The organism is Citrobacter freundii complex sp. CFNIH9 (assembly GCF_002903305.1).
GTDB lineage: Bacteria > Pseudomonadota > Gammaproteobacteria > Enterobacterales > Enterobacteriaceae > Citrobacter > Citrobacter portucalensis.
Window position 1 is genome coordinate 4,360,131 of the sequence record NZ_CP026238.1, and the last position, 57,124, is coordinate 4,417,254.

General features: G+C 53.0%; 57 protein-coding genes, 3 tRNA genes and 1 other annotated feature (2 of these 61 only partly in view). Of the genes, 24 read left to right on the forward strand and 36 right to left on the reverse strand.

Annotated features, from left to right (window positions below; genetic code table 11):
• Positions 1–72 carry the beginning of a molybdopterin adenylyltransferase gene (mog, locus tag C2U43_RS22045; RefSeq protein ID WP_003018973.1) on the reverse strand. 516 nt of this gene lie to the left of the window's left edge, so the window shows 72 of its 588 coding nt (coding positions 1–72); it begins with the start codon at positions 70–72; its stop codon lies off the left edge, out of view.
• 110 nt (positions 73–182) lie between these two features.
• Entirely contained in the window at positions 183–1,136 is a 954-nt protein-coding gene (gene tal, locus C2U43_RS22050; protein ID WP_003829752.1) for a transaldolase, read from the reverse strand.
• Positions 1,137–1,409: 273 nt separating this feature from the next.
• Between tal and C2U43_RS22055 the strand changes: the two genes are divergently transcribed.
• Entirely contained in the window at positions 1,410–2,840 is a 1,431-nt protein-coding gene (locus C2U43_RS22055) for an alanine/glycine:cation symporter family protein (protein WP_020996236.1), read from the forward strand.
• Positions 2,841–2,917: 77 nt separating this feature from the next.
• A complete protein-coding gene (gene yaaA / locus C2U43_RS22060; protein WP_032942329.1) occupies positions 2,918–3,691 on the forward strand; it encodes a peroxide stress protein YaaA in 774 nt (257 codons plus the stop codon).
• An 84-nt stretch (positions 3,692–3,775) separates the two neighbouring features.
• On the opposite strand, the gene thrC is transcribed toward yaaA, so the two are convergent.
• From thrC to yjjY, 6 genes are all read right to left on the reverse strand, one after another.
• The gene (gene thrC, locus C2U43_RS22065) at positions 3,776–5,062 is read right to left on the reverse strand and encodes a threonine synthase (RefSeq protein ID WP_103285789.1); all 1,287 of its coding nucleotides are present in this window, start codon (positions 5,060–5,062) and stop codon (positions 3,776–3,778) included.
• Between the two features lie 3 nt (positions 5,063–5,065).
• Entirely contained in the window at positions 5,066–5,995 is a 930-nt protein-coding gene (gene thrB, locus C2U43_RS22070; protein ID WP_103285790.1) for a homoserine kinase, read from the reverse strand.
• 1 nt (position 5,996) lies between these two features.
• Positions 5,997–8,459: a bifunctional aspartate kinase/homoserine dehydrogenase I gene (thrA, locus tag C2U43_RS22075; protein ID WP_003829761.1), complete on the reverse strand. Its 2,463-nt coding sequence runs from the start codon at positions 8,457–8,459 to the stop codon at positions 5,997–5,999.
• A gap of 23 nt (positions 8,460–8,482) precedes the next feature.
• Positions 8,483–8,609: a sequence feature (Thr leader region), on the reverse strand.
• A complete protein-coding gene (gene thrL / locus C2U43_RS22080) occupies positions 8,539–8,604 on the reverse strand; it encodes a thr operon leader peptide (protein ID WP_032337689.1) in 66 nt (21 codons plus the stop codon). Its footprint overlaps the feature before it by 66 nt.
• Positions 8,610–8,815: 206 nt before the next feature.
• Positions 8,816–9,502, reverse strand: coding sequence for a tRNA/rRNA methyltransferase (locus C2U43_RS22085; RefSeq protein ID WP_003829762.1), 687 nt, complete (start codon positions 9,500–9,502; stop codon positions 8,816–8,818).
• Positions 9,503–9,901: 399 nt separating this feature from the next.
• Positions 9,902–10,042: a protein YjjY gene (yjjY, locus tag C2U43_RS22090; RefSeq protein WP_042998021.1), complete on the reverse strand. Its 141-nt coding sequence runs from the start codon at positions 10,040–10,042 to the stop codon at positions 9,902–9,904.
• 95 nt (positions 10,043–10,137) lie between these two features.
• On the opposite strand from yjjY, the gene arcA reads away from it, so the two are divergent.
• On the forward strand, positions 10,138–10,854 hold the full coding sequence (gene arcA, locus C2U43_RS22095; protein WP_001194359.1) for a two-component system response regulator ArcA: 717 nt from the start codon (positions 10,138–10,140) through the stop codon (positions 10,852–10,854).
• 60 nt (positions 10,855–10,914) lie between these two features.
• Here the strand turns inward: arcA and creD are convergent, their stop codons facing one another.
• From creD to creA, 4 genes are read right to left on the reverse strand one after another with little or no spacing between them, the layout of a single operon-like run.
• A complete protein-coding gene (creD, locus tag C2U43_RS22100; protein WP_048214982.1) occupies positions 10,915–12,276 on the reverse strand; it encodes a cell envelope integrity protein CreD in 1,362 nt (453 codons plus the stop codon).
• Positions 12,277–12,333: 57 nt separating this feature from the next.
• Positions 12,334–13,758 (reverse strand): two-component system sensor histidine kinase CreC, encoded by a 1,425-nt coding sequence (gene creC, locus C2U43_RS22105; protein ID WP_103285791.1) that lies wholly within the window; start codon positions 13,756–13,758, stop codon positions 12,334–12,336.
• The gene (creB, locus tag C2U43_RS22110; protein ID WP_048214984.1) at positions 13,758–14,447 is read right to left on the reverse strand and encodes a two-component system response regulator CreB; all 690 of its coding nucleotides are present in this window, start codon (positions 14,445–14,447) and stop codon (positions 13,758–13,760) included. Before creB ends, creC begins: the two co-directional genes overlap by 1 nt.
• Before the next feature lie 12 nt (positions 14,448–14,459).
• Positions 14,460–14,933, reverse strand: a complete 474-nt coding sequence (creA, locus tag C2U43_RS22115; RefSeq protein ID WP_003018998.1) for a protein CreA — start codon at positions 14,931–14,933, stop codon at positions 14,460–14,462.
• A gap of 211 nt (positions 14,934–15,144) precedes the next feature.
• On the opposite strand from creA, the gene robA reads away from it, so the two are divergent.
• Positions 15,145–16,014: an MDR efflux pump AcrAB transcriptional activator RobA gene (gene robA, locus C2U43_RS22120; RefSeq protein WP_048214985.1), complete on the forward strand. Its 870-nt coding sequence runs from the start codon at positions 15,145–15,147 to the stop codon at positions 16,012–16,014.
• On the opposite strand, the gene gpmB is transcribed toward robA, so the two are convergent.
• The gene (gpmB, locus tag C2U43_RS22125; protein ID WP_003019006.1) at positions 16,011–16,658 is read right to left on the reverse strand and encodes a 2,3-diphosphoglycerate-dependent phosphoglycerate mutase GpmB; all 648 of its coding nucleotides are present in this window, start codon (positions 16,656–16,658) and stop codon (positions 16,011–16,013) included. The two genes, robA and gpmB, sit on opposite strands and share 4 nt — an antisense overlap.
• A 71-nt stretch (positions 16,659–16,729) precedes the next feature.
• Between gpmB and yjjX the strand changes: the two genes are divergently transcribed.
• Positions 16,730–17,254 (forward strand): inosine/xanthosine triphosphatase, encoded by a 525-nt coding sequence (gene yjjX, locus C2U43_RS22130; RefSeq protein WP_057067005.1) that lies wholly within the window; start codon positions 16,730–16,732, stop codon positions 17,252–17,254.
• An 89-nt stretch (positions 17,255–17,343) separates the two neighbouring features.
• On the opposite strand, the gene trpR is transcribed toward yjjX, so the two are convergent.
• The gene (gene trpR, locus C2U43_RS22135; protein ID WP_032934222.1) at positions 17,344–17,670 is read right to left on the reverse strand and encodes a trp operon repressor; all 327 of its coding nucleotides are present in this window, start codon (positions 17,668–17,670) and stop codon (positions 17,344–17,346) included.
• 89 nt (positions 17,671–17,759) lie between these two features.
• Complete coding sequence (gene sltY, locus C2U43_RS22140) at positions 17,760–19,697, reverse strand: murein transglycosylase (protein ID WP_057067007.1); 1,938 nt, start codon at positions 19,695–19,697, stop codon at positions 17,760–17,762.
• 207 nt (positions 19,698–19,904) lie between these two features.
• On the opposite strand from sltY, the gene ettA reads away from it, so the two are divergent.
• A complete protein-coding gene (gene ettA / locus C2U43_RS22150; protein ID WP_032942320.1) occupies positions 19,905–21,572 on the forward strand; it encodes an energy-dependent translational throttle protein EttA in 1,668 nt (555 codons plus the stop codon).
• A gap of 249 nt (positions 21,573–21,821) precedes the next feature.
• Here the strand turns inward: ettA and nadR are convergent, their stop codons facing one another.
• The 3 genes from nadR to serB form a co-directional block, all read right to left on the reverse strand.
• Positions 21,822–23,051 (reverse strand): multifunctional transcriptional regulator/nicotinamide-nucleotide adenylyltransferase/ribosylnicotinamide kinase NadR, encoded by a 1,230-nt coding sequence (gene nadR, locus C2U43_RS22155; RefSeq protein ID WP_003829942.1) that lies wholly within the window; start codon positions 23,049–23,051, stop codon positions 21,822–21,824.
• 88 nt (positions 23,052–23,139) lie between these two features.
• Positions 23,140–24,522 (reverse strand): DNA repair protein RadA, encoded by a 1,383-nt coding sequence (radA, locus tag C2U43_RS22160; RefSeq protein ID WP_003829944.1) that lies wholly within the window; start codon positions 24,520–24,522, stop codon positions 23,140–23,142.
• An 83-nt stretch (positions 24,523–24,605) separates the two neighbouring features.
• On the reverse strand, positions 24,606–25,574 hold the full coding sequence (gene serB, locus C2U43_RS22165) for a phosphoserine phosphatase (protein ID WP_003829946.1): 969 nt from the start codon (positions 25,572–25,574) through the stop codon (positions 24,606–24,608).
• 115 nt (positions 25,575–25,689) lie between these two features.
• On the opposite strand from serB, the gene C2U43_RS22175 reads away from it, so the two are divergent.
• Both C2U43_RS22175 and lplA read left to right on the forward strand, forming a co-directional pair.
• Entirely contained in the window at positions 25,690–26,331 is a 642-nt protein-coding gene (locus C2U43_RS22175; RefSeq protein ID WP_003829948.1) for a YtjB family periplasmic protein, read from the forward strand.
• A gap of 37 nt (positions 26,332–26,368) precedes the next feature.
• A complete protein-coding gene (gene lplA, locus C2U43_RS22180; RefSeq protein ID WP_103285792.1) occupies positions 26,369–27,385 on the forward strand; it encodes a lipoate--protein ligase LplA in 1,017 nt (338 codons plus the stop codon).
• Between the two features lie 150 nt (positions 27,386–27,535).
• Here the strand turns inward: lplA and deoD are convergent, their stop codons facing one another.
• The 4 genes from deoD to deoC form a co-directional block, all read right to left on the reverse strand.
• The gene (deoD, locus tag C2U43_RS22185; RefSeq protein WP_000224864.1) at positions 27,536–28,255 is read right to left on the reverse strand and encodes a purine-nucleoside phosphorylase; all 720 of its coding nucleotides are present in this window, start codon (positions 28,253–28,255) and stop codon (positions 27,536–27,538) included.
• Between the two features lie 204 nt (positions 28,256–28,459).
• Positions 28,460–29,683: a phosphopentomutase gene (deoB, locus tag C2U43_RS22190; RefSeq protein ID WP_003019037.1), complete on the reverse strand. Its 1,224-nt coding sequence runs from the start codon at positions 29,681–29,683 to the stop codon at positions 28,460–28,462.
• Between the two features lie 51 nt (positions 29,684–29,734).
• Complete coding sequence (gene deoA, locus C2U43_RS22195; protein WP_016151609.1) at positions 29,735–31,057, reverse strand: thymidine phosphorylase; 1,323 nt, start codon at positions 31,055–31,057, stop codon at positions 29,735–29,737.
• 135 nt (positions 31,058–31,192) lie between these two features.
• Complete coding sequence (gene deoC / locus C2U43_RS22200) at positions 31,193–31,972, reverse strand: deoxyribose-phosphate aldolase (protein ID WP_003019042.1); 780 nt, start codon at positions 31,970–31,972, stop codon at positions 31,193–31,195.
• 261 nt (positions 31,973–32,233) lie between these two features.
• Here deoC and C2U43_RS22205 point away from each other — a divergent pair, with 261 nt between their 5' ends.
• The 3 genes from C2U43_RS22205 (at position 32,234) to C2U43_RS29465 (ending at position 35,264) form a co-directional block, all read left to right on the forward strand.
• The gene (locus C2U43_RS22205) at positions 32,234–33,784 is read left to right on the forward strand and encodes a YjjI family glycine radical enzyme (protein WP_103285793.1); all 1,551 of its coding nucleotides are present in this window, start codon (positions 32,234–32,236) and stop codon (positions 33,782–33,784) included.
• Complete coding sequence (locus C2U43_RS22210) at positions 33,756–34,619, forward strand: YjjW family glycine radical enzyme activase (RefSeq protein WP_103285794.1); 864 nt, start codon at positions 33,756–33,758, stop codon at positions 34,617–34,619. The genes C2U43_RS22205 and C2U43_RS22210 overlap by 29 nt, the downstream gene beginning before the upstream one ends.
• Before the next feature lie 69 nt (positions 34,620–34,688).
• Positions 34,689–35,264 (forward strand): hypothetical protein, encoded by a 576-nt coding sequence (locus tag C2U43_RS29465; RefSeq protein WP_158654563.1) that lies wholly within the window; start codon positions 34,689–34,691, stop codon positions 35,262–35,264.
• Here the strand turns inward: C2U43_RS29465 and C2U43_RS22220 are convergent.
• From C2U43_RS22220 to holD, 8 genes are all read right to left on the reverse strand, one after another.
• Complete coding sequence (locus C2U43_RS22220; protein WP_103285796.1) at positions 35,254–36,030, reverse strand: metal-dependent hydrolase; 777 nt, start codon at positions 36,028–36,030, stop codon at positions 35,254–35,256. The genes C2U43_RS29465 and C2U43_RS22220 overlap by 11 nt on opposite strands.
• Positions 36,027–37,100, reverse strand: a complete 1,074-nt coding sequence (locus C2U43_RS22225) for a patatin-like phospholipase family protein (RefSeq protein ID WP_008786128.1) — start codon at positions 37,098–37,100, stop codon at positions 36,027–36,029. Before C2U43_RS22225 ends, C2U43_RS22220 begins: the two co-directional genes overlap by 4 nt.
• Before the next feature lie 120 nt (positions 37,101–37,220).
• On the reverse strand, positions 37,221–37,382 hold the full coding sequence (locus C2U43_RS22230) for a DUF1328 domain-containing protein (RefSeq protein WP_003019081.1): 162 nt from the start codon (positions 37,380–37,382) through the stop codon (positions 37,221–37,223).
• Positions 37,383–37,509: 127 nt separating this feature from the next.
• Positions 37,510–38,127 carry a molecular chaperone OsmY gene (gene osmY, locus C2U43_RS22235; protein WP_032942312.1) on the reverse strand — a complete coding sequence of 206 codons (618 nt, stop codon included), beginning with the start codon at positions 38,125–38,127 and terminating at the stop codon, positions 37,510–37,512.
• 308 nt (positions 38,128–38,435) lie between these two features.
• Positions 38,436–40,025, reverse strand: a complete 1,590-nt coding sequence (gene prfC, locus C2U43_RS22240) for a peptide chain release factor 3 (RefSeq protein WP_003829982.1) — start codon at positions 40,023–40,025, stop codon at positions 38,436–38,438.
• A 92-nt stretch (positions 40,026–40,117) separates the two neighbouring features.
• Complete coding sequence (yjjG, locus tag C2U43_RS22245) at positions 40,118–40,798, reverse strand: pyrimidine 5'-nucleotidase (protein WP_008786125.1); 681 nt, start codon at positions 40,796–40,798, stop codon at positions 40,118–40,120.
• Positions 40,799–40,812: 14 nt separating this feature from the next.
• On the reverse strand, positions 40,813–41,259 hold the full coding sequence (rimI, locus tag C2U43_RS22250; protein ID WP_003829985.1) for a ribosomal protein S18-alanine N-acetyltransferase: 447 nt from the start codon (positions 41,257–41,259) through the stop codon (positions 40,813–40,815).
• Positions 41,228–41,641, reverse strand: coding sequence for a DNA polymerase III subunit psi (holD, locus tag C2U43_RS22255; protein ID WP_003829988.1), 414 nt, complete (start codon positions 41,639–41,641; stop codon positions 41,228–41,230). The genes rimI and holD overlap by 32 nt, the downstream gene beginning before the upstream one ends.
• Before the next feature lie 103 nt (positions 41,642–41,744).
• Here holD and rsmC point away from each other — a divergent pair, with 103 nt between their 5' ends.
• The 4 genes from rsmC (at position 41,745) to C2U43_RS22275 (ending at position 43,317) form a co-directional block, all read left to right on the forward strand.
• Positions 41,745–42,776: a 16S rRNA (guanine(1207)-N(2))-methyltransferase RsmC gene (gene rsmC, locus C2U43_RS22260; protein ID WP_008786123.1), complete on the forward strand. Its 1,032-nt coding sequence runs from the start codon at positions 41,745–41,747 to the stop codon at positions 42,774–42,776.
• Between the two features lie 222 nt (positions 42,777–42,998).
• Positions 42,999–43,085 (forward strand) — tRNA-Leu (locus C2U43_RS22265).
• A gap of 28 nt (positions 43,086–43,113) precedes the next feature.
• Positions 43,114–43,199 (forward strand) — tRNA-Leu (locus tag C2U43_RS22270).
• A 32-nt stretch (positions 43,200–43,231) separates the two neighbouring features.
• A tRNA-Leu gene (locus tag C2U43_RS22275) sits at positions 43,232–43,317 on the forward strand.
• 39 nt (positions 43,318–43,356) lie between these two features.
• On the opposite strand, the gene C2U43_RS22280 is transcribed toward C2U43_RS22275, so the two are convergent.
• Positions 43,357–43,593 (reverse strand): DUF1435 domain-containing protein, encoded by a 237-nt coding sequence (locus tag C2U43_RS22280; RefSeq protein WP_003019100.1) that lies wholly within the window; start codon positions 43,591–43,593, stop codon positions 43,357–43,359.
• A 255-nt stretch (positions 43,594–43,848) separates the two neighbouring features.
• Between C2U43_RS22280 and C2U43_RS22285 the strand changes: the two genes are divergently transcribed.
• Together C2U43_RS22285 and fhuF are read left to right on the forward strand one after the other, a co-directional pair.
• Positions 43,849–44,925 (forward strand): GGDEF domain-containing protein, encoded by a 1,077-nt coding sequence (locus tag C2U43_RS22285; protein ID WP_103285797.1) that lies wholly within the window; start codon positions 43,849–43,851, stop codon positions 44,923–44,925.
• Between the two features lie 108 nt (positions 44,926–45,033).
• A complete protein-coding gene (gene fhuF, locus C2U43_RS22290; protein ID WP_032942310.1) occupies positions 45,034–45,822 on the forward strand; it encodes a siderophore-iron reductase FhuF in 789 nt (262 codons plus the stop codon).
• A gap of 29 nt (positions 45,823–45,851) precedes the next feature.
• Here the strand turns inward: fhuF and C2U43_RS22295 are convergent, their stop codons facing one another.
• Both C2U43_RS22295 and C2U43_RS29620 read right to left on the reverse strand, forming a co-directional pair.
• Positions 45,852–47,195: a PTS cellobiose transporter subunit IIC gene (locus C2U43_RS22295; protein WP_003829998.1), complete on the reverse strand. Its 1,344-nt coding sequence runs from the start codon at positions 47,193–47,195 to the stop codon at positions 45,852–45,854.
• Complete coding sequence (locus C2U43_RS29620) at positions 47,185–47,328, reverse strand: hypothetical protein (RefSeq protein ID WP_020996240.1); 144 nt, start codon at positions 47,326–47,328, stop codon at positions 47,185–47,187. Before C2U43_RS29620 ends, C2U43_RS22295 begins: the two co-directional genes overlap by 11 nt.
• Before the next feature lie 235 nt (positions 47,329–47,563).
• Between C2U43_RS29620 and C2U43_RS22300 the strand changes: the two genes are divergently transcribed.
• On the forward strand, positions 47,564–48,022 hold the full coding sequence (locus tag C2U43_RS22300; RefSeq protein ID WP_003830001.1) for a YbaK/EbsC family protein: 459 nt from the start codon (positions 47,564–47,566) through the stop codon (positions 48,020–48,022).
• A 57-nt stretch (positions 48,023–48,079) separates the two neighbouring features.
• Here the strand turns inward: C2U43_RS22300 and bglJ are convergent, their stop codons facing one another.
• Together bglJ and C2U43_RS22310 are read right to left on the reverse strand one after the other, a co-directional pair.
• A complete protein-coding gene (gene bglJ, locus C2U43_RS22305; RefSeq protein ID WP_008786120.1) occupies positions 48,080–48,757 on the reverse strand; it encodes a DNA-binding transcriptional activator BglJ in 678 nt (225 codons plus the stop codon).
• Entirely contained in the window at positions 48,718–49,443 is a 726-nt protein-coding gene (locus C2U43_RS22310) for a helix-turn-helix transcriptional regulator (RefSeq protein WP_103285798.1), read from the reverse strand. The genes bglJ and C2U43_RS22310 overlap by 40 nt, the downstream gene beginning before the upstream one ends.
• 458 nt (positions 49,444–49,901) lie before the next feature.
• Between C2U43_RS22310 and C2U43_RS22315 the strand changes: the two genes are divergently transcribed.
• The 6 genes from C2U43_RS22315 to opgB all read left to right on the forward strand — a co-directional run bounded on the left by C2U43_RS22315 (position 49,902) and on the right by opgB (position 55,631).
• A complete protein-coding gene (locus tag C2U43_RS22315) occupies positions 49,902–50,678 on the forward strand; it encodes a threonine/serine ThrE exporter family protein (protein WP_103285799.1) in 777 nt (258 codons plus the stop codon).
• Positions 50,669–51,142 (forward strand): threonine/serine exporter, encoded by a 474-nt coding sequence (locus C2U43_RS22320; RefSeq protein WP_020996241.1) that lies wholly within the window; start codon positions 50,669–50,671, stop codon positions 51,140–51,142. Before C2U43_RS22315 ends, C2U43_RS22320 begins: the two co-directional genes overlap by 10 nt.
• A 125-nt stretch (positions 51,143–51,267) precedes the next feature.
• On the forward strand, positions 51,268–51,807 hold the full coding sequence (gene dnaT / locus C2U43_RS22325; protein WP_008786116.1) for a primosomal protein DnaT: 540 nt from the start codon (positions 51,268–51,270) through the stop codon (positions 51,805–51,807).
• Between the two features lie 2 nt (positions 51,808–51,809).
• The gene (gene dnaC / locus C2U43_RS22330; RefSeq protein WP_003019133.1) at positions 51,810–52,547 is read left to right on the forward strand and encodes a DNA replication protein DnaC; all 738 of its coding nucleotides are present in this window, start codon (positions 51,810–51,812) and stop codon (positions 52,545–52,547) included.
• 70 nt (positions 52,548–52,617) lie between these two features.
• Positions 52,618–53,109, forward strand: coding sequence for a DUF2501 domain-containing protein (locus C2U43_RS22335; protein WP_057067027.1), 492 nt, complete (start codon positions 52,618–52,620; stop codon positions 53,107–53,109).
• 230 nt (positions 53,110–53,339) lie between these two features.
• Positions 53,340–55,631, forward strand: a complete 2,292-nt coding sequence (gene opgB / locus C2U43_RS22340) for a phosphatidylglycerol--membrane-oligosaccharide glycerophosphotransferase (RefSeq protein WP_103285800.1) — start codon at positions 53,340–53,342, stop codon at positions 55,629–55,631.
• A gap of 104 nt (positions 55,632–55,735) precedes the next feature.
• Here opgB and C2U43_RS22345 read toward each other — a convergent pair whose 3' ends face one another.
• Positions 55,736–57,124, reverse strand: the 3' portion of a protein-coding gene (locus C2U43_RS22345; protein ID WP_103285801.1) for a tagaturonate reductase. The gene runs 57 nt beyond the window's last position; the window shows 1,389 of its 1,446 coding nt (coding positions 58–1,446); its start codon lies beyond the right edge, outside the window; the stop codon is at positions 55,736–55,738.

Here is a 57,124-nt window from a genome sequence, read left to right on the forward strand (position 1 = left end):
ACCTTTATCCTGGTAAACGCCGCTGGAAGCACGGTCAGAAATGGAAACCAGGCCAATGCGTAAAGTATTCATGATTATTCCGTTTAAACAGTCTCGTTAAACAGAATGATACACTGCGAAGGGAAGGACAGACAGGTTTCAGAAGAGGTAGCGTGACCCATATCAGGGCCACGCATTAATGATTACAGCAGATCGCCGATCATTTTTTCCAGTTTACCCTGGTCTACAGCAAACTTACGGATACCGTCCGCCAGTTTGTCTACAGCCATCGGATCCTGGTTGTGCTGCCACAGGAACTCAGCTTCGGTGATGCGTGCAGGACGCGCTTTCACTTCACCAGAGAAGGACAGTTTACGTTCGATAGTGCCTTCGCTTTCCGCCAGTTCTTTCAGCAGTGCCGGAGCAATAGTCAGACGATCGCAGCCTGCCAGCTCAATGATTTCGCCGACGTTACGGAAGCTCGCACCCATCACCACGGTTTCGTAACCGTGCTGTTTGTAGTACTCATAGATTTCCGTTACGGAAACCACACCCGGATCTTCTGCCGGTGCATACTCTTTCTTGTCAGTGTTGGCTTTGTACCAATCCAGAATACGACCAACAAACGGAGAAATCAGGTATACGCCAGCTTCTGCACATGCGCGCGCCTGCGCGAAGGAGAACAGCAGAGTCAGGTTACAGTTGATACCTTCTTTTTCCAGCTGCTCAGCGGCACGGATGCCCTGCCAGGTTGAAGCCAGTTTGATCAGAATGCGATCGTTGCTGATGCCAGCATCGTTGTACATTTTGATCAGACGTTTTGCTTTCGCAATGGACGCGTCGGTGTCGTAGGACAGACGAGCGTCAACTTCAGTAGAGATACGGCCCGGGACCAGTTTCAGGATCTCCAGACCGATATTTACTGCCAGTTTGTCGGTCGCGTCGACGATCTGCTGTGCGCGGTCGTTGCTCTGCTGCTTAGCCCAGGCTACAGCGTCATCAATCAGCTTGCGGTATTCTGGGATCTGCGCTGCGTTAAGAATGAGAGAAGGGTTAGTTGTGGCATCCTGAGGCTGATACAGCTTCATTGCCGCGATGTCTCCGGTGTCGGCCACTACTGTGGTGAACTGACGAAGGGAGGTCAATTTGTCCGTCATGATAGCGATTCTCTTTAAACAGCTTGTTAGGGGGATGTAACCGATCTTCCCTGATGATAGCACGACGCACTCTCAGCGCAACCGCCTGGATTGTCCGACCCGCCGCTCAGCCCTGATTACGCATCTCACAGCTCGTGATGCGCAATTAAGGATATACCCATTGTTATGGTAAACTCCCGCAATCAATCACCTTATAAGGTATATACTGGTCGATAATTGGTAGCGCTTACACGGGATTATTCGCGCTTACCGGCATCAACAAGAGGGATGTTAATGCCTGATTTTTTCTCATTTATTAATGAAATACTCTGGGGATCGGTGATGATCTACCTCCTGCTTGGCGCAGGATGTTGGTTCACCTGGCGTACAGGGTTCGTGCAGTTCCGCTATATTCGCCAGTTTGGCAAAAGTCTTAAAAACAGCATCAGCCCGCAGCCGGGCGGTTTAACTTCTTTTCAGGCTCTGTGCACCAGTCTTGCCGCGCGCGTCGGTAGCGGGAATCTGGCGGGTGTGGCGTTGGCGATCGCCGCCGGCGGCGCAGGAGCCATTTTCTGGATGTGGGTCTCGGCGGTCATTGGTATGGCAACCTCATTCGCCGAATGTTCCCTTGCCCAGCTGTATAAAGAGCGCGACAGCAAGGGACAGTTTCGCGGCGGTCCTGCATGGTATATGGCCCGTGGATTGGGCATGCGCTGGATGGGCGTACTGTTTGCCATCTTTTTACTCATTGCCTATGGCCTGATTTTTAACAGCGTGCAGGCAAACTCAGTCTCTCGTGCGTTGACCTTTGCTTTTGACATCCCTCCCCTCTTCTCCGGTATCGCACTGGCAATAGTGTCATTACTGGTCATTGTCGGCGGCATTAAAGGCGTTGCCCGCCTGATGCAATGGTTTGTTCCGATGATGGCGCTGCTGTGGATCGGTTGTAGCCTCGTCATCTGCCTTTGGCATTTCGGACAGCTCCCCGGCATTATCATGACCATCATAAAAAGCGCCTTTGGTTGGCAGGAAGCCGCGGCCGGTGCAGCCGGGTATACGCTAAGCCAGGCCATTGCCAGCGGTTTTCAGCGCGGTATGTTCTCTAATGAAGCCGGAATGGGCTCTACCCCGAACGCAGCCGCCTCGGCAGCATCCTGGCCGCCACACCCTGCAGCACAAGGCATTGTGCAAATGATTGGTGTATTGGGCGATACGCTAATTCTTTGTACGGCCAGCGCAATGATCATTTTACTGGCGGGTAATGGCACCACTTATGTGCCAATGGAAGGCATCCAGTTGCTGCAACGAGCCATGGTCTCGCTGACGGGTGAATGGGGGGCCGGATTCGTTGCCTTAATAGTGATTCTGTTTGCCTTTAGCTCTATCGTCGCCAACTACATTTATGCGGAAAACAACCTCATATTCCTGAAACTGGACAACATCCGGGTTATCTGGCTATTACGAATCGCCACCGTTTGCACCGTCATTGGTGGTACGTTAATCAGTTTTCCGCTGGTCTGGCAACTTGCCGACATCATCATGGCTTGTATGGCCATTACTAACCTGACGGCGATTCTGCTGCTTTCTCCGGTTGTACATACCATCGCCAGCGACTATCTGCGCCAGCGAAAACTCGGGGTGCGCCCGGAATTCGATCCGCGCCGTTATCCTGATATCAGACAACAGCTTGCGCCCGATAGCTGGGATGAAACGCCGCGCGAATAGCGCGGCAATCGCAACCATCGATCAATTCAGTCGTTTTTTTTGCTAAAGTCGCAGTAAATTTCCTGCAAGGACTGGATATGCTGATTCTGATTTCACCTGCAAAAACGCTCGACTACCAAAGCCCGCTGGCAACGACACGTCATACGCTGCCCGAGTTGCTGGATCACTCTCAGCAGCTTATTCACGTGGCACGCCAACTCTCTGCACCGCAGATTGGCAAGCTGATGGGGATTAGCGACAAGCTGGCGGATCTGAACGCCACCCGTTTCCATGACTGGCAGCCTGACTTCACACCGGACAATGCACGTCAGGCCATTCTGGCGTTTAAAGGCGACGTCTATACAGGGTTGCAGGCTGAAACCTTCAGCGAGGCGGATTTCGACTTCGCTCAACAGCATTTACGGATGCTGTCCGGGTTGTACGGCGTTTTGCGTCCGCTGGATTTGATGCAGCCTTACCGCCTGGAGATGGGCATTCGTCTGGCCAATGCGAAGGGTAAAGATCTCTACCAGTTCTGGGGAGATACCATCACCGATAAACTTAACGAAGCGCTGGAAGCGCAAGGCGACAGCGTGGTGATCAACCTCGCCTCGGATGAGTATTTTAAATCCGTGAAGCCGAAAAAACTCAACGCTGAGCTTATCAAACCGGTCTTCCTCGACGAGAAGAACGGCAAGTTTAAAGTCATCAGCTTCTATGCCAAAAAAGCGCGCGGCCTGATGAGTCGCTACATTATTGAGAACCGCTTAACGCAACCGGAACAGCTGACCGCATTTAACAGCGAAGGCTACTTCTTTGATGAAGAAGCATCAGGAAATGGCGAACTGGTGTTTAAACGCCACGAGCAATAGTAAAAAGGCCGGATGACGGCTAACGCCTTATCCGGCCTACAGGTTTTGTCGGCCCGCTATGCAAAGCGCCAGCGGGCACAACCGTTAACCGCGGGTCATCATCAACTTGCGCAGTTCAGCAAAATCAGCTGGCAGGTGATGAGAAAGCAGCGGTAAGCCCGCGCGTTCCGCCAGTTCTTTTGGCAACGCCAGCGTCAGGTCAAGAATCTCTTCAACGCTTTCTTTAAACTTCGCCGGATGCGCAGTACCAAGGAACAGGCCGTACTCGCCAGGATTCAGTTGGTCACGCAGCGCTCGGTAAGCCACCGCCGCATGCGGTTCTGAGGTGTAGCCTATCTCATGTAACTCACGCATCGTGTCCTGAGTTGTCGCATCGTCAACAGCGGCATAACCCAGCTCATTCAGACGCCAGATTTTACGGCGGAACAGTTCTTCCACGCGCGGCCAGTTGTTCGGCTGGCTGACATCCATCGCATTCGACAACGTTGCCTGAGTCGCTTTTGGTGCCCACTCACCTTCTGCAAGGAAGCGCGGAACCGTATCATTAACGTTAGTCGCCGCGATAAAACGCTTCACCGGCAAGCCCAGTGATTTCGCCAGCAGCCCGGCGGTCAGATCGCCAAAGTTACCGCTGGGAACGGAAATCACCAGTTGATTACGCGCCTCTTGCGGCAGTTGGGCCACAGCCTCAAAGTAGTAACAGATTTGCGCCAACAGACGGCTGATGTTAATTGAGTTAGCCGAGTTCAGTCCCAGAGCCACCTTCAGCTCTTCGTCATCAAACGCCTGTTTCACCAGCGCCTGGCAGGCATCAAAATCGCCATCAATCGCCACAGTTTCAATGTTACCGCCCAGCGTACAGAACAGTTTTTCCTGTAATGGGCTGATCTTGCCGTTCGGATAGAGGATCACCACGCGCACATTTTTCAGGCCATAAAAGGCATGCGCAACCGCCGCCCCGGTGTCTCCGGAAGTCGCCGTCAGAATCGTTACCGGTTTGTCGCCACTGATGTGCGTCAGCATCTGCGCCATAAAGCGCCCGCCAAAGTCTTTAAATGCAAGCGTAGGGCCGTGGAACAGTTCCAGACAGCCGACATCCGCGGCAACCTGGGCAACCGGAGCCGGAAAGGCAAATGCCGCACGCACGCGCTCTTCCAGAATTTCCTGAGGGATCTCATCACCAATAAATGCGGACAGGATCTTCGCGCTGCGGCTAACGAAGTCCTGGTTCAGCATCTCATCCACTTCTGTCAGATTGAATTCCGGTAGATCGTGCGGAAAAAACAATCCCTGATTCTTGCCCAGTCCTTGCGTAACAGCCTGTGCAAAGCTGACCTGTTCGTTGTGATCTTTCAGATTATACAGTTTCATTGATTATCCCAGTACCCGTGCGCCCGCCGTGTCCAGCCGGCAAATATGAACAAAGCCTTCCTGATTTTGCAGGTAATTTTTACCCAGCCAATCTGCTACGCGCTGTGCCGTATCCGGCTTATCGCACAAAGCGAACAGCGTCGGCCCTGACCCGGATATACCGCTGGCCAGCGCGCCAATTTCTGCGACCGCCTGACGCGCCTGGCTAAAGCCTGGCAGCAAGCGGGTACGATACGGCTCAGCAATGACATCTTTCATCAGCTTCGCGGCCAGAAGAGGCTGACGGGAATAGCAGGCATGGATGAATCCAGCCAGATGCCGCCCGTGAGCGATACAGTCCTGACGGCGATACAGCGCTGGGAGAATCGCCCGCGCTTCAGCCGTCGACACTTTAATCCCTGGATACACCAGTACCCACAGCCACTCATCAAAGCCTGGCACCTGCTGGCTAATAATGCCGTTTTCTTCAATCATTAACTGCATACCGCCCAAAAAGCACGGAGCGACGTTATCGTAATGAATACTGCCGGAGATACGCCCTTCAAGTTCGCCCATTATCGCTAACAGGCGCGTATCGTTGAGCGGCTTACCGCAATGTTCGTTCATAGCGACTAACGCCGCCACGACGGAACAGGCGCTGGAGCCTAACCCGGAGCCAATCGGCATATTTTTTTCCAGCGTCATCGCCACCGGAACGGTTTTACCCAGCTCCTGGCAGAATCGCTCCCAACACTGGTAGACAATATTTTCACGTGGCTCGGACGGCAGTTTGTTGGCAAAGCGCCCAAGGTTGTTCAGGCTGAACTGGTCAGCCGCCTCAACGGACACCACATCACCCAACAGCGAACCGTCCACCGGAGTTACCGCCGCACCGAGTACATCAAACCCGACGCTCATATTGGCACTGGAAGCCGGGGCATAAACTCTCACCATGTCAGACTCCTAACTTCCATGAAAGGGTGCGTAGCAGGTCGGCAAAGACGCCCGCCGCCGTCACATCGTTACCCGCGCCATATCCGCGCAGAACTAACGGTAACGGCTGATAGTAGTGGCTATAGAACGCCAGCGCGTTTTCACCGTTTTTCACTTTAAACAGCGGATCGTTGCCGTCTACTGCATCAATTTTCACGCGACAAACGCCGTCCTCTTCAATATTGCCAACATAGCGCAATACTTTTCCCTCATCACGGGCTTTCGCCACGCGCGCGGCAAAGACGTCATCCAGCTGCGACAATTTCGCCATAAACGCGGAAACATCACCGGAGTCATCAAACTCTTTTGGCAGGACCGGCTCAATGACAATGTCAGAAAGCTCCAGCTCACGACCGGTTTCACGGGCCAGGATCAGCAGCTTACGCGCCACGTCCGTACCGGAAAGATCGTCACGCGGATCGGGTTCGGTATAGCCCATCTCACGCGCCAGGGTGGTGGCCTGCGAGAAGCTCATGCCTTCATCCAGCTTGCCGAAAATAAACGACAGTGAGCCAGAAAGGATGCCTGAAAAACGTTGCAGTTCATCACCTGCGCTGAGCAGATTTTGCAGGTTTTCAATAACCGGCAAGCCCGCGCCCACGTTGGTGTCGTACAGGAATTTACGACGAGACTTCGCGGCGGCAAAACGCAGCTGATGATAGTAATCCATCGACGACGTGTTGGCCTTTTTGTTCGGCGTAACCACGTGGAAGCCTTCACGCAAGAAGTCGGCATATTGATCCGCTACCGCCTGGCTTGACGTACAGTCGACAATCACCGGATTGAGCAGATGGTATTCTTTCACCAGACGAATTAAGCGCCCAAGGTTGAAAGGCTCTTTCGCGCTCTCCAGCTCCGACTGCCAGTTTTCCAGATTCAGACCGTGGACGTTGGTCAGCAGGGCCTTCGAGTTCGCCACACCGCACACGCGCAGATCGATATGTTTCTTTTTGAGCCAGGTTTGCTGACGTTTAAGCTGCTCCAGCAGCGCACCGCCCACGCCGCCTACGCCAATCACAAACACTTCAATCACCTGGTCGGTGTTGAACAGCATCTGATGGGTCACGCGTACGCCGGTGGTCGCGTCATCGTTATTCACCACCACCGAAATAGAACGCTCAGACGAGCCCTGGGCGATCGCTACAATATTGATGTTCGCCCGAGCCAGCGCGGCAAAGAACTTCGCCGAGATGCCGCGCAGGGTGCGCATACCATCACCAACAACAGAGATGATGGCCAGACGCTCAGTCACCGCCAACGGCTCCAGCAGGCCTTCTTTCAGCTCGAGGTAGAATTCATCCTGCATGGCGCGTTGCGCACGCGCGCAGTCGCCCTGCGGGACGCAGAAGCTGATGCTGTATTCAGAAGAGGATTGGGTGATCAGCACCACCGAGATGCCCGCACGCGACATGGCGGCAAAAACGCGCGCCGCCATGCCCACCATGCCTTTCATTCCAGGGCCGGAAACGCTAAACATCGCCATGTTATTGAGGTTAGAAATACCTTTTACCGGCAAATCATCGTCATCACTGCTGGCACCGATCAGCGTACCGGGCGCTTGCGGATTGCCGGTATTTTTAATCAGGCACGGGATCTGGAACTGGGCAATAGGGGTAATGGTGCGCGGATGCAGCACTTTGGCGCCGAAGTAAGAAAGCTCCATCGCTTCCTGATAAGACATCGACTTAAGCAGTCGGGCATCGGGTACCTGACGCGGATCGCAAGTATATACGCCGTCGACATCGGTCCAGATTTCACAACAATCGGCACGCAAACAGGCGGCCAGTACGGCGGCAGAGTAGTCAGAGCCATTACGTCCCAACACCACTAACTCACCTTTTTCATTTCCGGCGGTAAACCCTGCCATCAGAATCATGTGGTCCGCAGGAATACGGCTGGCGGCGATGCGGCGCGTAGATTCGGCGATATCAACGGTAGATTCGAGGTAATGGCCGACAGCCAGCAATTTCTCCACCGGGTCGATGACCGTTACGTTATGCCCGCGTGCTTCCAGCAGGCCGGCCATGATAGCAATCGACATTTTTTCACCACGGCAGATAAGCGCGGCATTGATGCTGTCCGGGCACTGTCCCAGCAGGCTGATGCCGTGCAGGACGTGCTTAATCTGAGCAAATTCTTGTTCAACAAAGGCTTTGAGCTGCGCCAGCGGAAAACCTGGTTGCTCGGCGGCAAGACCCACCAGCAGCTCGGAGAAAATGCGTTCGGCGTCGCTGATATTAGCTAAAGCATCCTGACCACCGATGGTCTTCTCAATCATTGCCACCAGATGGTTGGTAATTTTTGCGGGGGCAGAGAGAACGGTCGCGACCTGCCCCTGTCTGGCATTGCTTTCCAGAATATCGGCAACCCGCAGAAAGCGCTCTGCATTTGCCACTGATGTACCGCCGAACTTCAACACTCGCATGGTTTACCTCATTGCCTTTGGTCGAAAAAAAAGCCCGCACTGTTTAGGTGCGGGCTTTTTCTTGTGTTTCCTGTACGCGTCAGCCCGCACCGTTACCTGTGGTAATGGTGATGGTTGTGGTAATAGTGATGCTGATGCGTTTCATGATGTTGTGTGCTCTGTAATTATTATCTGTCTGTGCTGTATTCTTTTAGGGTTAAAGTATCTGCTGACCTAAGTCAATAAATTTTTAAATTGATCACATTCCGAAACTTGTTCATGAGCGACTGCTTGCCCTTTTACTTTCAACCAATACAGCATGTTGAGCCCACTTGAACCAAGAACAAAACACTACACAACAAAAATTGTTCGACATTTTATTTTGTGATGTTTTTTTCAATATCATGTAAAAAACGGTGCAACATTGCCGTGTCTCGCTGCCCCAACAGACCCATTCGCTGTTGCAACCAGTCCGTCAGCTTGATGTCGTCAGAAACGTTCAGCGTGGCTAATAAACGCAAAACGCGTGCGCGCAATGCCTGCAGCTGAAGTTCATCCGTCACCTCAACGTTTTTGGCCGGTTGTTGTATTAAACCTGCTAATTGATAGCAATACACCATCACCGCCTGCCCCAAATTGAGTGAAGGATAGTCAGCGACCATCGGTACACCAGTGAGAACATCTGCCAGCGCTAATTCTTCATTGGTCAGCCCCGAATCTTCACGACCAAACACCAGCGCTGCATGTTCCATCCACGTGGATTTCTCCTGTAACAGGGGAACCAGTTCGACCGGGGTGGCGTAATAATGGAACTTCGCCCGGCTACGCGCGGTGGTCGCAACGGTAAAATCAACGTCGTGAAGCGCATCGGCTAACGTTGGAAAAACGTTAATATTATCAATAATGTCGCCAGATCCATGCGCGACCCATCGCGTGGCGGGTTCCAGGTGCGCCTCGCTGTCAACGATACGTAATTGAGTGAATCCCATGGTCTTCATCGCACGGGCAGCCGCACCAATATTTTCCGCTCTGGCAGGGGCAACCAGAATAATTGTTAAACGCATTTCGATACTCTTTTTGGTCAGTCTGCAAGTAATAATGTGACGCACGTCAACATATTACGCAGCGCAAATTTACATTTTTTTAACAGAAATCACTGAAAAAGGATTTCGCATCCGGTAAAAAATGCTAAACTATTTCCAAACTGTACTATTGCTTTTTATGTTAACAAAAGTTGTATATCCCTCTGTTTATCCATGATAATTTATTTTAAAATGGATCGCATTGGTTGGATTCATTACATTTATTAATTAGCTCGTGCAACTAGTTGTAATATTGCAATTTTGTGATGAAAGCAAACATTTGGATACGTTGATTTCATCAAACTGTTAACGTGCTACAATTGAACTTGATATATGTCAACGAAGCGTAGTTTTATTGGGTGTCCGGCATGTCTTAGCCTGTTATGTTGCTGTTAAAATGGTTAGGATGACAGCCGTTTTTGACACTGTCGGGTCCAGAGGGAAACTACCCACGACCAAGCTAATGATGTTGTTGACGTTGATGGAAAGTGCATCAAGAACGCAATTACGTACTTTAGTCATGTTACGCCGATCATGTTAATTTACGGCATGCATCAGGCAGGTCAGGGACTTTTGTACTTCCTGTTTCGATTTAGTTGGCAATTTAGGTAGCAAACATGCAGACCCCGCACATTCTTATCGTTGAAGACGAGTTAGTAACACGCAACACGTTGAAAAGCATTTTCGAAGCAGAAGGCTATGATGTATTCGAAGCGACAGATGGCGCGGAAATGCATCAGATTCTCTCTGAATATGACATCAACCTTGTGATTATGGATATCAATCTGCCTGGGAAAAATGGCCTCCTGTTAGCGCGCGAACTTCGCGAACAAGCTAACGTTGCGCTGATGTTCCTGACGGGCCGTGATAACGAAGTCGATAAAATTCTCGGCCTCGAAATCGGCGCAGACGATTACATCACCAAGCCGTTTAACCCGCGCGAACTGACTATCCGTGCTCGTAACCTGCTGTCCCGTACCATGAACCTGGGTACTGTCAGCGAAGAACGCCGTAGCGTCGAAAGCTACAAGTTCAACGGCTGGGAGCTGGACATTAACAGCCGCTCTCTGATTGGTCCTGACGGCGAGCAGTATAAACTGCCACGCAGCGAATTCCGTGCAATGCTTCACTTCTGTGAGAATCCGGGCAAAATCCAGTCTCGCGCAGAACTGCTGAAAAAAATGACCGGTCGCGAACTGAAGCCGCATGACCGTACCGTTGACGTGACTATCCGCCGCATTCGTAAACATTTCGAATCTACGCCGGATACGCCAGAAATCATCGCCACCATTCACGGTGAAGGCTACCGTTTCTGCGGCGACCTGCAGGATTAATTCAATCCTTACAGGTAAAAAAACGGCGCATTATGCGCCGTTTTTCATTCCCCCACCGCCCTATTTCCATAAGCGAAACTCGTCACTCTGCGCAGGCAGAGGCTCCGGAATTTCTGTCGGCTTTGGTTTTGGCTGTGCCAGCGAGTGCCAGTCAAGATGACGCGTCAGGAACATCACGCCACACAACGCGACCAACAGCACGCCGGTTCCCAGCAGTAAAGAGCTGTCCTGTGAACGTAGCAGCACCCACATCACCCCATCCAACCCCAGCAGCGCCACGGTGAATAAAATACTGTTCCGCCAACTCTGTAATATCGCCTGCAGATACACCCCGTTCATTAACGCGCCTACCAGGCTTGCCGTAATCCACGCCGCCGTAAACCCAATGTGCTCAGACAATGCCAGCAGCAGCAGATAAAACATCACCAGCGATAGCCCCACCAGCAGATACTGCATCGGGTGCAGACGCAGGCTGGTCATACTTTCAAGCACGAAGAAAGACATAAAGGTCAGTACAATCAGCAGGATGGCATACTTGGTAGCCCTGTCCGTTAACTGATACTGATCCGCTGGCGTGGCGACGGCAACGCTAAATGCAGGCATTCCCTTCCAGCCAATCTTTTCGCCATCAAAGCGTTCGCCGAGGTTATTCGCGAACCAGCTGCTTTGCCACTGGGCCTTAAATCCTGATTCGCTGATTTCGCGCTTCGCCGGGAGGAAATCCCCCAGAAAGTTGGGATGCGGCCAGTTGCTGGTTAAAGTCATTTCACTGTTACGGCCAACCGGAACAACGGAGAAATCTCCGGTTCCGCTCAAATTCAACGACAGCGCCATGCTCAGGTTTTGCTCCGCCCAGCTCGCGTCAGGTAGCGGAATGTGGATCCCTTGAGCTCCTCCATCCAGCCCCGTCCCTGGTTCAACGGCCAGCGATTCCCCATTGACCTGCAGCGCTTGCACCACGCCGATCCCGCGCGCATCCCCCACGCCAACCACGATAAACGGTTTGCCGACGCTGACGTTGGGATGGTTTAAATCGCGCAAGCGTTCAGCGTTAAACTCGGCCTTCACCGAGAGGTCATTGTGCCAGACCTGGCCTTCGTAAATACCGATTTTACGCGCTTCAACGTTCTGATTCCCCTCAACCACCAACGACTCCGGCAGCCAGAAATGGATATAGCTGCGCTTACGCTGGATCTGTTTGTCGCCTTCCAGCTCGATATACAGTTCCGTCACCGGGACGGCAATCAGCGGCCCGACCATCTTTTGCGGCCCGCTGGTGCTCTGACGAATAGCATCTTCGACTTCATCACGATAATCCGATCGCTCAACGATTATCTGCCTGACCATCGTCAGTGGAATTAACAGCAATAATATGGCGCCGCCTAAGGTGACGATTTTCCAAAACAGGGGTGATTTAAACATAGCGTTCTCCTTTGCAATATCAGTAAGGTAGAACAGCTATGTGCGGAGAATTTGAAGTTATGTGAAGTGACGGTGAAGCGTAAACGAGGCCTGGGCGCCGCCCTCTGGTCGGTTAGATAATGTCACCGTACCTTCATGCAGTCGTGCAACTTCACTGACAAACGCCAGCCCCAAACCGCTGCTCTTGTGTCCATTCTCGCGGGGCAGCGAGTAGAAGCGCTCAAAAATACGCGGCAACGCAAAATCAGGGATCCCGCTACCGCTGTCGGTAACCTGCAATGTGACCAGCTCCTCCTGCTGATGCGCGCTCAACGTAATCGTCCCGCCCTGTGGCGTGAAGTCGATAGCGTTGTCGAGCAAGTTCCCCAATGCCTGCTCCAGTAACGCGGGATCGGCAGCGACGTTAAGCGATGAAGGCAGAATGGTCAGCGTAATGTTTTTTGCCGCCAGCTGCACGCTACGCGCCTCTTTGAGCTGAGCAAAAAGCGTATCTACCTCCACCGCCGTCAACGTAATGTCCTGTCGATTCTCCAGTCGCGCCTGGCGCAGCAAAGTTTCGACCAGCGCCTGCATACGCGCATTTTGCGTCAGAATATTATCGGTAAAACGCGCTACCACGTTTGGCGGCGGGCCTTCGCGCAATATCTCTGCCGCGCCACGAATAGCCGCCAGCGGACTTTTCAGCTCATGCGTTAACGCGTAGACATACTGCTCAATGTAGTTCTTGCCTTCGAGCTTCAGGCGCATACTTTCCAGCGCCTGCGCCAGTTTGCGTAACTCGCTGCTGCCTAAATCAGGCAGTGGGACGGGGCGATTCTCGGTAACGGAGTCGGCATAACGCGCCAGCCGGGCAATAGATCGGTTTATCCACCATACCATCCCGAAGCCAATCACCAGGGCAATACCCAGCAATACTGCGCTGGCCCATAGCATTCGCCGTTCACTGCGTTTAATCACCGGTGCCATCGCCGCATTTGGTTTGCCGACACTGAGCACGCCGATAATACGCCCACCGTCTACGATCGGCGCGGCAACGTACATCACCGAGCTTTCCGGATCGTTCGGGTTTTGCGGCGTGCTGCGGGCGCCATACTGCCCACGCAGCGTTAACCACACATCGTTCCAGCGGGAGTAGTCCTGACCGACGGCCTGGTTAGCTGAATCAAACAACACCTTGCCCTGCGCGTCCGTCATGTAGACATGGTATTCATTACGCACTTTGTTAATGCCGCTGATGTTGGCGTTAAATGGGCGGTTATGCAGCTGCGCAAATGCCTGCGCCAGCTTGCCGTTAGCCGGTGAGTCAGAGAGCACGTCATCACGCGCCAGTGCAGCCAGCAGCGTGGCGGTATCAATTAAAGTACCTTCGGTCGCCCGACGAACGCCTGGCTTAATTTCCTGCACAAAGATCGACAGAACAAACCAGGCGGCGACCGCGACAATCAGAAAATAGCCGAGCAGCAAACGCATGCCAATGCGCATCAGCAATTCCTCAGGCTGTATCCCATACCGCGATGTGTATTGATGGGGGAAAGCTCCGGATTGATAGCCCGCAGCTTGGCGCGCAGCGTTTTGATGTGAGTATCAACCGTTCTGTCAAAGGTATCCTGCGCGTCTGCCCAGACTAAATCCATCAGCTGCTGGCGAGAGTAAATACGTCCCGGCGACATCAGCAATGTTTTCAGCAGCAGGAATTCATAACGCGTCAGGTTCAACGGCATGCTGAACCAGGTAATCTGCGCGGCCAGCTCATTAAGTTCAAAATCCCCACAGCGTGTCGTCGATGAAGGCGTGGAGAATTTTTGCACCCGCCGCAGCAGCGTACGCACACGAGCGCACACCTCACGCGGCGAGAAAGGCTTGGCAACATAGTCATCTGCGCCAATTTCCAGCCCCAACAGGCGATCCACTTCATCGCTGCGCGCGGTCAGAAATAGGATCGGCAACGCCGGGTGGCGTTCCAGTAAACGTCGGCACAGTTCAAAACCGCTGATATCCGGTAGCCCGACATCCAGAATGATGGCATCAGGGCATTGCTGGCGAGATTTCTCCAGCACGGGAAATCCGCGCTCAAACGCCTCTACGCTAAACCCTTCTTGTTGCAGCATGTAGATAAGCGTATCAGCGATTCCCTGCTCATCCTCAACCAACCAGATCAACGGCTGTTGCATTGTGCTTCCTTGTTATTGCCGCCACGGCATGATGGGTACCGCGCTGATGGCATTTTTGGGCGATCCATCGACCACTTTATCTGAATAGGCCAGATAGGCCAGCGCATTACGTTTCGCATCGTAAAAACGCACGACCTGTAAAGATTTAAACACCAGCGAGGTACGTTTCTTAAATACCACTTCGCCCTGAGCTTTACCGTTCTTGATTCTGTCGCTCAGTTCTACCGGCCCAACCTGCTGGCAAGAGATGGCGGCATCGGAGGTATCTTCCGCCAGCCCCAGTCCACCTTTGATGCCGCCGGTCTTCGCACGACTCACGTAACAGGTCACATTGGTAACATCCGGATCGTCAAACGCTTCGACCACAATTTTATGATCCGGCCCAAACATTTTGAACACCGTATCGACAGATCCAATCTGCTCCGCATGGGCGACCTGCGCCAACATCAGCAGAATTGAGGAAATGACTAAGCTCTTATATTTCATATTGTTACCATTCTTAAAAGTTGTTCTGCGTAATTATTAAACATTCTAAGATAAAATGTATACAGATCACAGGATTACAATAATCACGCTTTCGTATGTCCGAAAAAAGCACTTATGAGCAAAAAAAACACTGAATGCTAAAACAGCAAAAAATGCTATTATCCTCATACCTGACGTCAGGTACTCGTTGTTGAAAGGATGAGGATATTTTATGGATCAGGCTGGCATTATTCGCGACCTATTAATCTGGCTGGAAGGTCATCTGGATCAGCCTTTGTCGCTTGACAATGTGGCGGCAAAAGCGGGCTATTCCAAGTGGCACCTGCAGAGAATGTTTAAGGACGTGACGGGCCATGCTATTGGCGCCTATATCCGCGCCCGTCGTTTATCGAAATCCGCAGTGGCGCTGCGCCTGACTGCGCGTCCAATTTTGGATATTGCGCTGCAATATCGCTTCGACTCTCAACAAACTTTTACTCGCGCATTCAAGAAACAATTTTCGCAGACACCAGCGCTGTATCGCCGTTCACCGGAATGGAGTGCATTCGGTATTCGCCCGCCAATGCGACTGGGTGAATTTGCAATGCCTGCGCACGAGTTTGTCACCCTGGAAGATACGCAACTGCTCGGCACCACGCAAAGCTATTCCTGCTCGCTGGAACAGATTTCAGATTTCCGTCATGAAATGCGTATTCAGTTCTGGCGCGACTTCCTTGCTCAGGCTCCGGCGATCCCGCCAGTGCTGTACGGGCTTAACGAAACGCGTCCGAGCATTGAAAAAGACGACGAACAGGAAGTGTTTTACACCACAGCACTGACGCCGGAACAGGCCAATGGCTATGTGCCGTCGGCGCAGCCTATCCTGTTACAGGGTGGCGAGTATGTGATGTTTACCTACGAAGGGCTGGGAACCGGCGTGCAAGAGTTTATCCTGACGGTTTACGGCACATGCATGCCGATGCTGAACCTGACGCGCCGTAAAGGACAGGATATCGAGCGATACTACCCGGCAGAAGATGCCAAAGCGGGGGATCGCCCGATCAACCTGCGCTGCGAATTCCTGATTCCGATTCGCCGCTAGCGCTGTAGTTCATCCAACGCAGGGGCGTCCAGATGTGAGATGTCCCCTGCCGTTTCAACGACCCATCCCGGCGCCAGCCATAAGCTTTCCTGGTAATCAACGCGAGAAATTGAACAGTTGCGCAGACGCAAGCGACGTTCAGCCCATGCCGGTAATCCCAGAATTGTGCTCACCAGGCAACCCAGCGCGATACCGTGGCTGACCAGCAGTGGACGACTTCCCGGCGGCAGCTCCAGACAGGATGCCAGCGCCGCATTGACGCGATCGCTCAGCTCCTGCATCGATTCCCCTTCCGGAATACGACCATCCACCGTGCCGTTCACCAACTGGCGACGCCAGCCCTCTTCCTCTGGCGTCAGCGTATCGATGTGACGTTTTTCCAGCACCCCCATATTCAGCTCACGCAGACGAGAATCATAGGTGATATCACAGCCGCAGGCCTGGGCGATGATTTCTGCGGTGCGTCGTGTACGACCAAGATCGCTACTGATGACATGCGTAATACCAAACGAGCGGGCGCGTTCTCCCACCTGCATGGCTTGTTGTTCACCTTTAGCGGTTAGTGGGCTGTCTGACTGGCCTTGAATACGTCGCTCGGCGTTCCACTGCGTTTCGCCATGGCGAACAAGGTATACCTGTAACATGCTTTTTTTCCGTTATATACTCGTCATACTTTGAGTAGACTCTGCGATGAATTTTCAAACTGAGCTTAATTATGCACAAGGTTATCTCTGCGACCACCAATCCTGCCAAAATTCAGGCAATTCTGCGGGCATTTGAAGAGATTTTCGGGGAAGGATCCTGCCATATTGAACCCGTCGCCGTCGAGAGTGGCGTGCCGGAACAACCTTTCGGAAACCAGGAAACGCGCACTGGCGCACGAAATCGCGTTGATAACGCTCGCCGCCTGCACCCGCAGGCTGATTTCTGGGTCGCCATTGAAGCAGGAATTGACGACGATGCCACCTTTAGTTGGGTGGTGATTGATAACGGCATTCAGCGCGGTGAAGCCCGTTCAGCCACGCTGCCATTGCCGACTGTCATTCTCGACAGAGTCCGCAAAGGTGAAGCACTCGGCCCGGTGATGTCGGACTATACGGGTATTGATGAAATTGGCCGTAAAGAAGGCGCAATCGGCGTTTTTACCGCGGGCAAGCTGACGCGCTCAAGCGTCTATCACCAGGCGGTGATTCTGGCGCTCAGCCCGTTTCATAACGCGATATACGATGAGTCATTGTAATTTGTAGGCCTGATAAGCGTAGCGCCATCAGGCAAGCAGCGCGCACCATTGCCGGATGGCGGCTTCGCCTTATCCGGCCTACGAGAGAATCAGACACTTTTTAGCAGTACCTGCTCCAGCCACTGACGCAAATCCACCGGTGCGGATTTGAGGCTGTTCGACCCCCGCGTAATAGTGGCAATCCCCGCCCCAAGCTCGTTTTTAAGCTCACGCTGGCTCATCTCGCCGCGCAGCAGCTCTTCAATGATACGCACACGCGTGCCCAACGCTTCACGCTCATCCGGCGTTAACATCAAATTGAGCAGCGGCAGGTGTAAATCTTGTTCATAGGCGTGTTTAAGCAGATCGACAAAACGTAACCACTCCTGGTGACGTTGTTCTGCCATCTCTGCTGAATAGGGTGATTGCTGAGTCATAAGATATCGCCATCGTTGCGGGGGAAGCGTGCTTGCTTCCCCCTTTTGTACTCTTTAACGAGTACGATAGCATAACACAATCGACACGATCAGTAACGACGTTGCCATTCTGCGTCGCTCATCAACTCCGGTTTATCGCCGAGGAAATAGCGATAGTACGCATCATAAGCCAGCACATTCTTCACGTAACCACGCGTCTCTGAGAATGGAATACTTTCGACAAACGCCACAGCATCAATGCGGCCAGCGCTATTGCCAAGCCAGGTGCGAACGCGTCCCGGACCGGCGTTATAGGCTGCCGACGCAAAGATGCGGTTATTGCCGAATTGCTGATATACGTACTGCAAATAGCTGGTACCAATGTTGATGTTGGTATCAGGATCCAGTAGCTGGCTCGGACTGCTGTAACCTGGAATCGAGAACATTTTCACCGTATGCGTCGCCGTGCCCGGCATAATCTGCATCAGCCCGCTGGCGCCGACCGGTGATTTCACTTTCGGGTTCCAGGCGCTTTCCTGACGCGCTATCGCCATCGCATAACTTGGTTGAATATCCTTGCCGCTGGTGTAACGGGTAAACAGATCTTTATAGGCCAATGGGAAGCGCTCTTCCAGATGATCCCACAGCTTACCGGCGATCGTCGCCTGAACGCTCAGATCCCACCAGTGATTGTTGAACGCGTAACGCGCCAACTGAGCCTGCTCGGACTTGGTACGGCTGGTAACCAGATTAGCCCATTCACTGCGCGCGGTATTATCCATGTTCCAGTACATTAGCTCGCGTACGCGTGCCATTTCTGGCCCCTGAGTCAGCGCAGAATCAACGTTCGCTGGCGCTTTATCCACTTTCAGCTCGTACTCTTCGCCCAGGCGCTGTGCCGCCACCATCGGATAGAAACCACGCTGCTGCATGAGCTGGTGCAGGATCTCTTTGGCTTCCGCATCACGTCCGCGCTCCAGCAGCAGATCAGCCTGCCAGTAGCGCCACTCGTCTTTTTCTTTTGCTTCCATTGGCAGACGTGCCAACCAGGTATTCAGGCCACGACGATCGCCGGTTCCCAGCGCCATGCGCACGCGACGCTCCACAAGCGAGGTGGAATTAGAGCGCATAATCGCATCATCACGCCATTTGGCCTGCTCGTCGGTGACGTCATTGCCCATCAGGCGCCAGGCAACAATGTCGCGCAGCTCCTGGGTTTGCTCGTCATTAAGCTGTTGCGCCTGCACCAGGGACGGGATCATCAGGCGGGCGTTTTCCACATCCTGACGCGCCACGCTGGCAAAGGCGACCGCCGCCATCTGTCGGGTGAAATCCGTGGCGCCGGTGGTACGTGCAAAAGTCATCACCGAATTCGGATCGTTGGCCAGCGAGATGATCGCAGAGGCAATGGTTTGGTATTGCGCGGGCATCTGCCCGGCCAGCGCCGTCACCAGACCGGTATTCCCGGCTTTCATCGCCAGACGAATACGCTCCAGATACGCCAGCGGATCCTGAGTGCCTGAGGCGCGCCATACGCCAAATAATTTGTCACAGGCATTCGGCTGACTTTTCCCGGTCAACCACAGCTCTTTCGCGCCCTGCCAGGCTTCTTCGGTTTGCCCGGTACTCCATTTCGCGAAGTAATAGTTACATTGCGCTTCCGTGGTACCCGGTTTTTCCGGGCTGAACGCCAGCAGTCCGCGCCAGTCTTCGCGGCGCGCCAGTTCATTCACGAAACGCGATTGCAGCGTACGCGCAGGGGGCAGTGTCGGATTGGCACGCACAAAATTGGTAACGGTAATGGTGGGCTGATTCATCAGATCGTCAGTGATCTGACGATATTCCAGATACGGGTACAGAGGATAGTTCTTCAGGCCGGGCATCATCTGCTCTACGACATCCATCTGTCGGTTGTCCCAGGCTTGCTTGATTTGCGCATAACGATTGCGCTGCTCATCCAGGGAGTCGGCTCGCGCCACCTGACTGACCGTCAGCAGACATACGCTGGCTGCCAGCAGGCGCCAGGTAAATTGATTGGCTTTGTCCACAAGCTCTTCCTCTTCTCATGTTACGTCTGTGCAGCATCATGCCGCTTAATTAATTCATGCTAACCAGACATTGCAGAATGCGCCACGTCACGGACACTTTTTTACTTTTGTTGCGAGTGAGATCTGCTGGCTGGGATTGGGCAATGAAAAAGGCTACACTTCGCCTTTGAAAACTCTATTCATCACTATAAAAGAGGCGAAGTCCACGTGGCTCAATTCGTTTATACCATGCATCGTGTCGGCAAAGTCGTTCCGCCGAAACGTCATATTCTTAAAAACATCTCACTGAGCTTCTTCCCTGGCGCCAAAATCGGTGTTCTCGGTCTGAACGGTGCGGGTAAATCTACCCTGCTGCGCATCATGGCCGGTATTGATACCGATATCGAAGGTGAAGCTCGCCCACAGCCAGGCATTAAAATCGGTTACCTGCCGCAGGAACCAAAACTGAACCCAGAACATACCGTTCGTGAATCCGTTGAAGAAGCGGTTGCCGAAGTGGTTAGTGCACTGAAAGGTCTGGATGAAGTTTACGCCAAGTACGCCGAGCCGGACGCCGACTTCGATAAACTGGCCGCACAACAGGGCAAGTTTGAAGAAATTATCCAGGCGCACGACGGCCATAACCTGAACGTGCAGCTTGAGCGTGCCGCTGACGCCCTGCGTCTGCCGGACTGGGACGCTAAAATTGAGAATCTCTCCGGTGGTGAACGCCGCCGCGTTGCGCTGTGCCGCCTGCTGCTGGAAAAACCAGACATGCTGCTGCTCGACGAACCGACCAACCACCTGGATGCGGAATCCGTCGCGTGGCTGGAACGCTTCCTGCACGACTTCGAAGGCACCGTAGTGGCGATTACCCACGACCGTTACTTCCTCGACAACGTTGCAGGCTGGATCCTGGAGCTGGACCGTGGTGAAGGTATTCCGTGGGAAGGTAACTACTCTTCCTGGCTGGAGCAGAAAGATCAGCGTCTGGCCCAGGAAGCCTCTCAGGAAGCGGCTCGCCGTAAATCCATTGAGAAAGAGCTGGAGTGGGTACGTCAGGGCGCTAAAGGTCGTCAGTCTAAGGGCAAAGCCCGTCTGGCACGCTTTGAAGAGCTGAACAACACCGAATACCAGAAACGTAACGAAACCAACGAACTGTTTATTCCACCTGGAGCACGTCTGGGCGATAAAGTCGTTGAAGTCACCAATCTGCGTAAATCCTACGGCGATCGCGTTCTGATCGACGATCTGACTTTCTCCGTACCGAAAGGCGCAATTGTCGGCATCATCGGTCCGAACGGCGCGGGTAAATCTACCCTGTTCCGTATGATGTCCGGTCAGGAACAGCCTGACAGCGGCACCATCACGCTGGGTGAAACCGTCAAACTGGCCTCCGTTGACCAGTTCCGTGACGCCATGGACAACAGCAAAACCGTGTGGGAAGAAGTTTCCGGCGGGCTGGATATCATGCGAATCGGCAACACCGAGATGCCAAGCCGTGCCTACGTGGGCCGCTTCAACTTCAAAGGTGTGGATCAGGGCAAACGCGTCGGCGAGCTGTCCGGTGGTGAGCGTGGTCGTCTGCACCTGGCGAAGCTGCTGCAGGTTGGCGGCAACATGCTGCTGCTCGATGAACCAACCAACGACCTGGATATCGAAACCCTGCGCGCGCTGGAAAACGCCCTGCTGGAATTCCCGGGCTGCGCGATGGTTATCTCGCACGACCGTTGGTTCCTCGACCGTATCGCCACCCACATTCTGGATTACCAGGATGAAGGTAAGGTTGAGTTCTTCGAAGGTAACTTTACCGAATACGAAGAGTACAAAAAACGTACGCTGGGCGCCGATGCGCTGGAGCCGAAACGTATTAAGTACAAGCGTATTTCTAAGTAATTAGCGTTAAGTGCCGGATGGCGGCGTTACGCCTTATCCGGCCTACGAGGTTAGTGCGACTTGTAGGTCGGATAAGCGCAGCGCCATCCTGTCTACGAGGTTAGTGCGACTTGTAGGCCGGATAAGCGCAGAGCCATCCTGTCTATGAGGTTAGTGCGACTTGTAGGCCGGACAAGCGCAGCGCCATCCTGTCTATGAGGTTAGTGCGACTTGTAGGCCGGATAAGCGCAGCGCATCCGGCATTAAAACCTAACGCTGCTCGCCCATCAACTCTTTCACCAGCTCCACGCAGCGCAGGAAGCGACCGTCGTAGTCAGGCTCCTGTACGTGCACGAAATTGATATTGTTTTCCTGCAGCATCTCGACCAGCAGCGTCTGAAACGCTTTTCTGTCAACTGAGCTTCCAAGGCTGCGTAAGCCATCCGCCACCCACGGGGTGTTGTTTTCCAACAGGATCACCAGGTCAAAGCGATACTCATCAATAAGCGCTTGCACAAACGGGTGTTCACGCCCTTCATACTTTTTACAGAAGGCCTGAGTGGTCACGAAATCGGTGTCGATGAACGCCACTTTATTGGCGTACTTAACAGCAAAATCAATGTATTGCGCTTGTCCTAAGGCGATTTTATCGTAGTCAGAATACTGCAACGCCATCTCATCGCCGCCCAAATGGGAGAAGACATAATCACGCCCGTATTCCCACGCACTGGTGGTATTAAAAATATTGGCGAGCTTGTTCACCAGCGTCGATTTACCGCTCGACTCCCCGCCGAGGATCGCCACGGTGCGCACGAAAAACGGCTTCACTTCGGTCGGAATATACTCCCAGTAGCGAAACGGGTTCTCACGGATTTGCCCACCGCTGATGCTCATAAACGTCCGCTTAGGATCCACCAGCACGGTTTCGATCCCCAGATGTTCGAGATACTGCGGGGCATCTGATTCTTCAGAGGTGTAGATCCAGTTAGGCTGGATCCCTTTCTCCTGCATAAACGTTTTGATCCCGTTGCTCCACACGTCCCAGCCGTGCGGATACGGCTCCATGCCTTCTTCGTTGAAGGCATGAATACGGATATTTTTCTGATACTTAAAGGTTTGCAGCAGCCAGCGTAAACGATCGGGCACCGTAGGCTGTTGCGACATGGCACTGTCTTCAAACAGGCTGCGATCGCGCGTGTCGTCATAACCCATGATGATATGCAGTTCATCGACCTGACTACAGGCGCGCTGGATAAGATAGATATGGCCGGTGTGCAGCGGATAAAACTTGCCGAATACCACACCGATATTTTTCTGCTGACGCGGAAACTCCAGACCGAGAAAGCGGTGCAACGCCTCCAGCTTCTGCGCGCTGGGGCTTTTGATTTTGGCATTCAGCAGTTGGCTTAGGTATCCCTTGGTCATGCCACTGGCATCCGCCACCTGTTGCAGGGTACAGCCCTTTTGCTTTATGGCGGTTTTCAGATATTCAAATGACACAAGAGCCTCCTGCTGGAAAAATCGCGTAACACTGCCTGATGGCGCTTCGCTTATCAGGCCTACAAAATCGGTACGTACAGGTATTTGATTATAGGTCGTCAAACACGCTTAACGCATCCGCAAGCTTCTTAACGCCAAAGACCTGCATGCCTTCCGGTACTTTTTTCGGTACGTTAGCGGCAGGGACAATCGCCCGGCGAAAGCCGTGCTTCGCCGCTTCCGAAATACGCTCCTGCCCGCTGGGTACCGGACGGATTTCGCCCGCCAACCCCACTTCGCCAAAGACAACTAAATCCTGTGGCAGCGGTCTGTCACGCAGGCTGGAGACCATTGCCAGCAGCAACGCCAGGTCGGCGCTGGTTTCGGTGACTTTTACGCCGCCGACTACGTTAACAAACACGTCCTGATCCGCCATCTGCAAGCCACCGTGACGATGCAGCACCGCCAGCAGAATCGCCAGACGGTTCTGTTCCAGACCGACCGCCACGCGACGCGGGTTCGCCATCATTGAGTGATCGACCAGCGCCTGAATCTCTACCAGCAGCGGGCGCGTACCTTCCCAGACCACCATCACCGAACTGCCGGAGGTGACCTCATCGCCACGGCTTAAGAAGATAGCGGAAGGGTTGCTGACTTCACGCAGGCCCTGTTCGGTCATGGCAAAGACGCCCAGCTCATTCACCGCACCAAAACGGTTTTTATGGCTACGCAGAGTACGGAAACGAGAATCGGCGTCACCGTCGAGCAGTACCGAACAGTCAATACAGTGCTCCAGCACCTTCGGCCCGGCCAGCGAGCCGTCTTTGGTGACGTGGCCGACCATGACAATCGCCACGCCGCGCGTTTTGGCAAAGCGCGTCAGGTAAGCCGCCGTTTCACGCACCTGCGCCACGCTGCCCGGCGAAGACTGAATATCCGCCATGTGCATTACCTGAATGGAGTCGATCACCATCAGCTTCGGCTGTTCTTCTTCGGCAATCAGGCAAATTTGTTCGATACTGGTTTCCGACAGCATATTCAGATTCGCTGTCGGCAAACCGAGCCGGTGCGCACGCATCGCCACCTGCTGCAGTGACTCTTCACCGGTGACGTACAGAGTTTTCATCTGCTCAGCGAGCTTGCACAGCGTTTGCAGCAGCAGCGTTGATTTCCCCGCGCCGGGGTTACCGCCAATCAGAATAGCGCTGCCGGGTACCACACCACCGCCCAGCACGCGGTCAAACTCTTTAAATCCAGTGGAAAAACGCGGCAGTTCTTCAAGGCTGATGTCAGACAGCTTCTGCACTTTTGCCACGCCCGCATTCCCGGCATAGCCACTGAGCCGCTCGTTACGCGCCACCGTTGGCGATGCGGCAAGGCGCACCTCGGTAATGGTATTCCAGGCCTGACAGGCGCTGCATTGCCCCTGCCAGCGCGGGTAATCGGCCCCGCATTCATTACAAACAAAGGCGCGTTTTGGAGCTTTGGCCACGTTTTACCTCTTTCGTTAACGCTTTTGCCGGATGGCGCAGGCGCTTATCCGGCATACGGACACCCTGCCATCAGGCAATTTAATCATTTCTGGTTCATGCTGCCGGAGAGAATGCAGAACACGCCCATCAGGTCAGCGTGGCGGATAGTAATCTCCGTCTTTTCATTCACTTTCGGTTTAGCATGATACGCAATACCCAGCCCGGCCGTTTTGATCATCGGCAGATCGTTAGCACCGTCGCCGATCGCCACCGTCTGCGCCATCGGGATCTCATATTCTTGTGCCAGGCGGGTCAGGGTATTGGCTTTGTACTGGGCATCGACGATATCGCCGATCACGTTGCCGGTAAATTTACCGTCCATGATCTCCAGCTCGTTTGCCACAGCCGCCGTCAGACGCAGTTTATTACGCAGGTAATCGGCAAAGAAGGTAAAGCCGCCAGAGGCAATAGCCACTTTCCAGCCGAGCGTCTCCAGTTTTAACACCAGCTGTGTCAGGCCTGGCATCAGCGGTAGCGTTTCGCGCACCTGGTGCAGAATATTGGCATCAGCACCCTTCAGCGTCGCCACGCGACTACGCAGGCTGGCGGTAAAGTCCAGTTCGCCGCGCATTGCGCGTTCCGTGACTTCCGCAACCATCTCACCGGTTCCAGCCAGTTTAGCAATTTCATCAATGCATTCGATCTGGATTGCCGTTGAGTCCATGTCCATCACCAGTAAACCCGGTGTGCGCAGATGCGGAATTTTGCCTAACGGGGCAACATCCAGTTTGGCATCATGCGCCAGTTTTGCCGCGCGCGGCGTTAACGAACCCGCAAGGCGAATCACCTGATAATCCTCGACGCACCAGGCAGCAACAATCACCATCGCTGCACCCAGTTTGCTCTGGTATTGCGTTAAACGTTGTTTATCCAGCCCACGACCGTACAGCAGCCAGCCACTGCGGCCCGCGTGGTAGTCCAGCGGCATGACTTCATCGCCACTTAAAGAGAGAGGCAGACCTGGCCACAGAGAAACATCTTCAGGTAGATCGCACCAGGTTATGTTAGGCATTAAAGCTCCTGTAAAATCGTTCGGGTCGGAATCATCAGGGGAAAATAACGCATGAGGCTACCCTGTAACCAGCGCTTCTGGCAACATTAAGTCTCAAATTTTCAGCAGGTGGAATATGGCTCGCGCAAAACTGAAATTCCGACTTCATCGTGCAGTGATTGTATTGTTCTGTCTTGCGCTGCTCGTCGCCCTGATGCAGGGCGCATCCTGGTTTAGTCAAAGTCACCAGCAGCAGCGTAATCCGCAGCTCGAAGAGCTGGCCCGTACGCTGGCCCGCCAGGTGGCGCTAAATGTTGCTCCGCTAATGCGTACCGAAACGCCGGATGAAAAACGCATCAAAGCGGTACTCACACAGCTGACGGAAAGTAGCCGTATTCTGGACGCTGGCGTATACGATGAACAGGGAGACCTGATTACGCGCACCGGCGAGAGCGTCAACGTTCGTGACCGACTGGCGCTCGACGGCAAAAAAGCCGGGGGTTATTTTAACCAGCAGATTGTCGAACCCATTCAGGGGAAAAATGGTCCGCTGGGCTATTTGCGTCTGACGCTGGATACCCACACCCTCGCCACCGAGGCGAAGCAGGTAGATAACACCACCAATATCTTACGCCTGATGCTGCTGCTGGCGCTGGCGATTGGCGTCGTGCTCACCCGTACCTTATTGCAAGGCAAGCGTACCCGCTGGCAGCAATCCCCTTTCCTGTTGACCGCCAACAAACCGGTGCAGGAAGAAGACAACGAGAAAAAAGAGTAAAAGCAGTAAAAACTGTAAAACAGAAGGGAAATCAACCATGACTACACTACGCCTGCTTATCTCAGACTCTTATGATCCGTGGTTTAACCTCGCGGTCGAAGAGTGCATTTTTCGCCAGATGCCCGCCACGCAGCGCGTCCTGTTCTTGTGGCGTAACGCCGATACGGTGGTGATTGGCCGGGCGCAAAACCCGTGGAAAGAGTGTAATACCCACCGTATGGAGGAAGACAACGTGCGGCTCGCCCGCCGTAGCAGCGGCGGCGGCGCGGTGTTCCATGACTTAGGTAATACCTGCTTTACCTTTATGGCCGGTAAACCGGAGTACGACAAAACCATTTCCACCGCGATTGTCCTCAACGCATTGAATTCTCTGGGAGTGACGGCGGACGCCTCCGGGCGTAACGATCTGGTTGTGAAAACGCCAGACGGCGATCGCAAGGTTTCAGGCTCTGCTTATCGGGAAACGAAAGATCGCGGATTCCACCACGGCACGCTGCTGCTAAATGCCGATCTCAGCCGCCTGGCAAATTATCTCAATCCCGACAAAAAGAAACTCGCGGCAAAGGGGATCACCTCTGTCCGCTCACGGGTGGCGAATTTGACGGAGCTGTTACCGGGCATCACCCATGAACAGGTCTGTCAGGCCATCACGGAAGCCTTTTTTGCTCATTATGGCGAACGCGTTGAAGCGGAAGTGATCTCACCAGATAAAACGCCGGACCTGCCAAATTTTGCCGAAACCTTTGCCCGCCAGAGCAGTTGGGAATGGAATTTTGGTCAGGCACCTGCTTTCTCGCATCTGCTGGACGAGCGTTTCACCTGGGGTGGCGTTGAGCTGCATTTCGACGTCGAAAAAGGTCATATCACGCGCACACAGGTGTTTACCGACAGTCTCAATCCCGCGCCGTTAGAAGCGCTGGCGGAGCGGCTACAGGGCTGCCAGTATCGCGCCGATGTTTTACAGCAGACTTGCGAAGCGCTGGTTACGGAATATCCGGATCAGGAAAACGAGCTGCGTGAACTGGCAGCGTGGGTGGCGAAGGCCGTGCGTTAAGCGATTAGTGGCGAATTGCCGGATGGCGGCTGCGCCTTATCCGGCCTACAAGACCGCTCCTGTAGACCTGATAAGCGAAGCGCCATCAGGCATTAATAGCGGCATTCCCGTAGGCCCGGTAAGCGAAGCGCCACCGGGCCACAACAACCCTTACTCTTTATCGCCCAGCAGAACGGATTCCAGCGCGATTTTGATCATGTCGTTGAAGGTCGTCTGACGTTCAGCGGCAGTGGTCTGCTCGTGAGTACGGATATGGTCGGAAACGGTGCAGATGGTCAGCGCTTTTGCACCAAACTCCGCAGCAACACCGTAGATGCCCGCCGCTTCCATTTCCACGCCCAGCACGCCGTATTTTTCCATCACGTCGAACATTTCACCGTCTGGAGAGTAGAACAGGTCAGCAGAGAACAGGTTGCCCACGCGCGCGTCTACACCCAGTGCTTTTGCCGCATCAACCGCGTTACGCACCATGTCAAAGTCAGCGATAGCAGCGAAGTCATGATCTTTAAAACGGATACGGTTAACTTTGGAGTCGGTGCAAGCACCCATACCGATAACCACGTCACGCAGTTTAACGTCCATACGCACAGCGCCGCAGGAGCCTACGCGAATGATTTTCTTCACGCCGAAATCGGTGATCAGCTCTTTGGTGTAGATGGAGCAGGACGGGATACCCATACCGTGACCCATAACGGAGATCTTACGGCCTTTGTAAGTACCGGTGAAACCTAACATACCGCGAACGTTGTTCACTTCACGAACATCTTCGAGGAAAGTTTCAGCAATATGTTTTGCACGCAGCGGGTCGCCCGGCATCAATACGACGTCAGCGAAATCACCCATTTCTGCATTAATATGTGGAGTTGCCATTTTTTGTCCTTATTTCGTTGTTATTGCCTGATGGCGGCTACGCCTTATCAGGCCTACAAAACGTATGCAAAACAGTGAAATACCCTAAGGATTTCGCGTTGTAGGAAGGCGACGAATTCGTGAATCCCCGGGAGCATAGATTCACTATGTGACCGGGGTGAGCGAATGAAGTCAACGCATCTACAGCGCGAAAGACAACGGGTATTACAGCATGTTTTTACCGTAGTCCATCGGTGACGTACCAAAGTAGCTCGCCAGCGTCTGACCGATATCCGCGAAGGTTTCACGGTGACCTAAAGAACCTGGTTTCACTTTCGGGCCGTAGACCAGTACCGGGATGTGTTCACGGGTGTGGTCAGTGCCGGTCCAGCTTGGGTCGCAGCCGTGGTCAGCGGTTAGGATCAGAATGTCATCTTCACCCACCAGCTCCATCAGCTCAGGCAGACGGCGGTCGAACAGTTCCAGGCCAGCAGCATAACCGGCGATATCGCGACGATGTCCCCAGGAAGAGTCGAAATCAACGAAGTTGGTGAAGACGATGGTTTTATCACCTGCTTCTTTCATCTCTTTGATGGTGGCGTCGAACAGCGCGTCCAGACCGGTGGCTTTCACTTTTTTGGTGATGCCGCAGTTAGCGTAGATATCCGCGATTTTACCGACGGAAACCACGTGACCGTCTTTTTCGTCGACCAGTTTCTGCAGCACGGTCGGTGCTGGCGGCTCAACGGCCAGGTCGTGACGGTTACCGGTACGCTGGAAGTTACCGGCTTTATCACCGATAAACGGACGTGCGATAACACGACCGATGTTGTAACCACCTTCGGTCAGCTCTTCACGTGCGATTTCGCACAGCTCGTAGAGTTTATCCAGGCCAAACGTCTCTTCGTGGCAGGCAATCTGGAACACGGAGTCAGCGGAGGTATAGAAAATCGGCTTGCCGGTTTTCATATGCTCTTCACCCAGCTGATCCAGGATCACGGTACCGGAAGAGTGGCAGTTGCCGAGGTAGCCTGGCAGGTTGGCACGTTTTACCAGTTTATCCAGCAGTTCCTGCGGGAAACTGTTTTCATGATCGGAGAAATAACCCCAATCAAACAGAACCGGGACACCCGCGATTTCCCAGTGGCCAGACGGCGTGTCTTTCCCGGAAGAAAGTTCATGCGCCCATGCGTAGGCACCAATCACTTCCGCGTTACCGTCCATACCAGCAGCAATTTTACCGGTAGAACCTTCGTGAGCTTTCACCAGGCCCAGACGGGTCAGGTTAGGCAGATTCAGTGGACCTTTGCGACCATTGTCAGCCTCACCTTTCGCACAGGCTTCTGCAATGTGTCCCATAGTGTCTGAACCTACGTCGCCAAAGCGATCCGCATCTTCAGTCGCACCAATACCAAAGGAGTCCAGCACCATAATAAATGCACGTTTCATCTTGTTCTCCATACATCTGCGCCGCAAAAAAGCGATCAGATCAGTATACAGTTATTCGGTAATACGACGATAGACTGTCGGTGTAATTTCTGGCGCTTTATCGTCAAGGCTAATTGCCGCTTTGACCGCTTTCGCCGCTTCCTGCCAGCTGGCTTCGTCTTTCGCGTGGATCACCGCCAGCGGGCGTTGTCCGTCTACGCTGTCGCCCAGACGCGCCATATCGCTAAAGCCAACGCTGTAATCAATGGTGTCCGAAGCCTGACGACGACCGCCGCCCATGGAAACGACCGCCATCCCCAGCGCACGGGTATCCATCGCGCTGACAAAACCTTCGGTATCAGCATATACCGCTTTGCTGAGCATTGCCGTCGGCAGATACTTCGCATAATTTTCGACGAAATCGGTCGGGCCTTTTTGCGCCGCAACCATGCGACCAAAAATCTCTGCCGCTTTACCGTTGTCCAGCACCGCCTGCAATTTCGCACGGGCTTCGGCGTCATCTTTCGCCAGATTGCCGGAGATCAGCATTTCCACGCACAGCGCCATGGTGACGTCTAACAGACGTGGATTGCGGTATTCACCGGTCAGGAACTGCACCGCTTCGCGAACTTCGACCGCGTTACCTGCGCTGGAGGCCAGCACCTGATTCATATCGGTTAACAGCGCGGTGGTACGTACACCCGCACCGTTTGCCACACCGACAATCGCTTCAGCAAGAGCTTCAGAAAGCTCGTAGGTCGGCATAAAGGCGCCGCTGCCCACTTTCACATCCATCACTAGCGCATCCAGCCCTTCCGCCAGTTTTTTCGCCAGAATGGAACCGGTAATCAGCGGGATGGAATCCACCGTCGCGGTAATATCGCGGGTGGCATAAAAACGTTTATCCGCCGGTGCGAGCGAGCTGGTTTGCCCAATAATCGCCACACCCACGTCTTTAATAATTTCACGGAAGCGCGCGTCGTCCGGGAAGATGTCAAATCCAGGAATCGCTTCCAGTTTATCGAGCGTACCGCCGGTATGCCCCAGGCCACGCCCGGAGATCATCGGAATATAGCCGCCGCACGCTGCGACCATCGGGCCTAACATCAGTGACGTTACGTCACCTACACCGCCGGTAGAGTGTTTATCCACAATCGGGCCGTTCAGCTGCAGGCTTTTCCAGTCCAGCACGGTTCCTGAATCACGCATTGCCATGGTCAGCGAAACTCGCTCAGGCATTGTCATATCGTGGAAGAAAATGGTCATCGCCAGGGCGGCGATTTGCCCTTCAGAGATGGTGTTGTCGCGAATACCATTGATAAAGAAACGAATTTCTTCATCGCTCAGCGCATGACCATCACGTTTTTTACGAATAATTTCTTGTGCGAGAAACACGGTAACCCCCAGGGGAAAAGAGTAGAAGGCCGTTGTAGGCCGGGTAAGCAACGCGCCACCCGGCAGTCGTCTTAATGCCGGATGGCGGCTACGCCTTATCCGGCCTACGTCGCTACAGCTCCGGCAATATAAGGCTTAATAGCTGCTTGCGCTCTTGCCGTCGCCGTGACCCAGCGCTTTCAGCAGGCTCGCCAGCAGGCTGGATGCGCCAAAACGGTAGTGACGAGAATCAGCCCAGTCAGCGCCAAACAGTTCATCGGCAATCGCCAGGAACTGCTGTGCATCTTCTGCAGTGCGCACGCCACCAGCCGGTTTGAAACCTACAGTTTTAGAAACACCCATGTCGCGGATCACTTCCATCATGATGCGTGCGCTTTCCGGCGTCGCATTGACCGGCACTTTACCGGTAGAGGTTTTGATGAAATCAGCACCAGCTTTGATGGAGATTTCAGACGCTTTGCGAATCAGAGCTTCTTCTTTCAACTCACCGGTTTCGATGATGACTTTCAGCAGCACGTTTGCCGCCGCACACGCGTCTTTGCAGGCTTTAACCAGATCGAAACCAATCTGCTCGTTACCGGCGATCAGCGCACGGTACGGGAACACCACGTCAACTTCATCTGCGCCGTAAGCAATCGCCGCGCGGGTTTCAGCCAGCGCAATCTCGATGTCGTCGTTGCCATGCGGGAAGTTGGTTACGGTTGCAATGCGGATGTCCGGCGTGCCCTGCTCTTTCAGGGTCTTACGCGCAATAGGGATGAAACGCGGATAGATACAGATTGCGGCAGTGTTGCCAACCGGGGTCTTCGCCTGATGACACAACGCGATCACTTTTTCATTGGTGTCGTCGTCATTCAGGGTGGTCAGGTCCATCAGTTTCAGTGCACGCAGGCTGCTTGCTGTTAAATCGGTCATAACATTCTCCAACGGCATCGCCGTATAAAATTTCACCTTGCGAGTTTGTTAGTATTCTAACATCCGCTCGCTATTACACTTCGATATACATCACAGTTAATGAAAACCACATACAGATTTGCATTACTCTAATGAGATCTACTTCAAATAAATCATCTTTTCTAAAGGGATGCGGTGGCATCAGGCGCATCCGGATCAAAGGTTGCGGCGGCGTTGCTTTCTACAATGGCGTTACACCTTCGGGATAAAAAGGAATCAACGATGCCCACTTCAAGCGAACTCGCGCTGCAACAGCGTTGCCAACAAATCGTGACCAGTCCGGTGCTCAGCCCTGAGCAGAAACGCCATTTTCTGGCGCTGGAGGCTGAAAACGCGCTGCCTTACCCGCAACTGCCTGCACAGGCACGTCAGGCGCTGGATGATGGGGTAATCTGCGATATGTACGAAGGTCATGCCCCGTTCAAACCGCGCTATGTTTTACCCGATTACGCGCGTTTTCTGGCCAATGGCTCATCGTGGCTGGAGCTGGAAGGCGCCAGGGATCTTGATGACGCGTTGTCCTTACTCACTATTCTTTACCACCATGTTCCGTCAGTGACGTCGATGCCGGTTTATCTCGGCCAGCTCGATGCCTTGCTGCAACCGTATGTTATAATTCTAACACAAGACGAGATCGATATTCGAATAAAACGTTTCTGGCGTTATCTCGACAGAACCCTGCCAGACGCGTTTATGCATGCCAATATCGGCCCCGCCGATACACCAGTCACCCGTGCAATTTTACGCGCAGATGCAGAGTTAAAGCAGGTTTCGCCTAATCTGACATTCATTTATGACCCGCAAATCACACCTGACGATCTGCTGCTCAACGTGGCGCAAAATATCTGCGAGTGCAGTAAGCCGCATATTTCCAACGGCCCTGAAAATGATAAAATTTTCACAAAAGGTCAGTATGGCGTCGTCAGTTGTTACAACTCTTTGCCGCTCGCCGGGGGTGGAAGCACGCTGGTCAGGCTTAATCTGAAAGCCATCGCAGAGCGCAGCACCTCTGTCGATGACTTCTTTACTCGCACCCTACCGCACTACTGCCAGCAGCAAATCGCCATCATTGATTCACGATGTGAATTCCTCTATGAGAAATCACATTTCTTTGAGAATAGCTTCCTCGTGCAGGAAGGGTTGATTGATCCCGAACGTTTTGTGCCTATGTTCGGGATGTATGGTCTGGCGGAGGCGGTGAACCTGCTGTGCGATAAGGCGGGACAGAATGCGCGCTATGGGAAAGATGAGTTCGCCAATCAGCTCGGCTATCGTATTAGCGCCTACCTGGCGGAGTTTGTCGAAAATACCCCGGTGAAATATGGCTGGAAGCAGCGCGCGATGCTGCATGCACAGTCGGGGATCAGTTCTGACATCGGCACCACGCCAGGTGCACGCCTGCCTTACGGCGATGAGCCGGACCCGATCACCCATCTGCAAACCGTCGCGCCACATCACGCGTTTTATCACGCCGGGATCAGCGACATTCTCACGCTGGATGAAACCATCAAGCGTAATCCTCAGGCGCTGGTGCAGTTGTGCCTCGGGGCGTTTAAAGCCGGAATGCGCGAGTTTACCGCCAACGTGAGCGGCAACGATCTGGTCCGTGTCACCGGGTATATGGTGCGCCTGTCGGATCTGGAAAAGTATCGCGCCGAAGGGTCACGAACCAACACCACCTGGCTTGGCGAAGAAGCCGCGCGCAATACGCGCATTCTGGAACGACAACCTCGCGTGATTAGCCATGAACAGCAGATGCGCTTTAGTCAGTAGGCTGATTCCTTTCTCCTGCGTCGACGGGCCGGGCAGTCGCCTGGCTCTGTTTCTGCAAGGATGTAATCTGCGCTGTAAAAATTGCCACAATCCGTGGACGATGGGACGCTGCAACGACTGCGGGGAGTGTGTGCTGCATTGCCCGCATGAGGCGCTGAGCCTGAGCGCAGGGAAAGTGTGGTGGCAGTCCGATGTGTGTCAGCAGTGTGACACCTGCCTGCATATGTGCCCCCAGCAGGCCACGCCGATGGCGCAGAGTATGAGCGTTGATGAAGTGCTGCAACATATTCGCAAGGCAGTGCTGTTTATCGAAGGGATAACCGTTAGTGGCGGTGAAGCGACTACCCAGCTGCCGTTTATTGTGGCGCTATTTACCGCGATTAAAACCGATCCGCAGTTGCAACACCTGACCTGCATGGTCGACAGCAACGGCATGCTGAGCGAAACCGGCTGGCAGAAGCTGCTGCCGGTGTGCGACGGCGTAATGCTGGATTTAAAAGCTTGGGACAGCACGTGTCATCGGCAGCTTACCGGCCGCGATAACACGCTGATTAAGCAAAGCATTACCTTTTTGTCCGGGCAGAGAAAACTGGCGGAACTCCGCCTGCTGGTTATTCCTGGTCAGGAAGATTATCTACAGCATATCGATGCGCTGGCGGCGTTTATCAAACGCACCGGTGACGTACCGGTACGGCTGAATGCCTTTCATGCGCACGGGGTGTATGGCGAAGCGAAGGACTGGCCGAGCGCCACGCCGAAGGATGTGGAACACCTGGCGCAAAGATTGCGCGAGCGCAGGGTGGATAATTTGATCTTCCCGGCGCTGTACCTGTGATTGCCGGATGCGGCTACATCATTTGCAGGCCGGAGAAAACACAGCTGCCAACCGGCAAAAATATGCCTGATGCGCTTTGCTTATCAGGCCTACGAAGCGCACACTTTTGTAGGCCGGATAAGACGCAGCCGCGATCCGGCGAAGATATGCCTGATGCGCTTCGCTTATCAGGCATACGAAGCGCACACTTTTGTAGGCCGGATTAGGCGCAGCCGCCATCCGGCGAAGTTATGCCTGATGCGCTTTGCTTATCAGGCCTACGAAGCGGACACTTTTGTAGGCCGGATTAGGCGCAGCCGCCATCCGGCGAAGTTATGCCTGATGCGCTTCGCTTATCAGGCCTACGGAGCGCATACTTTTGTAGGCCGGATTAGGCGCAGCCGCCATCCGGCAAAGATATGCCTGATGCGCTTCGCTTATCTGGCCTACGAAGCGCACACTTTTGTAGGCCGGATTAGGCGCAGCTGCCATCCGACGAAGTTATGCCTGATGCGCTTCGCTTATCAGGCCTACGAAGCGCATACTTTTGTAGGCCGGATAAGGCGCAGCCGCCATCCGACGAAGTTATGCCTGATGCGCTTCGCTTATCAGGCCTACGAAGCGGACACTTTTGTCGGCTGGCTACGCCATCCAATCACATGTTAAACAGCGCCGTGGTATTACGATACAGCGCGTCAGCGATCACGTCCGCAGGTTCCGGGCGCAGTTCGCATAAGACGTCAAAGACTCTGACTACCTGCTCCGGGCGGTTAGGCTGCCCCTGAAAACCGTTGAGCGGCATATCCGGCGCGTCGGTTTCCAGCAACAGCGATTCCAGCGGCAGTTGCGCTATTACCTCGCGGGTTTTACTGGCGCGCGGATAGGTAATGGTGCCTCCCACGCCAATTTTGTATCCCAGTTGCACAAAGCGCTCTGCCTGCTGCACGCTCCCGGAAAAACCATGCACCACGCCAGTTCGCGGCAAAGCATGACGTTTCAGGTGCATCGCCAGCTTGTCATGGGTGCGCCGCGAATGCAGGATCACCGGCAATTCATACCGCTTCGCCAGCTTTAGCTGCGCTTCCAGCACCCGCTCTTGCTTATCGAATTGCGGATCGTCCCGATACAGATCCAATCCAATCTCGCCTACCGCCACCAGCTTTTGTGGGCGCTTATCCAGCTCCTGTTGCAACTGGTCCAGGCAGTCATCGCTATGTTTTTCAATAACAATGGGATGCAGACCAAGCGCGGCAAACAATGGAGGATAATTTTCCGCTAACGCCAGTACGCGGGGAAAATTCGCCGCCTGGGTGGCCGGAACGATAATGCTCTGTACACCAACCTCCGCCGCGCGCTGAATGCTGGCAGATTCATCGCCGGTAAACGGCGGGAAATCAAAGTGACAATGCGTATCGATAAAACGATAACTCACGCCAAATCCTCATTATCAAACGTCGTGTCGTTCGCCTGAGGCGCATCGGTCACCACTGGCACATGGGCATCGTTGGCCACCGGCGCGGGAGGAACTACCACCGGCCCCGGCACCACAATCTTCGGCGTCTGACGAGGCAGCGGCGCATTTTTCGCCAGCAGTTTGCCGACTGTCGCCAGAAAGTAACGACCGCACAGGCGTCCGGTTTTGTAATCTTCCCTCAGCGCCGGAATACGGCTGCCCAACGCCATGCTATGGAGTGGTTTTGGCGGATAGATCTCAAAAATACGCAGCTTGCCCGGCGGCTTCTCAATAAAACTCTGGATAGCACGATAGCTGGTCTCATGATGCTGCACCAGATTCAGAAACGGTTGCAGGCTACTTTCACCCAACCAGCGCTCCATACGTTTGAACCACTGCGGGGTGTAATACATTTGCGAAGGCACAGTGCGAATCACTACCAACGTTTTTGCCCCCTGCTTCGCTGCCTCCTGCACAGGTATGGCATCACTAACTCCTCCATCCAGATAGTTCACGCCGTCCAATACAACCCCTGTGCGGTAGAACCCGGGAATCGCGCTGGAGGCTCGAATGAGGTCGAGCCAGTTTTGCCGGTTCGGCGAAAAATAGCCGGGCGTGTAATCATCGCCCCGACAGGCGCACATATAAAACGCTTTCCCTGCGGCAAACAGACGCTCGGCGTTATCCATTGCCAGCGGCATCTGGGACGCAGTCGAATCCACCAGCCAGTCGAGATCGATTAAGTTTCCCCCGCGCACAAAGCGCACCGGGTCAAAAAATTCGCGTCGGGTAGTGTATCGCATAATAACTTTGCGGCCGTAACCGGGCTGGTTACAGAGATAGGCTGAAAGGTTTTGCGCGCCAGCGGACGTCCCGTAGAAGAGCTCAAAAGGATTAAACTGCGCGCGCATGAATTCATCCAGTACGCCAGCGGTAAAGATACCTCTTTGTCCCCCACCCTCGCACACCAGCGCCATATTGCCTGGTTGAAACGGACGTAACGATAACGGCGCAATATTACCGAGCGTGACGGGTATTCTCTGCCCCACCTCTGCCTTCCTGTTGTTTTTGTAATAGAGCAACAAAGTAACGCAAATTGCCTGACGCTAAAACCGTAAAAGCCAGTCCAATGGACTGGCTTAGTAGCAATTTTTCTTTACGGCTATGGGCTAGGGTCGTTTACGCCCGGTAAACAGGCTGACCAGAAACAGAATGATCCCCACCACGAAAACAATTTTCGCTGCGCCGGCTGCAGTACCCGCCAGTCCACCAAAACCGAGTGCGGCGGCAATTAACGCGATAACCAGAAATATGATGCCCCATCGAAACATATGCTTCTCCTTTACCATAGTTAATTTCACCGCTTGATATGAGCGCTCAGGCTGCCCATCGGCGATATTTTCAGTGTGGTGCACAACACGCCTCCCGACAAACGTCAGAAGGACGAATTAAGTCTAATTACTGAGTTTTGAGATCGTTTTTGACGCTTTTCACGCCATCAATCGCTTTGGCGATGCTCTCAGCACGATCGCTTTGAGCCTGTGAATCGACGGTGCCTGAAAGTTGCACTACGCCCTCGGTGGTCTCAACTTTCACCTTGCGGGAAGGGACGATATCATCGGCCAGCAGCTTGGCTTTTACCTCACTGGTGATTGCCGTATCGCCCGCATAGCCTTTAACGGAGGTGTCTTTACTATCACGCACATGCAGTTTGTCGCTAACGGAGGTCACGCCCTCAACGCCTTTCGCCACTTTCACCGCTTCTTCGGCCTGTGCCTGGCTTTCAACAAACCCGCTTAGTGTCACCACCTTTTGGTCTGTTTTGACGGAAATATCGGTGCTCTTAATGCTTTCGTGGTCCACCAGCGCGGCTTTTACTTTCGCGGTGATGGTGCTGTCATCCATGAAATTACCGACTTTGTTCATAGAGCTATCGACTTTCTGCCCCGCACTTTCGACGCCGGATTGCGCTTTATCCATCGTGGCGTTTTCTGCATAAGCAGAACCCGTTGCAACAGCGGAGGTCAGCATCACGGCCAGCAGCGTTTTAGAAATCTTAAGTCCTGTCATTGTCATCGATGTATTCCTGTATGTTTTGCTAAAAGCTATGCTCTGCCGTTACACGGCCTGAACCAGCAACTAATCTTGTAAGTGGAATAAATATCAGCAATAGACGCTGCAACAGGCAGCCTAAAAAGCATTTAACGCCGATATTTATGTCATCACATTGTTAAATATAGTTCACGATTTCGTGATCGCAGTCAGAATTGATTAAAAAACAGGCAAACAAAAGAAAAACGCGAGGTTTTAAGAACATTCCGCAAGGGATTTAAAAGACAGGAAAAGTTGCAGGACACGGCGGATACCGTGCCCTGGAAGGTCGATTAGTGTTCGCGTGTTTTACGGAACTGAACGTCCGGGTAACGTTCCTGAGTGAGATTCAGGTTAACCATGGTTGGTGCGATATAGGTGAGGTTATCGCCGCCATCCAGCGCTAGCTGAATTTCGTTCTTACGCTTAAATTCTTCGAATTTCTTCACGTCAGAACATTCTACCCAGCGCGCAGTCGCCACGTTGACAGATTCATAAATCGCTTCAACGTTGTACTCGCTCTTCAGACGTGAAACCACCACGTCAAACTGCAGCACACCGACAGCGCCCACGATCAAATCGTTATTGGCGATCGGACGGAATACCTGCACTGCGCCCTCTTCTGACAGCTGAACCAGCCCTTTCAGCAGCTGTTTCTGCTTCAATGGATCCTTCAGGCGAATACGACGGAACAGCTCCGGTGCGAAGTTCGGAATACCGGTGAACTTCATCATTTCGCCCTGTGTAAAGGTATCGCCGATCTGGATAGTGCCGTGGTTATGCAGACCGAGAATATCGCCCGGATACGCTTCTTCCACATGAGAACGGTCACCGGCCATAAAGGTGAGTGCGTCGGAGATCACCACGTCTTTACCAATGCGCACCTGGCGCATTTTCATGCCTTTCTCATACTTGCCGGATACCACACGCATGAACGCCACGCGGTCACGGTGTTTCGGGTCCATGTTGGCCTGAATTTTAAACACGAAACCGGTGAACTTCTCTTCTGAGGCTTCAACGACGCGGGTGTCGGTTTTACGCGGCATCGGCGCAGGCGCCCACTCCACTAAGCCGTCCAGCATATGGTCAACGCCGAAGTTACCCAGCGCGGTACCGAAGAAGACCGGGGTGATTTCTCCCGCGAGGAACAGCTCATGGTCGAACTCGTTGGACGCGCCCTGCACCAGCTCCAGCTCGTCGCGCAGCTGCTGCGCCAGGTCTTCACCCACGGCAGCATCAAGTTCCGGGTTGTTCAGACCTTTAACAACACGCACTTCCTGAATGGTGTGTCCTTTACCGGTCTGATACAGGTAAGTTTCATCTTTATAAAGGTGATAGACACCTTTGAACAACTTACCGCAGCCAATCGGCCAGGTGATTGGCGCACAGCCGATTTTCAGTTCGTTCTCGACTTCATCCAGCAGCTCCATCGGATCGCGGATGTCACGGTCGAGTTTGTTCATAAAGGTCAGGATCGGCGTATCGCGCAGACGGGTAACTTCCATCAGCTTACGGGTACGATCCTCGACGCCTTTTGCGGCATCGATAACCATCAGGCAGCAGTCCACCGCCGTCAGAGTACGATAGGTATCTTCGGAGAAGTCTTCGTGCCCCGGGGTGTCCAGCAGGTTCACCAGGCAGTCATGATACGGAAACTGCATCACAGAGGTGGTAATGGAGATACCACGCTGCTTTTCCATTTCCATCCAGTCAGATTTTGCATGCTGGCTGGAGCCACGGCCTTTTACCGTACCGGCGGTCTGAATGGCCTGTCCGAATAACAGTACCTTTTCAGTAATTGTCGTTTTACCGGCATCCGGGTGAGAAATAATGGCAAAAGTGCGGCGTTTGGCCACCTCTTGCAAATAAGGAGACAACGTCATAGTCAAATCTTCTTAGGTAAGCACGGCAACGGGCCGGGCAAGTTGAATACGAAAAATTGCGGCTATTTTACCCATCAACGGGGGGGAGGCAATCAGTGTTTACACAGGAGCTGCTCCAGTTCGCTTAATGACGCTACGGTCCAGGTCGGCTGAATGCCCGCTGGCTGCTCGCGGTGGTGCGTATTTAGCCAGCAGGTGGATAGCCCGGCGTTAATGCCGCCAAGAATATCGGACTCTGCGGTGTCACCCACCATCAGCACGCGAGAACGGTCAGGATTACCCGCCTGCTCCAGCGCATGGTCAAAAATACGGGGGTCGGGTTTTGCCACCCCAACCTGCTCAGAAATCACCAGCAGGTCGAAATAGTCGCGCAGCCCCGTCCGCTCAAGGCGGATTTGCTGCAACGCGGTAAAGCCGTTAGTAATGATGCCGATTTTCGTTTTATCGCGAATCGCATTGAGCAGAGAAACTGCCCCCGGCAACGGTGAGCAGATCTCCGCCATCGCATTGATGAATGCGTCATTAAGCTGGCCCGGTTCAACCTTCAGGCGTTCGGCCCAGCTCTGAAAGCGGGCATGCTGCAGTTGTAATGAGGTAATCGCGCCGTTTTGGTAATCCACCCACAGCGGTTTATTCACGGCCTGGTAGTCCTGAAAATCTTCAGCGGTAAAGGTAATGCTATAGTCGAGAAACATCCGCTGTAAGCCGGTAAACGAGTCAAACGTAAACAGCGTTTCGTCGGCATCAAAGAAAATCCAGTCCCACTTCTTCATCATTACACCTTATCTTACATGCTGATTGGCAACGCCATGATGATGGCGTCTTCGTGACCATCGGCCGTTGGATAGTAGTTGCGACGGATCGTCGCCTCGTTAAAGCCTAAGCTTTCGTACAGCGCGATAGCGGCCGCATTCGAGGCGCGCACTTCAAGCCACAGGGTCAAAATGCCACGCTTTTCCAGCTCATCGATCAGGTGCTCCAGCAGCTCACGCCCCAGGCCCCGGCGCTGAAAGTCAGGATCGACGGCGATATTGAACAACGTCGCTTCATCCAGTACGACCTGCGTAATTGCAAAGGCGGCCATCACGTCGTCAACCCTCAACTGAAAATTGAGGTAGCGATCGCCCTGGTTGCTGGCAAATGTTTTTTCACTCCACGGAAAAGCGTGGGCGCGTTTTTCAATCTGAAATGCTGCGGGTAAATCAGTCGGCTCGAGGGAAGAAATCGTGTTCATATGCGCAGATTTGTTGCCATAACGCGGCGCGTGCCGCTGGGTTTTCCCGTAATTCATTAAACGCAGGACTCTCGACCTGAGCGCCCTCCAGCAGCAGCGGCTCTTCGGTTCCCAGCCGCCAGCTATTACAGCGACTGCCTTGCGGCAGCATGGCGACACGGTCAGGCGTCAGTTGTAAAACCTGATCCGGGCTAACGGTTAATGCGCGTAAAATATCGCTGATCAACGGTTCGGTTAGCGCGGGTAACTGTGCAGCAACCATCACCAAACGGACATGCGCAGGAATGGAAATCGCGATCTCGCCCTGCAGTGCGCCAGGACGACGCAACGACCACTGCGTAATGCCCAGTTGCTGTAACTGCCAGTCTCGTCGGGATGTCATAGCGAAACACTCCTGTCTATCAGGGGCGCAAATATAGCAAATTTGTCGAATCCGTGCCATCAAACAACTATAATCCCCCGCTGTACAATTTAAGGAGCATTCCATGTCTGCTTTTACCCCGGCAAGTGAAGTCTTGCTGCGCCACAGTGATGATTTCGAACAAAGCCGTATTCTGTTTGCCGGTGATTTGCAGGATGACCTGCCTGCCCATTTTGAAAGCGCCGCAAGCCGTGCGCACACCCAGCAACTTCACCACTGGCAGGTGCTTAACCGCCAGATGGGCGACAACGTCCGCTTCAGCCTCGTCGCGCAGGCCGATGACGTTGCCGATAGCGATACGCTGATCTACTACTGGCCGAAGAATAAGCCGGAAGCCCAGTTCCAGTTGATGAACATTCTGTCGCTGTTACCGGTGGGCACCGATATTTTTGTTGTCGGCGAGAATCGCAGCGGCGTACGTAGCGCAGAGCAGATGCTTGCCGAATACGCACCGTTAAACAAAGTCGACAGCGCACGTCGCTGTGGCCTGTACCACGGTCGTCTGGAAAAACAGCCGGTCTTTGATGCAGAAAAATACTGGGATGAATACCAGACAGAAAATCTGACCATCAAAACGCTGCCGGGCGTCTTCAGCCGTGACGGTCTGGATGTTGGCAGCCAACTGCTGCTCTCCACGCTGACGCCGCACACCAAAGGCAAAGTGCTGGATGTCGGCTGTGGCGCAGGCGTTCTCTCCGTCGCCTTAGCCAGCCACTCGCCGAAAGTGCGCTTAACCCTGTGCGATGTTAGCGCCGCCGCCGTTGAAGCCAGCCGCGCAACGCTTGCAGCCAACGGCATTGAAGGTGACGTCATCGCCAGTAACGTCTTTTCTGACGTAACGGGTCGTTTTGATATGATCATCTCCAACCCGCCGTTCCACGACGGTATGCAGACCAGCCTTGATGCTGCACAAACGCTGATTCGTGGCGCAGTGCGTCATCTCAACAGCGGTGGTGAACTGCGTATTGTGGCGAACGCCTTCCTGCCTTATCCGAAGGTACTGGATGAAGTGTTTGGCTTCCATGAAGTTATCGCGCAGACCGGACGTTTCAAGGTCTATCGCACAGTGATGACGCGCCAGGCGAAAAAAGCCTAACGGCTGTAGGTCAGATAAGGCGTTTACGCCGCCATTCGGCGTGACACCGAGCAACGCCGGATGGCGCTATCGCTTATCCGGCCTGCATAAAACGCCAAAAACCGAAGAAACGCCTTTTTTTTCGGCAATCACGTTAAGTTCGAAAATTAACTGTTGACGCCCTGCATAAAATCTCTAGAATTCGCCCCCGTGGTAACGATACTTTTTGAGTGTCGATGGTATGCGAAGGTGGCGGAATTGGTAGACGCGCTAGCTTCAGGTGTTAGTGTCCTTTCGGACGTGGGGGTTCAAGTCCCCCCCCTCGCACCATAATCCACGTTGATATTGCTCGCACTGGGCGAAGGTGGCGGAATTGGTAGACGCGCTAGCTTCAGGTGTTAGTGTCCTTAGGATGTGGGGGTTCGAGTCCCCCCCCTCGCACCAACGAGGCGATATCAAAAAAATAAGATGACTGTGCGAAGGTGGCGGAATTGGTAGACGCGCTAGCTTCAGGTGTTAGTGTCCTTAGGATGTGGGGGTTCGAGTCCCCCCCCTCGCACCAATTATCTTATTTCCCTCTCGATTTCCTTCTCTGTTTTGTTCATCCCTGATTCCAGTTCATCATTACCAAAACAATGCCGCCAATCAGTGCCGCGCATGAAGGTAACAAAACAAAGTGCCGTAAACGTTTGTGGTACAGCATGAGCGAAGTCAGCAGTAATCCTAATACAATCATCACCTTCCATACGTAGACCGACAGGTCGCTATATGCCATCCCGGCAATCAGCATTCCCGGCAGCAGAACCCCCCATCCACTGCCCAGCGTACGTTGCAACATGATTTCACCTATGACATTGATAATGATAACCAATATCATATGATAAAATTTCTCATTTGTCAGCCGTGAAGCACTATCAATTATATGAGTTTTACTTAACGATTGATGACATGAATAATCCAAGGTGATAAATTGCTCAGCGGTTTGCTCTTCAACTAAAAACAATAAAAACCTCTGCGAATGATACCCCGTTCGTTATTTGTTTTATTTACCAACACACCTTCGTACATTGCAGATAACTAACAATATTTACCTATGACAGTACAATCCTGGCGAACTCTGCGCACAAAAAAATACCAACTCTCTTTACGACTGTTTCTGCTGCTCAACGCAGTCTCCGCGCTGTTTACGCTTTTTTTCCCACTGTTTGCGGTCAAAGCCTTATCAGTACCGGCGTTGCTGATACTGGTGATGAGTACACTGCTGCTGGTATGGCATGGGAAATACGCGGATAAAAGAATTAATCTCCCTTTTATTTCAATCGTTTTTGGCTTGTTATGGGCGTTACATATATTCTTGAAATATAACGCTCTAGGTCAGAATGATTATTATTTCCTGTTAATAGCGCTGCTCAGCGTACTGTTTATTGGCTCTATCGCTTTTGCCAATAATATCATCGCGTTTACGCTCCACTCACTCCCCTCCGTCGCCGTTTGTTTATGGCTTAACGGCAGCGAACATGGTTTGCGGATTTTCTATTTTATGGCGCTGCCTATGGCCGGTATCGCCATCCAGCATGTGATACAAAAGCGCTACGATGGATTCGCTCAGCAACTGATGTACAAACTGCTGGAGGAAAGGGAAACCCTGAACGGGCTCAGCATGCTCGACCCGCTAACCGGTTTGTATAATCGCCGGGGGCTGCAACACCGGCTCGATACGCTGTTGGCTCTGAGTAATTCGAGGCACTTCGTTCTGCTGCTGGATATCGACCATTTCAAATCCTATAACGATCATTACGGACATATGATGGGCGACCAGGCGTTGATCCGTGTTTCTGCCGCCATCCGAGACTCCGTACGCTCCCGGGACGTGGTGGCGCGTTTTGGCGGTGAAGAGTTTATGATTTTGCTGACCGCGGTCGATCCACAGCAGGCCCAGGCTGCCGCCGAACGTATCCGCCAGAAAGTGTACGACCTTAAAATCCCTCACATGTTTAATGAGAGCGTGGCAACCAACGTAACCGTCAGTATCGGCATTGCACCTCTGGTAGAACAGGATATTGATGCTGCTATCGCCAAAGCGGATAAAGCCCTTTACGAGGCCAAGAATCTTGGGCGTAACAATACCCTGGTCAGCGATGAGCTGCGGGTAAACTGCCCTTCTACCTGAGCTTTCTGTGCACTGCCGCTCGGGATGGCGACAAAGATCTTGCCATCGCTTAATGTCAATTATAGGATTAGCAATCATTATCATTAAGATTAACATCCTTATATCGACATGGCTTATCGTTCCGCACCGATCGTTGAAGATGTCATCTGGCGTAGCCATCTCCCCTCAGAGATGCCCTCGCTGGCTGCTGCCGTACGCGCAACGATAGCCAAAACTCGCGAGCACCTGCTGGACTTCATTCGTCTTGACGAAACGCCTGTGCCAGGTGCAATGACGCTGCATGAATGGACGCAACCGGCGACGCTTAGCTCGCTGCTGGCCGTTTATTCAGACCATATCTATCGCAACCAACCCACGCTACCCCGCGAAAATAAGCCCCTGATTTCTCTTTGGGCGCAATGGTATATCGGCCTGATGATGCCTCCGTTAATGGTGGCCCTACTGACGCAAAAAGAGGCTATCGACGTCTCTCCTGAACATATGCGCGTAGAGTTTCACGAAACGGGCCGTGCGGCCTGCTTCTGGATCGACGTCCATCAGGATCACCAGGCAACAGCTCTGTCCCCTCAACAACGCATGGAAACGCTGATTCTCTCAGCGCTGACGCCGGTTGTGCAGGCGCTGGAAGCGACGGGCGAGATCAACGCGAAGCTTATCTGGAGCAACACCGGATATTTAATTCACTGGTATTTAACGGAAATGAAGCCGTTGCTAGGTGAGGAACTGCTGACCACGCTGCGCCAGACCTGCTTTTTTGAGAAACAACTCTCCTGCGGTCAGGATAACCCTCTGTGGCGAACCGTTGTTCCGCGCGAGGGGCTGTTAGTACGCAGAACCTGCTGCCAACGCTATCGCCTGCCTGACGTTCAGCAATGCGGAGACTGCACGCTGAAGTAAGCGAGGAGCCGTAGCCCCTCGCCAGATATTTATGCAACCTGCTGGTTTTCCTCTTCCATACGCTGCGCTTCTTCTTTTTCCTGCGCCAATAGCTGCTTTTCGTAGACCTTAAAGAATGGGAAGTAGATAACGGCCGACACCAGCGCCAACAGCACTACCAGAATAGCCGCACGATAATCCCAGCCTAATGCCCATGCCGCGCCAACCGGTGCCGGTGCTGTCCAGGGAACCACTGAAATGACCCGCCCAATTAAATCCAGTTTCATCGCCGCCCAGGCCAGTACCGCATTCACCATTGGGGCCAGCAGGAAGGGGATAAAAAACACCGGGTTCATGACAATCGGCGTACCAAAAATCACCGGTTCGTTAATATTAAAAATGCTGGGGACTACGCTCAGACGCCCAATCGAGCGTAGATGAGCCGAACGACTACGCAGATAGCAAATCACCAACCCCATCGTTGCACCTGACCCTCCGACCACAATAAAGAACGTCCAGAACGCTTCCATAAAGATATGCGGTAACGGCGCGCCCTGCGCCAGCGCCGACTGGTTCATCCCAAGATTAGTTAGCCAGAACATTTGCAGCATTCCCGACACAATTGCCGCGCCGTGAATACCCGCAAACCACAATAGATGTCCAATCAATACCGCCAGAAGTATCGCCGGGAGAGAATCTGCAGCCGACACCAGTGGTTTAAAGATGGCCATAATGGCCTGCGGGATCAGCATGTCAAACTGCGACTGTATCACCAGACTCAGCGGGTACAGCGTCAGTACTACCACCAGCACCGGGATCAGCAGATCGAAAGAGTTTTTGATCATCGGCGGCACCTGATCGGGTAAACGGATGCCGATGTTGTGCGCCTTCAGGAAGCGCATCATTTCAACACAGTAAATGGCCACCAGGATGGCGGTGAAAATCCCCGTTCCTCCCAGGCTATCAACCGGCATTGTGCCTTTGGTTTTTGGCGCGGCAATCAGCAAAAAAGCCATGATTGATAGCATCGCACACATAAACGGATCTAACTGATGCGACTTCACATAGTGCTTGCCCAGGTTATAAGCAATAGCCGCACATATGTAGACCGACATAATCCCCATCGTCATATCAAACGGTGTGAGGATTTGGCCTTCAAACTGTTTTGCCAGATCCAGCCACGCGCGAGCAAATCCCCAGGTGGTATCCGGAGAAAAAGGCGGGTAGGCAAAAACCAGCAGAAAAGAGCCTACAATCATAAAAGGCATCGCCGAAATAAAACCGTCGCGAATGGCCATTACATGTCGTTGCGAAGAGATGCGCCCGGCAACAGGGCTGACGTAATTTTCAACAAAGCGGAAAATCACGTTAAACACAGCATGGTTAGTAGACATAGCCGTTCTCCCGTTGTGCAAAACCCTGCAACCGTGCTGGCATCAACACCGCCACCACGTAAAGCCCATTACCACTTTTCGCAACCGTGCCGGGAGGAACACCAGCGCTACCGCTTTTCGAGTTAAGTTTCATAGATGGCTCTTATTATGTGATACAGAGGAAGTGACAACTTCAGTATTAATCGTCATTTCAGCATTCTGCAACCGGTTACTGTAACCGGTTTCTTTGATTGTGAAGACGATCGAAAAACTGCTAATGTTGCTATGTTGTTACAATAAAATATTTACAGTGTGGTTGCCCCTATGACAAATTACATCCTGCAGTTTTCTGCTGTGCAGGGCTATCTGTAAGCGATAGGGAGAGAAGAATGAGTTTGCAATCAGTACGCCAATTCCTGGCGCAACATGCACCAGATATCGAGATAATCGAATTAAACCAGAGCACAGCAACCGTTGATCTGGCAGCAAAAGCCCATAACGTTGAACCTGGCCAAATAGCGAAAACACTTTCGCTAAAGGTGAAGAACGATATCATCCTGGTCGTGGCAAAAGGCGATGCCCGACTGGATAATAAAAAGCTAAAGAGTACGTTCGGTGCCAAAGCCCGAATGTTAAGTAGTGATGAGGTCGTGAACGCGACGGGGCACCCCGTTGGCGGCGTTTGCCCCTTCGGATTAGAAACACCGATATCAGTGTACTGTGATGTTTCTCTGAAGCACTACGCTGAAGTGCTGCCTGCCGCAGGTGCCATCCACAGCGCTGTTCGCATCACGCCTGAAAGGATGGCTGAACTGACTTCTGCCACCTGGGTTGACGTGTGTCAGTAATGTTTCACGCGCTAAACCGGCGGCCAAGCCCGGCAAGAAACACGTCAACGTTGCCCGTCACGAAACCGCCTGCATAAAAGGCGCTGGCTCGCCGGCACGCAGATACAACAGGATGTCGGCGGCATCCAATAACCCGGCATCCGAGCTGACCCCCAGTTTGGACATCACATTAAATTTGTGTGCCCGAATGGTTTTGATGTTCCGTTCAAGCTGAACAGCAATCTGTGGCATCGAATAACCATTCGACATAAAGCGCAGTATTTCTCGTTCTGTCGGGCTGAGCATACGGCTTTGATTAATATACCAATGGTTTTTCGTGCCTTCGGTTCCCCGGCCAGGGCTGCTTAACGCCGTAAATAACGCGTCCTGCAACACCGTTAACGAAGAAGCTTTACTCACAACGCCATCTAACGGCAAGGGGGACAGGGAACCAATTAAACGCGCTTCAGCGTCATCATCGGCAATCACCACACGGCGAATCCGCGGATAATTTATCGCCAGCTCCGTTAAATAGGTCAACCCTGCTCTTCGATCGGTTCTGATTGCAGAGAGGGAAAAAATAACTGCCGAAAACGACATCTTTAACATTGCCTGGCTAAAAGCGGGCTGGTTTGAAAAGAGATGAAGTTTATATTGGTCATCCGGCATGGTATTAAATAAACTCTTAATACCCACGCTGCTCATCGTGCACTTTTCTACCAGTGCAACGTTTCTTTTGATGATTCTGCTTTCCATTCCGTGGTTTCTCCATAAACTGAAGGTAAATTAAGTTCTCGCGATCCTTGAGAACTATTTATCCAGGCATACATTTCTGCATTGCTATTTATCGACAAGCGACGCATAGCGCTATTCTTTTGGGCACTGATTGTTTTATTGCTTTTTTTCAGCAACGCCGCAATCTGGTTAATCCCCCATCCTTTCCCAAGGAGGCGCAATACTTTTCTTTCAGAGAGAGTGAGAACGATAGATCGTGCGCTATGGTCTAACAATTGCGGCATAGCAGGCGGAGAGAGCAGCGCCTTGCTTATTCTATCTGCTCGTGTATTTCCCGCGTGAATAACATTCACTAAACTTTCAATCGGCTCGGCGTCAGAGAGCAGCGAGCTGACAGGACACATCAGTAGTTCAACCGCCAGAGGATAAAAGATACGAGATACGAGAAATACCCAGTGAATATCACGGTATTGAGATAATAAAGAATAATATTGTTCGCAAACTGCACGTGGATGATTGCAGTCTCCGGTTAAATCAGCAATTACCAAATCAGCACACCGTATCTGTAATAACGTCAGTTCTTCAACAGAACGACAGTAGGTAAGTTCGTAATCGGAGAACTTTCCCTGCATTATACCTTTAAGCCCAGTTTGTATAATCGGTGATTTACTAATAATAATTGCGTTTTTGCAGCGTCCTGGCAACATATTCCCTCCACACTCACCAGTCCGCAATCGTACTTAATTAAATTCTCCCGGGTGGATTAATAATCTTAACTCACAGGAAAATACTCCGAACAATAAGCGGGGTGAATTGTTATCCTTGGTATTTATTTCAAAAAGTATTGACGGCACCATCCAAATAGCGCCAAATTCTAAGCTATTATTGCACAATTACGTATAAATACATTATCTGTACAATTATAATAACTACAATAGATCGTTAGCATGGCTTACGTATTTGCCATCCAGGAAAATAGCGCTACATTTCAATCATGTCTCCCTCTCGTACCTTAGCGAACGGGGGCGTTAAGATGCCACAGCCGTATCACCTGTGTCTTTTTTCGACACAAAGATTGATCTTAGCCAGAGCCAGCGGGCTCATGCTTCATGATAAAAAGAAGACATTCGTCACTCAAAGAGATCCTTTTCAGTCAGAGCGAGCCATGCAAACAGAGCAGTCGTCACAGCGAACGGTTACACGGTTATGTATTCAATGCGGACTTTTTTTACTTCAGCATGGGGCAGAAAGCGCTCTGGTTGACGAGTTATCCACCCGCCTCGGGCTGGCACTTGGCATGGATAGCGTAGAAAGCGCCATCTCCTCTAACGCTATCGTCCTGACCACCATTAAAGACGGGCAATGCCTGACATCAACGCGAAAAAATCAGGATCGCGGCATTAATATGCACGTCGTGACGGAAGTGCAGCACATTGTCATTTTGGCGGAACATAAACTGCTGGATATTAAAGGGGTAGAGAAACGCTTTAGCCAGATTAAGCCGCTACGCTATCCAAGATGGCTGGTCGCCTTCATGGTCGGCTTGTCCTGCGCCTGCTTTTGTAAGCTCAATAACGGCGGATGGGATGGTGCGGTGATCACCTTTTTCGCCAGCATGGTGGCAATGTATATCCGCCAGATTCTGGCGTCCCGGCATTTGCACCCGCAAATTAACTTTTGCATCACCGCGTTTGTGGCGACAACGATTTCTGGTCTGCTGCTGACGCTACCGACGTTTAACCACACCCCGACCATCGCCATGGCCGCCAGCGTGCTGCTGCTGGTTCCGGGCTTTCCGCTGATCAACTCCGTCGCGGATATATTTAAGGGACACATTAATACCGGGCTCGCCCGCTGGGCAATTGCCAGTTTGCTGACACTGGCGACCTGCATTGGCGTGGTCATGTCGATGACCTTATGGGGGCTGCGCGGATGGGCGTGATCGATTTCATATTGGCGTTAATGCAGGACATGATCCTGTCGGCGATCCCGGCGGTAGGCTTTGCCATGGTATTTAATGTCCCTCATCGGGCGCTCCCCTGGTGTGCGTTACTCGGCGCGCTCGGCCACGGTTCGCGAATGGTAATGATGAGCGCAGGGTTTAATATCGAATGGTCGACCTTTATGGCATCGTTGCTGGTCGGCTGCATTGGGATCCAGTGGTCGCGTTGGTATCTGGCACATCCGAAAGTCTTTACCGTTGCGGCAGTGATCCCGATGTTCCCTGGGATCTCCGCCTACACCGCCATGATCTCGGCGGTAAAAATCGGTCATTTTGGCTACAGCGAAGCGCTGATGATCACCCTGCTGACCAATTTCCTGAAAGCCTCATCGATCGTCGGCGCGCTCTCCATCGGACTATCCGTACCAGGGTTATGGCTGTATCGCAAACGCCCACGCGTTTGACGGTGCACTTTCTTTAATACCATGCAGAGAGGGGAATCTCCCCCCTCATCTGCTGCTCTCCTTCTTCTCTGTGTTACTATAAAAGCAGTCCCCTTCTCGGTTGTTGTTCAGTATTGAGAAACATTATGCCCTGCAAAATTTTGACGCCAGACGTCACTAGCATTGACGCCTTACTACACGATCACCACGCCGTGCTGGCCAAGTCTGCGGGTGGCGCCGTAGCCGTATTCGCTAACAATGCGCCAGCGTTTTACGCGGTGACGCCTGCGAGACTGGCTGAGCTGTTGGCGCTTGAGGAAAAACTGTCACGCCCGGGAAGCGATGTGACATTAGATGATCAATTTTATGAAGAGCCGCAAGCCGCTCCCGTTGCCGTGCCAATGGGGAAATTTGCGATGTACGCTGCCTGGCAGCCTGATGCCGACTTTCAGCGTCAGGCTGCTTTATGGGGCGTAGCGTTGAGAGAGCCGGTTACTGCTGAAGAGCTGGCCTCATTTGTTGCCTACTGGCAGGCTGAAGGAAAAGTCTTTCACCATATTCAGTGGCAGCAAAAACTGGCGCGCAGCATTCAGATTGGACGGGCCAGCAATGGCGGAATGCCAAAGCGCGATGTGAACAGCGTCAGTGAACCTGACAGCCACATTCCACCGGGTTTTAGAGGATAACGATGAAAAACGTTGGCGACCTGATGAAACGTCTGCAAAAAATGATGCCACCTAATGTCGAGCCCGCCTTTAAAACGGGCGAAGAGCTGCTGGCATGGCAAAAAGAGCAAGGTGAAATTCGTGCCGCAGCGCTGGCCCGCGAAAACCGGGCGATGAAAATGCAGCGCACATTCAACCGCTCCGGTATCCGTCCGCTGCATCAGAACTGTTCGTTCGAAAACTATCGGGTAGAGTGCGAAGGTCAGATGAACGCCCTGAGCAAAGCCCGCCAGTATGTTGAAGAGTTTGACGGTAACATCGCCAGCTTTATCTTCTCCGGCAAACCCGGCACCGGCAAAAACCATTTAGCCGCCGCCATCTGCAACGAACTGTTACTGCGTGGTAAGTCAGTGTTGATCATTACCGTGGCCGATATCATGTCGGCGATGAAAGAAACGTTCAGTAATCGTGAAACCAGCGAAGAACAGCTGCTCAACGATCTGAGCAATGTGGATCTGCTGGTGATCGACGAGATCGGCATGCAGACCGAATCCCGCTATGAAAAAGTGATCATTAATCAGATTGTCGATCGCCGTTCGTCCTCAAAACGTCCGACCGGTATGTTAACTAACAGCAATATGGATGAAATGAACAAGCTGCTGGGTGAGCGCGTGATGGATCGTATGCGCCTTGGCAACAGCCTGTGGGTCATTTTTAACTGGGAAAGCTACCGTAGTCGGGTAACCGGTAAAGAGTATTAACGTATTAGGACCACTCCTAAGACTGCCAGCGCTATACTGCGCTGAAAAGGCATAACACGAGTTGCATATAATGATGAAAACTACCAAACGTCTGCTGTGCTGTGCGCTTGCCGCCAGCACGCTCATCTCCACCAGCGTTTTCGCCGCCTCCTGGCAAGATTCGCTCTCCAGCGCAGCCAGTGAGCTGAGCAAACAAAGCTCCGGCTCGCAAAGCAGCTCGTCACTCTCTTCCCTGACCAGCCTGCTGAATGGCAGCAATCAGTCGTTGACCTCCAGCAGCATGAATAACGCCGCCGGGATCCTTGAATACTGCGCTAAACAGAAACTGGCCTCGGTCACCGACGCGCAAAACGTCAAAAACCAGGTGCTGGATAAACTGGGACTCAGCGCGCCAGAGCAGAAACAAGATACCAACTATATCGACGGTATTCAGGGTCTGCTCAACGCCAAAGATGGTCAACAGCTGAACCTGAGCACGATCGGTAACAGCTCACTGGCACAGCAGGTAAAAACCAAGGCCTGCGATCTGGTGTTAAAACAGGGCATGAACTTCATTTCCTGACGCACGACATGCCGCGTATAACCTGCGCGGCATCTATTTATTTTCGACAATACATTCACATTCCAAATAAACAGTATTTCTCCACAAAAACGCGCATATCTAAACCAATTCTGAATAACAACGTAATTTAATGTCACTACAATTGCAGCAATGTAACAACGCTATTACATTGTTCTATCACCAAATGATTAGCCTGCCAGGCAATTGCCCGGTTTACTGAGGATCGACCGTTGTCAGAATTAATCTCCATCACTCTGTTTCTCGCTTCAGTGCTGATTTATGCCTGGAAAGCGGGTCGCAACACCTGGTGGTTTGCCGCCACGTTAACGGTGCTGGGGATTTTTATTGTCTTGAATATCACGCTTTATGCCAGTGACTATTTCACCGGCGACGGGATCAATGACGCGGTTCTCTATACGCTGACCAACAGCCTGACCGGCGCAGGCATCGGCAAATATATCCTGCCGGGCGTTGGGATCGCGCTGGCGCTGACGACCGTTTTTGTCGCTCTCGGCTGGATCCTACGCCGCCGTCGCCATCATCCACATCATGTGGGTTACAGTCTGCTGGCCCTGCTGCTGGCGCTGGCCTCCGTTGACGCTAGCCCGGCATTTCACCAGATAACCGAACTGGTGAAGTCGCAGTCACGCGATGGCGACCCGGATTTCCCGACGTATTATAAAGAGCCATCGAAAACCATTCCCAATCCGAAGCTGAACCTGGTGTATATCTACGGTGAGAGCCTCGAACGCACCTATTTTAATAACGACGCATTCCCGGATCTGACCCCAGAACTCGGCGCGTTGAAAAACGAAGGTCTGGATTTCAGCAACACCATGCAGCTGCCGGGTACGGATTACACCATCGCGGGCATGGTCGCCTCCCAGTGCGGTATTCCGCTGTTTGCGCCGTTTGAAGGCAACGCCTCTGCGTCGGTTTCAAGTTTCTTCCCTAACAATATTTGTCTGGGCGATATCCTGAAAAACTCCGGCTATCAGAACTACTTTGTGCAGGGTGCCAACCTGCGCTTTGCTGGCAAAGACGTGTTCCTGAAATCTCACGGCTTTGACCATCTGTATGGTGCGGAAGAGTTAAAAAGCGTGGTGGCGGACCCGACCTATCGTAACGACTGGGGCTTCTACGACGATACCGTGCTGGACGAAGCGTGGAAAAAATTCGAAGAGCTTTCGCGCTCGGGCCAGCGTTTTTCACTGTTTACCCTGACCGTGGATACCCATCATCCGGATGGATTTATCTCCCGTAGCTGCAACCGTAAACGTTATGACATCGACGGGAAGGCCAACCAATCGTTCAGCGCGGTCAGCTGCAGCCAGGAAAACATTGCCGAATTTATCAATAAAATCAAAGCATCGCCGTGGTTTAAAGATACCGTTATCGTGGTTTCTTCCGATCATCTGGCGATGAACAACACCGCATGGAAGTATCTGAACAAGCAGGACCGCAACAACCTGTTCTTCGTACTGCGCGGCGATCAACCGCAACAGGACACGCTGGCGGTAAAGCGTAACACGATGGATAACGGCGCAACGGTACTGGATATTCTCGGCGGCGATAACTTTATCGGCCTTGGCCGCAGCAGCTTGTCGAGCGAATCCGTCTCGGAAGTGTTCCTGAACATCAAAGAAAAAATGCTGGCGTGGAAGCCCGATATCATTCGCCTGTGGAATTTCCCGAAAGAGATGAAAGAGTTCACCGTCGACCAGGAAAAAAATATGATCTCTTTCTCCGGCAGTCATTTCCGCCTGCCGCTGCTGCTGCGCGTATCGGACAAACGCGTCGAGCCGCTGCCGGAAAGCGAATACTCGGCCCCGCTGCGCTTCCAACTAGCAGATTTCGCCCCACGCGATAACTTCGTCTGGGTCGATCGCTGCTACAAAATGGCGCAACTGTGGGCGCCGGAGCTGGCACTCTCTACCGATTGGTGCGTATCACAGGGGCAACTGGGCGGACAGCAAATCGTACAGCACGTCGATAAAGCCAAGTGGAAAAGTAAAACCGTATTTAAAGACACGGTGATCGACATGGAGCGCTATAAAGGTAACGTCGATACGCTGAAAATTGTCGATAATGACATTCGCTACAAAGCAGATAGCTTCGTTTTCAACGTGGCGGGCGCGCCGGAAGAGGTCAAACAGTTTAGCGGCATTTCACGCCCCGAATCCTGGGGACGCTGGTCCAATGCGCAGCTCAGCGAAGAAGTAACGATTGAGTACAAAGCCCCGCTACCGAAGAAATTCGATCTGGTCATTACCGCGAAAGCCTTCGGTGACAATGCCAATCGTCCGATCCCCGTGCGCGTTGGCAACGAGGAGCAGACGCTGGTGTTAGGCCATGACGTCAGCACCACCACCTTACATTTTGATAACCCGGCGGATGCCGATACGCTGGTAATTGTTCCACCCGATCCGGTCGCCACCAACGAAGGCAATATTCTCGGTCACTCACCGCGTAAGCTGGGGATCGGGATGGTTGAAATCAAAGTAGTGGCTCAGGGTTCGTAACATGAAAGGCCTGATAGCGCTTTGCTTATCAGGCCTATCGTGAACCGAATGTATTGTCTGAAAAAAACAGCGCCCAACACCACACCGGGCGCTGCATGGCAACCTTATTCCAGACCGTTCACCGTCTGGCGCATACCCTGTACCAGAATCATCTCCAGATTGGCCGTCACCTGCCCGGCAAGCCCAGGTAGCAACGTCAAATCCTCTCCCCAGTGCGCCGCATCGCCAAGCACGGCATCCACCAGTTCACGCAGCGTTAAATCATTGCCTACTCGCGGCCACAGGCTGGCATACAGGCTTACCCACTGTTCATCATCCTGTATCGGATAGCGTTCCCCGTCGCGCTCTGCACGATAAAACGCCAGCAGCGCAGCGAGGGCAAACGTTAACCGCACGGGCCAGCGCCCATTGTGCTGACCCGCCAGCAGCTGCGGCAAAATTCGGGTGCGGAATTTGGTCATCCCATTAAGCGCAATGGAAAGCAACTGGTGGCGAATGTAGGGGTTCTGAAAACGCCCGCTCACCGCATCGGCAAATTCACGCAATTCGTCCGCCGGGAGATCCAACACCGGAATAATCTCCTCACTAATCGCCCGCTCGACAAAGCGGCGGACATCAGCATCCTGCATCGCCTCGCCAACGGTCTCCAGCCCGCACAGCCACGCGACCGGCACCAGAGCCGTATGCGCACCATTGAGGATAGCGACCTTGCGCTCTTTGTACGGTTTGATATCGCTCACCACACGGATATTCAGCGGACACTGCGCCAGCTTCAGCTCCTCTGCCAGCCACTGCGGCCCCTGGATCACAAACAGGTAAAAATGCTCCGCGGTATCGAGAAACGCATCGTGATAGCCAAGCGTAGCCTCCAGCGTAGCGGCTTCTTCGCGCGGGTAGCCGGTGACAATGCGGTCGACCAGCGTGGAACAGAACGTGTTTGCCGTCTCCACCCAGTCGGCAAATGCAGGAGGAAGCTGCCACTCCTGCGCATACCGCAACACCAGCGTTTTGAGCGCCTCACCGTTATAGTCGATAAGCTCGCACGGGATAATTACCCAGCCCTTATCCACCGCGCCCGCAAAGTGGTTAAAACGCTCCAGCAGCAGGCGTGTCAGCTTGGCCGGAAAACTCACCGGCGGCTCATCATCCACACGGTCAGCTGCGTGATAGCTAATTCCGGCTTCGGTGGTATTCGAAAACACAAAACGGATGTCCGCATTGTGCGCCAGCGCCAGATAGGCCGCGAAATCCTGATACGGATTGATTTCGTTATTCACCGAGCGGATAAGCCGTGCCTCACTCACGGCCTCACCCTGCTCGTTTAGCCCGCGAATAAGCGTGGTATAAAGCCCGTCCTGGGTATTCAGCGACGGCGGAAAATCGGTATTGATCGGGCGAACGATGGTCACACCAGCGTTCAGATCGGTTTGCTCGTTGAGGATATCCAGTTGCCAGTCAACAAACGCCCGCAGGAAGTTACCTTCACCAAACTG

What these genes read in the sequence shown, in the direction of transcription:
- tal (WP_003829752.1), bottom strand. Translation starts at nt 1,136, where the DNA reads ATGACGGACAAATTGACCTCCCTTCGTCAGTTCACCACAGTAGTGGCC.
- C2U43_RS22055 (WP_020996236.1), top strand. Translation starts at nt 1,410, where the DNA reads ATGCCTGATTTTTTCTCATTTATTAATGAAATACTCTGGGGATCGGTG.
- yaaA (WP_032942329.1), top strand. Translation starts at nt 2,918, where the DNA reads ATGCTGATTCTGATTTCACCTGCAAAAACGCTCGACTACCAAAGCCCG.
- thrC (WP_103285789.1), bottom strand. Translation starts at nt 5,062, where the DNA reads ATGAAACTGTATAATCTGAAAGATCACAACGAACAGGTCAGCTTTGCA.
- thrB (WP_103285790.1), bottom strand. Translation starts at nt 5,995, where the DNA reads ATGGTGAGAGTTTATGCCCCGGCTTCCAGTGCCAATATGAGCGTCGGG.
- thrA (WP_003829761.1), bottom strand. Translation starts at nt 8,459, where the DNA reads ATGCGAGTGTTGAAGTTCGGCGGTACATCAGTGGCAAATGCAGAGCGC.
- C2U43_RS22085 (WP_003829762.1), bottom strand. Translation starts at nt 9,502, where the DNA reads ATGCGTTTAACAATTATTCTGGTTGCCCCTGCCAGAGCGGAAAATATT.
- yjjY (WP_042998021.1), bottom strand. Translation starts at nt 10,042, where the DNA reads ATGACTAAAGTACGTAATTGCGTTCTTGATGCACTTTCCATCAACGTC.
- arcA (WP_001194359.1), top strand. Translation starts at nt 10,138, where the DNA reads ATGCAGACCCCGCACATTCTTATCGTTGAAGACGAGTTAGTAACACGC.
- creD (WP_048214982.1), bottom strand. Translation starts at nt 12,276, where the DNA reads ATGTTTAAATCACCCCTGTTTTGGAAAATCGTCACCTTAGGCGGCGCC.
- creC (WP_103285791.1), bottom strand. Translation starts at nt 13,758, where the DNA reads ATGCGCATTGGCATGCGTTTGCTGCTCGGCTATTTTCTGATTGTCGCG.
- creB (WP_048214984.1), bottom strand. Translation starts at nt 14,447, where the DNA reads ATGCAACAGCCGTTGATCTGGTTGGTTGAGGATGAGCAGGGAATCGCT.
- creA (WP_003018998.1), bottom strand. Translation starts at nt 14,933, where the DNA reads ATGAAATATAAGAGCTTAGTCATTTCCTCAATTCTGCTGATGTTGGCG.
- robA (WP_048214985.1), top strand. Translation starts at nt 15,145, where the DNA reads ATGGATCAGGCTGGCATTATTCGCGACCTATTAATCTGGCTGGAAGGT.
- gpmB (WP_003019006.1), bottom strand. Translation starts at nt 16,658, where the DNA reads ATGTTACAGGTATACCTTGTTCGCCATGGCGAAACGCAGTGGAACGCC.
- yjjX (WP_057067005.1), top strand. Translation starts at nt 16,730, where the DNA reads ATGCACAAGGTTATCTCTGCGACCACCAATCCTGCCAAAATTCAGGCA.
- trpR (WP_032934222.1), bottom strand. Translation starts at nt 17,670, where the DNA reads ATGACTCAGCAATCACCCTATTCAGCAGAGATGGCAGAACAACGTCAC.
- serB (WP_003829946.1), bottom strand. Translation starts at nt 25,574, where the DNA reads ATGCCTAACATAACCTGGTGCGATCTACCTGAAGATGTTTCTCTGTGG.
- C2U43_RS22175 (WP_003829948.1), top strand. Translation starts at nt 25,690, where the DNA reads ATGGCTCGCGCAAAACTGAAATTCCGACTTCATCGTGCAGTGATTGTA.
- lplA (WP_103285792.1), top strand. Translation starts at nt 26,369, where the DNA reads ATGACTACACTACGCCTGCTTATCTCAGACTCTTATGATCCGTGGTTT.
- deoD (WP_000224864.1), bottom strand. Translation starts at nt 28,255, where the DNA reads ATGGCAACTCCACATATTAATGCAGAAATGGGTGATTTCGCTGACGTC.
- deoB (WP_003019037.1), bottom strand. Translation starts at nt 29,683, where the DNA reads ATGAAACGTGCATTTATTATGGTGCTGGACTCCTTTGGTATTGGTGCG.
- deoC (WP_003019042.1), bottom strand. Translation starts at nt 31,972, where the DNA reads ATGACCGATTTAACAGCAAGCAGCCTGCGTGCACTGAAACTGATGGAC.
- C2U43_RS22205 (WP_103285793.1), top strand. Translation starts at nt 32,234, where the DNA reads ATGCCCACTTCAAGCGAACTCGCGCTGCAACAGCGTTGCCAACAAATC.
- C2U43_RS22210 (WP_103285794.1), top strand. Translation starts at nt 33,756, where the DNA reads ATGAACAGCAGATGCGCTTTAGTCAGTAGGCTGATTCCTTTCTCCTGC.
- C2U43_RS29465 (WP_158654563.1), top strand. Translation starts at nt 34,689, where the DNA reads ATGCGCTTTGCTTATCAGGCCTACGAAGCGCACACTTTTGTAGGCCGG.
- C2U43_RS22230 (WP_003019081.1), bottom strand. Translation starts at nt 37,382, where the DNA reads ATGTTTCGATGGGGCATCATATTTCTGGTTATCGCGTTAATTGCCGCC.
- osmY (WP_032942312.1), bottom strand. Translation starts at nt 38,127, where the DNA reads ATGACAATGACAGGACTTAAGATTTCTAAAACGCTGCTGGCCGTGATG.
- prfC (WP_003829982.1), bottom strand. Translation starts at nt 40,025, where the DNA reads ATGACGTTGTCTCCTTATTTGCAAGAGGTGGCCAAACGCCGCACTTTT.
- yjjG (WP_008786125.1), bottom strand. Translation starts at nt 40,798, where the DNA reads ATGAAGAAGTGGGACTGGATTTTCTTTGATGCCGACGAAACGCTGTTT.
- rimI (WP_003829985.1), bottom strand. Translation starts at nt 41,259, where the DNA reads ATGAACACGATTTCTTCCCTCGAGCCGACTGATTTACCCGCAGCATTT.
- holD (WP_003829988.1), bottom strand. Translation starts at nt 41,641, where the DNA reads ATGACATCCCGACGAGACTGGCAGTTACAGCAACTGGGCATTACGCAG.
- rsmC (WP_008786123.1), top strand. Translation starts at nt 41,745, where the DNA reads ATGTCTGCTTTTACCCCGGCAAGTGAAGTCTTGCTGCGCCACAGTGAT.
- C2U43_RS22280 (WP_003019100.1), bottom strand. Translation starts at nt 43,593, where the DNA reads ATGTTGCAACGTACGCTGGGCAGTGGATGGGGGGTTCTGCTGCCGGGA.
- C2U43_RS22285 (WP_103285797.1), top strand. Translation starts at nt 43,849, where the DNA reads ATGACAGTACAATCCTGGCGAACTCTGCGCACAAAAAAATACCAACTC.
- fhuF (WP_032942310.1), top strand. Translation starts at nt 45,034, where the DNA reads ATGGCTTATCGTTCCGCACCGATCGTTGAAGATGTCATCTGGCGTAGC.
- C2U43_RS22295 (WP_003829998.1), bottom strand. Translation starts at nt 47,195, where the DNA reads ATGTCTACTAACCATGCTGTGTTTAACGTGATTTTCCGCTTTGTTGAA.
- C2U43_RS29620 (WP_020996240.1), bottom strand. Translation starts at nt 47,328, where the DNA reads ATGAAACTTAACTCGAAAAGCGGTAGCGCTGGTGTTCCTCCCGGCACG.
- C2U43_RS22300 (WP_003830001.1), top strand. Translation starts at nt 47,564, where the DNA reads ATGAGTTTGCAATCAGTACGCCAATTCCTGGCGCAACATGCACCAGAT.
- bglJ (WP_008786120.1), bottom strand. Translation starts at nt 48,757, where the DNA reads ATGGAAAGCAGAATCATCAAAAGAAACGTTGCACTGGTAGAAAAGTGC.
- C2U43_RS22310 (WP_103285798.1), bottom strand. Translation starts at nt 49,443, where the DNA reads ATGTTGCCAGGACGCTGCAAAAACGCAATTATTATTAGTAAATCACCG.
- C2U43_RS22315 (WP_103285799.1), top strand. Translation starts at nt 49,902, where the DNA reads ATGCAAACAGAGCAGTCGTCACAGCGAACGGTTACACGGTTATGTATT.
- C2U43_RS22320 (WP_020996241.1), top strand. Translation starts at nt 50,669, where the DNA reads ATGGGCGTGATCGATTTCATATTGGCGTTAATGCAGGACATGATCCTG.
- dnaT (WP_008786116.1), top strand. Translation starts at nt 51,268, where the DNA reads ATGCCCTGCAAAATTTTGACGCCAGACGTCACTAGCATTGACGCCTTA.
- dnaC (WP_003019133.1), top strand. Translation starts at nt 51,810, where the DNA reads ATGAAAAACGTTGGCGACCTGATGAAACGTCTGCAAAAAATGATGCCA.
- C2U43_RS22335 (WP_057067027.1), top strand. Translation starts at nt 52,618, where the DNA reads ATGATGAAAACTACCAAACGTCTGCTGTGCTGTGCGCTTGCCGCCAGC.